Origin of the sequence: Winogradskya consettensis (assembly GCF_018332715.1) — a bacterium.
Classification (GTDB): Bacteria; Actinomycetota; Actinomycetes; order Mycobacteriales; family Micromonosporaceae; genus Actinoplanes; species Actinoplanes consettensis.
Genome location: NZ_BOQP01000050.1, coordinates 1 through 57,671 on the forward strand (window position 1 = coordinate 1; position 57,671 = coordinate 57,671).

Genomic DNA, 57,671 nt, shown 5'->3' on the forward strand with positions numbered 1-57,671 from the left:
GCCCCGCTGGCGGGCGAACTCCACGAACGTGCCGGGACCTGCCATGACCGTGACGCCGCCGGCGAGGGCCAGATCACACTCCCCCGACCGCAACGCGTTCGCAGCCAGGTGCAGGGCGACCAGCGACGACGAGCACGCGGTGTCCACGGTCACCGCAGGGCCCTCGAGGCCGAACGTGTAGGAGATGCGCCCGGAGACGACGCTGGAGGTGTTGCCCGCGAGCAGGAATCCCTCGAATTCCTCCGGTGCCTGCCGGAGCCGGGACGCGTAGTCGTCGTACATCGCGCCGACGAACACCCCGGTGCGGCTGCCGCGGACGGTCGCCGGGTCGATCGCGGCGTTCTCGAACGTCTCCCACGTGGTCTCCAGCAACAGCCGCTGCTGGGGATCGGTGGCGGTCGCCTCGCGCGGGGACATGTCGAAGAACTCCCGGTCGAAGCGGCCGGCGTCGTGCAGGAATCCGCCCTCGCGGGTGTACGAGGTGCCGGTCCGCGCCGGGTCCGGGTCGTAGAGCGCGTCGAGGTCCCAGCCACGGTTGTCCGGGAACCCGCTGACGGCGTCCGTGCCGGTCGCCACGAGGCGCCACAGATCGTCGGGGGACGCGACGCCGCCCGGGTAGCGGCACGCCATTCCCACGATCACAATCGGGTCGTCGTCATGTGCGACGCCGGTGGCCGCGACGGTCTCGGCAGCGTCGCCCGGGCCGGCCAGGTGCTCCACGAGGTGCCGGGCCATGGCGCCAGGAGACGGGTGGTCGAACACGACGGTGGTGGACAGGGTGATCCCCGTGGCGGCGGTGAGCCGGTTGCGCAGCTCCACGGCGGCCAGCGAGTCGAAACCCGCGTCGCGGAAGGAGCGCTGGGCGTCCATCGCGCGGGCGTCGCTGTGGCCCAGCACTGCTGCGGCTACCTCGCGGACGCGCAGCAGCACCGCGTCGTACCAGCCGGTGCGGGGCAGCCTGCCGATCTGCGCGACCCAGGCCGGTACGGCGCCCCCACCGGCCGTGACTGCGGTGCGCCGGGGGCGGGTGGTGGCAAGGCCCCGCAGCATCCCGGCGGTCTGGTCGTCGCCGGTGATGAGCCGGGCCTGATCGAGTGCGACCGGTACGAGCAGAGCCGCGGTGTCGTCGAGCGCGGCGTCGAACATCGCGAGGCCCTGTTCAGGGGTCAGGGGCAGCACGCCGCTGCGGGCCCAGCGGGACAGATCCGCGGCGGAGAGCGTGGCGCCCATGCCGTGGGTGCTGTCCCACAGCCCCCAGGCCAGCGACGTGGCGGGCAGCCCTTCGGCGGACCGGCGGGACGCGAGCGCGTCGAGGTAGCTGTTGGCGGCGGCGTAGTTGGCCTGCCCCGGGGTGCCGAGCAGGCCGGAGATCGAGGAGAACAGGACGAACGCGGTGAGCGGCAGGTCGCGGGTCAGCTCGTGCAGGTGCCACGCGGCCTCGGTCTTGGGGCGCATCACGGTGCCGAGCTGGTCCTCGGTGAGCGACGTGACGACGGCGTCGCTGAGGACGCCGGCGGTGTGCACGACAGCCGTCAGCGGATGCTCGGCGGGGACAGTGGCCAGCAGGGACCCGAGAGCGTCACGGTCCGTGGCATCGCAGGCCGCGATCGTGACATCGGCGCCGAGCCCGGTGAGTTCGGCGGCGAGCGCCTCGGCACCGGGGGCGGCGGGACCACGGCGGCTGCTGAGCAGCAGGTGCCGGATCCCGTGCCGGGTCACCAGATGCCGGGCCAGCAGAGCGCCGAGGCCCGCGGTACCGCCGGTGATCAGAACGGTGCCGTTGCTGTCGAGGGTGACGGGGTTCCCGCCGTGGCGGCTGCGGGTCAGCCGGGGTGCGAAGAGCTTGCCGTCGCGGACCGCCAGTTGCTGTTCGCCGGTCGCGGCGGCGACGGCGAGCAGGCCGGTGCCGGCACCCGGTTCGAGATCCACGACCTGGATCCGGCCGGGGTGCTCGGAGGCGACCGTCCGCAGCAGTCCCCACAGTGGAGCCTGGGCCAGGCCGGGTACGGTATCGCCGGGATCGGCCGCGACCGCCCCGGTCGTGGCGACGAGAAGCCGGGACCCGTCGGGCCCGGCGGAAGCCAGCCATCGCTGCACCAGACGCAGGACCCGGGCGGTGAGCGCGAGAGCCTGCGCGGGATCATCACCGTTATCAGGTCCCTCGACGAGGAACCGGGGAAGGTGGTCGCCCTCCGCGGACGTCAGGTCGTCAGCGTCCGTCAGGTCCACCCACGGCAACGTGGCGGGCTCGGGGTGCGGCACCGGTTGCCAGGCGACCGCGTACACCGGCGGGCGGGTCTGCGCGGCGATCCGGTCGAGCGGGACGGGCCGCAACGACAGGCTGTCGACGGTAGCCACCGGCTCACCGGCCGGGTCGGCGAGTGTCACCGTGACCGTGTCGGCGCCGGCCGGGGTCAGGCGGGCGCGCATTGCGGTGGCGCCGACCGCGGACAACCGGGCCCCGGTGACGGAGAACGGGAGCCGGATCTCCCCGGGCTCGCTGCGCCCTGCGGCGTCGAGGACCAGGGCGTGCAGCACGGCGTCGAACAGCGCCGGGTGGATACCGAATCCTGGGGCCGTGGACAGCAGGGGCTCCGGCAGGCGTACCTCGGCGAGCAGATCGCCGTCGTGACGCCAGGCAGCGGTGAGTCCCTGGAACGCAGGCCCGTAGCGGTAGCCGAGGTCGGCCAGCCGGGGATACAGATCGGCGAGCGGGAGCGGCTCGGCCCCCGCCGGCGGCCATGGTCCGGTGAGGACGTCGTCGGGCACCGTAGCGGTCGCGGCGGTGAGCCTGCCTGATGCGTGCCGGGTCCACTCCTGCGCGACGTCCGGGGCCTTGCTGTCGTGCTCGGCCCGGGAGTGCACGGTGAACGCCCGCGCCCCGTCCGTTGCGGCGGCGCCGACGACGATCTGCAGCCGTCGCGGGCCGGTGGCGGCGAGTATCAGGGGCGCCTCCAGCGTGAGATCGGCGACCTGGGGCAGTCCGGCGCGGTCGCCGACGGTCATGGCCAGTTCGAGCATCGCGGTGGCCGGCAGCAGCACGGTGTCGCCGATGGCATGGTCGGCGAGCCACGGATGCGATCGCAGCGAGAGCCGGTTGCTGAACACCGTCTCGTCGCGATCGGCGATCTCGACGGACCCGGCGAGCAGCGGATGGGCGGCCGGGTCGAACCCGAGGCTACGGGGGTCCGCGGGGGGTTGCGCCGCGAGCCAGAGACGCTCGTGCTGGAACGCGTACGTGGGCAGGTCGACCGTGCGGGCACCGGGGAAGAACGCGGCGAGGTCGACCGGGGCGCCGCCCGCGAACGCCCGCGCCAGTGCGGTGGTGAACGCCCGGCGCTCGTCCTGACCGGCACGCAGCAGTGCGACGGCGGTCAGCTGGCCGGCGGGTGCCGATTCCTGCGCCATCGCAGCGAGGACGGCGTCCGGGCCGGCTTCCACGACGACGGTGACCTGCTCGGCGTGCAGGGTCGTGAGGACGTCGTGGAAGCGGACTGTGCCGCGCAGCTGGCGTACCCAGTAATCGGGGGTGGCGAGTTCCTCGGTTGTGGCGATCGTCCCGGTCACGGTGGAGACCAGCGGGATGACCGGTTCGTGGAATGTGACCCCGGCGGCGACCCTGCGGAATTCGTCCAGTACGGGATCCATGTGCGCGGAGTGGAACGCGTGGCTCACCGGGAGCCGGCGTACCCCCCGTCCCCGCTGTTTCCATGCGTCCGCCACCCGTTCGACGGCCGGGGCATCGCCGGAGATGACCACCGCCGTGGGACCGTTGATCGCGGCGAGTGACACCTGGTCCTCGAGTCCGGCCAGGGCGGCGCGCATCTCGTCCTCGGTGGCCCGGACCGCGATCATCGCGCCGCCCCCGGGTGCTGTCTGCATGAGACGGCCCCGGGCGGCGACCAGTTCGGCGGCGTCCGGCAGCGACAGCACACCCGCCACGTGCGCGGCGGCCAGCTCACCGATCGAGTGCCCGGCGACGAGGTCGGCCCCGAGTCCGTGCCGTTCGGCCAGCCGGAAGAGGGCGACCTCCACGGCGAACAGGGCGGGCTGGGTGTAGCGGGTGTGGTCCAGCAGGGCAGCGTCGGGCGTACCCGGGGCGGCGAACAGTACGTCTCGCAGTGGCCGGTCGAGGTGGACGTCGAGTGCCGACACCGCCTCGTCGAACGCCGCGGCGAACGCCGGCACGGTGGCGGCGAGGTCCCGGCCCATCGCGAGGCGTTGCGACCCCTGGCCGGTGAACAGCACGGCGGTGCGCGTACCGGAGCGGACGCCGGTTGCGGTTGCTCCTTCGGCTACGGCGGTCAGGCCGGCCAGCAGTTCCGCGCGGTTCTCGCCGACGACGGCAGCCCGGTGATCGAACGCGGCCCGGTTGCGGGCGAGGGAGAGACCGACGTCGGCGGGGGCGAGGTCCGGCCGCTCCGCGAGCCAGGCGTGCAACCGCGTGGCCTGTGCCCGCAGGGCGGTCCCGCTGCGAGCGGCGATGATCCAGGGCACCGCTACTGCCTCGCGCTCGACTGCCTCGCGCTCGACGACGGCGGTGGGCTCGACGGATTCGACGATCAGGTGGGCGTTGGTGCCGCTGATGCCGAACGAGGAGATCGCGGCGCGCAACGGCCGGTCCCGGTGCGGCCAGGGCGTCGCCGCGGTGACCAGTGACACCGTCCCGGACGACCAGTCGACGTGCGGGGTGGGGGTGCCGGGATGCGGTGGGTTCGGTACCGCCCGGTGCCGCATGGCCTGCACCATCGTGATGATCCCGGCGACACCCGCGGCGGCCTGGGTGTGGCCGATGTTGGCCTTGACCGAGCCCAGCAGGAGAGGGTCGGCGTCGTCGCGGCCGGCGCCGTAGGTGGCGATGATCGCCTCGGCCTCGATCGGGTCGCCGAGCGGGGTGCCGGTGCCGTGCGCCTCGACGACGTCGATGTCGGTACCGGTCAGACCGGCGTTCGCGAGCGCCTGGCGGATCACCCGCTGCTGGGAAGGGCCGTGGGGTGCGGTGAGGCCGTTGGAGGCACCGTCCTGGTTGATCGCCGAACCGCGGACGACGGCGAGGACCTGGTGACCGAGGCGCTCGGCGTCGCTGAGCCGCTCGAGCACGAGCACGCCCACGCCTTCGGACCAGCCGGTGCCGTCGGCTCCGGCCGAGAACGGTTTGCACCGTCCGTCCGGTGCCAGCCCGCGCTGGCGGGAGAACTCGACGAACATGCCGGGTGCGGCCATGACGGTGACGCCGCCGGCGAGCGCCAGGGTGCTCTCCCCGGAGCGCAGCGACTGTGCCGCCAGGTGCACGGCGACCAGCGATGAGGAGCAGGCGGTGTCCACGGTGAGGGCGGGGCCGACCAGGCCGAGTTCGTACGCGACCCGGCCGGAGATCACGCTGGGCGCGCCCCCGGTCAGCACGTTGCCCTCGACATTGCCGGGGGCTTCGTGCATCCGCGGGCCGTAGTCCAGCGACGTCGCGCCGACGAAGACGCCGGTGCGGGTTCCGGCCAGGTCGTCGGGGCGCAGCCCGGCGCGTTCGACCGCCTCCCACGCGGTCTCCAGCAGCTGCCGTTGCTGCGGGTCCATGGCGAGGGCCTCGCGCGGCGAGATGCCGAAGAACGCGGCGTCGAACGCGGCGGCGTCGTGCAGGAAGCCGCCGTGGCGTACGTAGCTGCGCCCGGACCTGGCCGCGTCGGCGTCGACCAGGTCCTCCGGCCAGCCACGGTCCGCGGGGAATTCGCTGATGGCATCGCCGCCGGCCGCGACGAGGTCCCACAGGTCCTCGGGGGACCGGACGTCGCCGGGATAGCGGCACGCCATGGCGACGATCGCGATGGGTTCCGCGTCGGTGGCCACCTCGGCCACCGTGGTGCCGGTCGCGGCGGCGCCGGTACCGTCGAGCAGCTCCTCGAGGTGCTGTGCCAGCGCCCACGGCGTGGGGTGGTCGAACAGCAGGCTGCCGGGAAGCCGCAGGCCGGTCGCCACGGCCAGGCGGTCGCGCAGTTCGACGGACATCAGCGAGTCGAAGCCGAGGTCCCGGAACGGCAGGCGCAGCTCCACCCGCCGGTCGGCCGGGTACTCCAGAACCGCCGCAACGTGCTCGGTCACCAGGGATGTGCTCGGCGTACGGCGGGCGTCGGCCGGGCGTACGGCGGCCGGGCGGACAGGGCGGGCGGGGGTCGTGTCGTCGAACCAGTACCGCTCGCGTTGGAAGGCGTAGGTGGGCAGGTCCACGCGGCGTGCGGTGGTGCCGGCGTACACCTCGGCCCAGTCGACGGTGGCGCCGTTGACGAACAGGATGGCCAAAGCGGCCATGACGGCGGCGGGTTCGGACCGCTGGTCGCGCAGGGCCGCCACCACGGTCCGTTGCGGCTCGTCGGGGAGACAGCCACGGACCAGTCCGGACAGTACGCTGCCGGGGCCGGCCTCCACGAACATGGTGACACCGGCGGCGTCCAGGGTCGCGACCGCGTCGGCGAACCGTACGGGCAGGACTGCCTGCTCCGTCCAGTACCGCACCGAGGTCCACCGTTCGTCGGGCAGCGTGCCGCCGGTGACGGTCGAGACGATCGTGATGGCCGGAGCATGGAACTCGAGGCTCGCGACGACGCGGGCGAAGTCGTCGAGCATCGGCTCCATCATCGGCGAGTGGAACGCGTGCGAGACCGTCAACGGCCGGGCCTGCCATCCGTTCTCCGTGCAGGCGGCGGCGACCTCGTCGACGGCGTCGTGCTCGCCGGACACCACCACCGAGTGGGGGCCGTTGACGGCGGCGATCCCGGCCGGGCTGTCCAGCCGCTCCAGCAGCACGGTGACGTCCTGCTCGGTGGCTCGTACGGCCAGCATCGCTCCGCTCGGCAAGGCGTCCATGAGGGAGCCACGCGCCACGACCAGCCGTACGGCGTCGGCGAGGGAGAGGACCCCGGCGACGTGCGCGGCGGCGATCTCACCCACGGAATGACCGGCGAGAATGTCGGGACGGACGCCGAGGGAGGACAGCAGCCGGGCGGTGGCGACCTCGACGGCGAACAGCGCGATCTGCGTGTAGCGGGTGCGTTCCAGCAGGGCGGCATCGGGGGTTCCGGCAGCGGCGGTCAGCACCGTGCGCAGCGGGCGGTCCAGCAGGGGGTCGGCCAGCGCGCAGATCTCGTCCAGGGCTGCGGCGAAGACGGGGAACGCAGCGGCCAGCTCGCTTCCCATTCCGGGTCGCTGGGCGCCCTGCCCGGTGAACAGCAGTGCGGTCGTGCCTGCGGGACTGGCTGCGACGCCCGTGGTCACACCGGCGCCGTCACCGAGGTCGCGCACCTTGTCGAGGCCGGCCAGCAGCTGGGCACGGTCCCCGAGGATCACCGCCCGGTGCTCGTGCCAGGACCGGCCGGTGAGCGACCGGCCGACGTCGGCCGCCGACAGGGTGTCGTCGGCCCGGACGCGCTCCGCGAGCCGCGCGACCTGGGCACGCAGGGCGGTCTCGCTGCGCGCGGTCACCACCCACGGGACCGGCAACCCGGGGGCAGCGGGCCGTCCGGCCGATTCGGGGCCGGACGCGGGGGCCGGGCTCTCGGCGACCACCACGTGGCAGTTGGTGCCCCCCATCCCGAACGAGCTGACGCCGGCGAGCAGCGGACGGGAGGGGTCCGGCCAGGCGGTCACGGTCCGCTGCACCGTCAGGTTGAGCTCCTCGAGCGGGATCCGGGGGTTGACCCGCTCGAAGTTGATGCTCGGCGGGATCTCCCGGTGGCCGATGGCGAGCAGGGTCTTGATCAGCCCGACCAGCCCGGCGGCACCTTCGAGATGACCGACGTTGGTCTTGACCGAGCCGACGGGAAGCGGGTCGCCCGGCGCGCGGGCGGCGCCGAGGACGGCGCCGAGCGCGGCCGCCTCGATCGGGTCCCCGACGGGTGTGCCGGTGCCGTGCAGTTCGACGTACTGCACGGCGGCGGGGTCGACGCCGGCCTGGTCGTAGGCCTGCCGCAGCACCCGTTGCTGAGCTTCGGCGCTGGGCACGGTGAGCCCGGCCGTGGAGCCGTCGTTGTTGACGGCACTGCCGGCGATCACGCCGTGCACGCGGTCGCCGTCGGCGAGCGCCTGGCGCAGTGTCTTGAGCACGACGACCGCGCCGCCCTCGCCCCGGACGTAGCCGTCCGCGCGATCGTCGAAGGTGTAGCAACGCCCGGACGCCGACAGGCCGCCGAAACGCTCGGCGCTGATGGCCCCTTCGGGCAGCAGGTTGAGGTTGACGCCGGCCACGATCGCCGCGGTGGACTCGCCGGAGCGCAGCCCGGCGCACGCGAGGTGGACGGCCACCAGTGAGGAGGACTGCGCGGTGTCGACGGTGAGGCTTGCCCCGTGCAGACCGAACGCGTAGGAGACCCGGTTGGCGATGATGCCGCGTTGCAGGCCGACGGCGGTGTGCTGGGTGATGGCGGCCGGGCCGTGCCCGTAGAGCAGGGTCGCGTAGTCGTCGCGCAGGGTGCCTACCAGCACCGCGGTCCGGGTGCCGCGAAGTCGCCCGGCGGGGATGCCCGCGTCCTCGAGCGCTTCCGAGGCGAGCTCGAGAACCAGGCGCTGCTGCGGGTCCATGGTGGCGGCCTCGCGGGGCGAGATGCCGAAGAAGGCGGCATCGAATCCGGCCACGTCGTCGAGGAAGCCACCGGAGCGCGTACCGGGGGTGGTGTCCGGCGCCGAGTGTGCCGCCGGGATCCGGTCCTGCGGTGCCTCGCCGATGACGTCGCTGCCCTCGCGCACCAGCTCCCAGAACGCGGCAAGGTCCGGGGTCCGGGGCAGTCTGCAGGACATGCCGACGACCGCGATCGCCTCGGTCCGGTCCTCGAGTGGTGCGGTCCGGTCCGGAGAATGCTTCTTGGTCATCGACTTCCGTCGCCTTCCCTTGAGCGGTAAATCGTTCCCGTGTTCCATTCCTAGCAGGATCCGAGCCGCACCCAAAACCCCGCAGTAATGGCTCGGTATACGCATGGTCAACGGCGCCGAGGTCACCTGATTACTCGAAGATGATCGATGAATGAAGGCATCGCAATACCCTCGAAAAGACCGTGACGACCGTGAGTCAGGAGCGCCATGACCACCAGCACACCCGATATCGAATTGACCTCCGACGCCGCGAAGCAGACCGAGATCTACGTGCGGGCGTTCAACGCCGGTGACGCCGGGAAGCTCAATCAGCTCTACACCGACGACGCCGTGTCGATCTGGGAGCCGGGCCGCCCGCTGACCGGGCAGGCACACCGGGACGCGCTCGCCGAGTTCCTCGCCCAGCGGCCGGTCATGGCCGCGACCGTGCGGCACTCGTACGTCACCGGGGACACCACGCTGCTGGTGGTGGACTGGACGATCACCACCGAGGAGGCCTCCGGCGAGAAGCAGGAACTGGCCGGGGTCGGCCTCGACGTGCTGCGCCTGGGCCCCGACGGCAAGTGGCGTTACGCGATCGACAACCCGTTCGGCGAAGAGAGCTGAACCATTTCCGGCACCCACCCACTTCGAAGTAAGTAATTGCCCGGAACGGGCACTGCGGCCACAATCGGATGAGCGCAGCGCCCGAATACATCGGCTGGCTCTCCGCCCACCCCGAAAGCCGCGGTACGACGATGCCCTGATCTGCCGCGGCGTCAGGACCTCGGCATGCGAACCCCCGCGCGTGCCGGGGTCCTGACAATTAACGGCCCGGCCGGGACGCGATTACCGCCAGATGAACGACCGATTCGGCGCCGCTGTTAGCGTCGGCGCTGCCCTCCTTGAGATCGGAGCCTGATCCATGACCAGCACCATCGACCTGCAGAACCTCGACCTGACCGGCGACCCCGACGTCCAGAACGACGTCTTCCTGGCCGCGTTCAACTCGGGCGACGGCGCGATCTTCGACTCGCTCTACCGCGACGACGCCATCTCGAACCTCTCGGGTGGCCCGCTGACCGGTGCCGAGCGGACCGCGGCCATCAAGGCCTTCCTGGCCACCGGCCCGACTCTCAAGTCGACGGTCAAGCACGCGTACTCCACGTCCGACACCTCCCTGATCATCGTCGACTACGACCTCGTGCTCTCCGACGAGGACGGCAAGCGGGTACGGATCCAGGGCACATGCACCGACGTGCTGCGCCTCGGCGCGGACGGCAAGTGGATGATGGCCATCGACCGGCCCGTCGCCGACTCGCTGCCGCAGCCGATCTGAGCCGGCGGCAGCCCGAACGAAAGTCCTCCCCCGGCGATGCGCCGGGGGAGGACTTTTTGGTGTCGCGGCTACAAAGGGATGTTGCCGTGCTTGCGCTGCGGCACCGGGCGATGCTTGTCGCGCAGCAGGGCCAGACTCCGGGCAACCACGGCGCGGGTCTGGGCGGGATCGATCACTTCATCCACAAGACCCCGCTCAGCGGCATAGTAGGAGTGCATGAGCTCGTCCTTGTAGCGCCCGACGAGCTGTTCGCGCAGGGCCTCCGGATCGTCCGCCGCCGCCATCTGCTTACGGTGGATGATGTTGACGGCACCGTCGGCGCCCATCACCGCGATCTCGTTGGTCGGCCACGCGAGCGAGATGTCGGTGCCGATGGATCGCGAGTCCATGACGATGTACGCGCCGCCGTACGCCTTGCGCACGATCACCTGCACCCGCGGCACACTCGCCTCGCAGTACGCGTACATGAGCTTGGCGCCGTGCCGGATCGCACCGCCGTGTTCCTGCTCCGTGCCGGGCAGGAACCCCGGCACGTCGACCAGCGTGACCAGGGCGATGTTGAAGGCGTCGCAGAAGCGCACAAAACGCGCGGCCTTCTGCGACGCGACCGTGTCCAGCACCCCGGCGGAGGACGTCGGCTGGTTGCCGACCAGCCCGACGACGTCGCCGTCGATGCGGGCCAGAGCACAGACGACGTTGGGTGCCCATCCCTCGTGCACCTCGAGGTAGGCACCGTCGTCGACCACCTCCGCGATGACCTGCCGCATGTCGTACGGCTTGTTGGACGCGGACGGCACGATGCCGGCGAGCGCCGGGCGGCTGTCGGTGGCCGCGCCGCGCGGGGCGAGCCGCGGCGGCTGTTCGAGGTTGTTGCGCGGCAGCATGGAGACCAGGTACCGGACGTCCTCCAGGCAGCTCTGCTCGTCGTCGCTGACAAACGTCGCGACCCCGGACAGCTCGCCGTGGACACGCGCCCCGCCGAGCTGCTCGTGGCTGACCTGTTCCCCGCTGACTGCCGCCACCACGTCCGGGCCGGTCAGGTACATCTTGGCGATGTCGCGGACCATGAACGTGAAATCGGCCAGCGCCGGCGAGTACGCGGCGCCGCCGGCACAAGGCCCCAGCACGACGCTGATCTGCGGTACGACTCCCGACGCCTGGACCTGACGGCGGAAGATCCCGCCGTACCCGTTCAGCGCCATCACGCCTTCCTGAATGCGGGCGCCACCGCTGTCGTTGAGCCCGATGATCGGCGAACCGGTCGACAGCGCGAGATCCATCACCTTGTGGATCTTCGCCGCGTGCGCCTCGCCGAGGGAACCACCGGCGATGCTGAAGTCCTGGGCGTAGACGCACACCTGCCGGCCCTCGATGGAGCCGAACCCGGCGATGACACCGTCGGTGTGCGGGCCCTGGGCCGCCGGGTCACCCGGGGCGCCGGGCCGCCTGCGGTACATGTCGAACTCGAGGAACGTTCCCTCGTCGAGCAGTGCTTCCAGCCGCTGACGGGCGGAGAGCTTGCCGAGCGACCGCTGCCGTTCGACGGCCCCCGAGTTCATGATCCGGTCTCGCAGTTCGTCACGCCGTTCGCGCAGTGCGGTCATCGTGGGCGCCGCGAGGGGCGGCCGGGGGCGGCGGACTTCCGCAGGGCCGTCGAGGACGTCGACGAGCCGGTCGCTGTGTTCGCTCATGCGATGCCTTCCTTCAGCGTCTTGATGGAGAGGGACGACTGGAACGCGCCGTCGAAGAACAGCAGCGCCGCATCGCCGCTGCCCCGCGTCGACGACAGCACCTCGCCGACGAAGATGGAGTGGTCGCCGCTGACGTGAGCGTCGACCACCTCGCATTCGAGCCAGGCAAGGGCGCCGTTGAGCAGCGGAGCGCGGGTGAGCGGGCCCGTCCGGCAGTCGATGGCGTCGAACTGTGCGGGGCCCAGCACCCGGTTCTTGTCGGCGAAGTAGCGGGCGGTGTCCTCCTGTGCGCCGCCCATGATGGAGACGCCGAAACCGCGTTCCGCCGTGAGGGCCCGATGCATCACCGCTGTGTGTGCGACGCAGCAGAGGATTTGCGGCGGGTCGAGCGACACCGCGCTGAACGCGTTGGCCGTCATGCCGTGCACGTTCGCCCCGCCCACGGTGAGCAGGACGACGCCGGTGGCGAACTGCCCCATCACCTCACGCAGCGACGCCGGTACACCGGTCGCCGGGTCCGGGACTGCTCGGGGGGCCAGGAGGTCGGCCGGTTGCCCGGTGCTGGACACATCGCATCCCTTCGTCGAACTGCCTGTCGTATCGATCTTCGTCACAGCATGGGTGCGCTCATTCATTCCTACGTAATCGCCGGGGAATGCACCGCGGTGGCCGCGCGGTGACCCGGTCATGACCGCGCGCGTTCAGAATTCGGATTCTCCGACGAGCAGGAAAGAGATGACGATGACCACCGTTTCGGCATCACCGGAATTGGCGGAACCCGCCCTGCTGGGGTGGCTCTCGACGATGGGCCTGGACGTCGACTACGTCCGGGCGAAGGGCATCACGTTGTACCGGGTGGACGGTGACGGCACCGAGCGCGCCGTCACCGACCTCGTCGGCGGATACGGATCCCTCATCCTCGGCCACAACCATCCGGAGCTGGTCGCGGAGGCCCACCGCCTGCTGGACGCGGACACACCCGTCCATGCCCAGTTCTCCCGGCATCCCTACGCGAATGCGGTGGCGAACCGGCTCAACGCGATCCTGCGGCGCGAGCTCGGCACCGCGGAGGCGTTCCTGGCGATCTTCGCCAACACCGGCGCGGAAGCGATCGAGGCGGGGGTCAAGCACGCCGAGCTCGACCGGGTTCTGCGGATGAGGGCGGAGCTGGAAGCCGTGGACGCCGGTATCGCCGCCGCGCGTACCGCGATCGACGTGGGTGCCCGGGTGAACCCGGCGGTCCTGCTGCGGCTGGACATCGACGCCGCAGCCGGCCCGGTGGCCGGGTTCGAGGCGGTGGCAGAGCGGGTGCGGGCGTACAACAGTGAGGTCGTGGCCCGTCCCCCGCTGTTGTTCGCGCTGGAGGGTTCCTTCCACGGCAAGCTCATGGGCAGCGTCCAGCTGACCTTCAACGAGGGCTACCGCACGCCGTTCTCCGCGCTCGGGGTGCAGAGCCGTTTCCTGCCGTTGAACGACCGCGAGGCGTTGACGGCCGCGACGCTCGACGCTCAGGTCGCACTTCTGGACGTGGTGGTGCGCGGCGGCCTGGTGGAACTCGCGGAGCGGGCCGCGCCGGTCGTCACCGCCGTGCTGGTCGAGCCCGTGCAGGGCGAGGGCGGGATCAGGCCGGTCAGTTCCGGGTACGCCGCCGGGCTGCGGGAGGCCTGCACGACTCTCGGGGCGCCCTTGATCGTTGACGAGATCCAGAGCGGCATGGGCCGGACGGGCGCGTTCCTGGCCAGTTCATTGTCGGGTCTGCGCGGGGACTATTACACCCTGGCCAAGAGTCTCGGCGGCGGTCTGGCGAAAACCTCGGTCCTGCTGGTACGCGAGAGCCGCTACCGCCCCGATTTCGAGTTCCTGCACAGCTCGACATTCGCCAAGGACGGCTACTCGTGTGGTATCGCGCTGAAAGTGCTGGACCTGCTGGAGGCCGACGACGGCCGGGTGTACCGGGTCGCGGCCGAACGGGGCCGCCGTGTCAAGGAGATGCTGTCCGCGGTCCGGGCGGAGTTCCCCGACGTGATCGAGGAGGTGCGCGGTACGGGTCTGATGCTGGGCATGCAGTTCACCGCCCAGGAACGTTCCTCCTCGGCGGTGCTGCGCGAGAACGCACCGCTCCTGGGCTACCTGCTCGCAGGTTACCTGTTGCGTGAGCACGACCTGCGGGTGTTCCCGACCGCCAGCAACGTCACCACGCTGCGTTTCGAGCCGTCGGTGCAGATCACCGACGCCGAGATCACGCGTTTGCAGGCCGGGTTGCGTGCAGTCTGCGCCCTGTTGCGAGCCGGTGACGGCGACCGGCTCGCGCAGCTGTGAGCCCGTCGCCGGCTTGGCGGTGACCACTCGTGAGGTAGCCGATCCACCGGGTCCGGCTACCTCACGGGACGGTCAGGCGGCGGACGCGCCGCTTCGGCACTGCGGGATCGCGGACGGTGCGGTGAGCGCGCGACGCATCGAGCGGCGGCGGGCGGCGGGCCCGTCACCGAGGCTGTCGAGCAGTGTCCGGAACCCTGACGTCGACGGGCTCTGTGCGTCGATGTCGGCGCTGAGCTCGAGGAAGTCGAGCAGCCGGTCAATGGCCGCGTCGGACAGCGGGTCGAGGGTGATCGAGGCGGAGTGCCGTTGTCCCCCGCCCCAGGACGGCCGTCGTTCCAGCAGGGCCGGGCGGGCAGTGGCGACCACCAGCAGCGGTACCGGTCCGGCGGTCTCCGCGAGATCCTCGACGAACTCGAGCAACCGGTCGTCGGCCCGGTGCAGGTCGTCGATCACCATGATGAGGGCCTGCCGGGCGGCGCCTCGCTCCAGCACCGTACGCAGGGCATCCAAGACCGCACCGACGTCCGTGCCGTCCTGCGGGGCGGGGCCACGGTCGACGAGCGGGGCCAGGTGCCGGGTCAGGGCGGCGGCCTGCTCGTCGTCGATCCGCAGGTCCGTGAGCATCGCGGTGAACTTGCCGCGGGCTGTCGCGGGCGCGTCCTCCGTGGTGATCCCCGCACAGCCCGCGGTGATCTCACCGGCCACGGCCAGGGACCGGTCGGCGCCAAACGCGGGGATGCCGCCGAACGTGAACGACACGTTGTCCGCTCCGGCGCACCGGCGCCCGATCTCCAGGGCGAAGCGCGTCTTGCCGATGCCCGCCTCCCCGAAAACCGTGACCAGGTGTGGGGTGGAGCGGTGCCGTGCCCGGTCCAGCAGCCCCCGGACCAGGTCGAGTTCACGGTCGCGATCGACGACCGGGACCGTGGTGTACTGCTCGGCGGAGTCCTCCCGCAGGCGCTCGGCGAGCCAGCCCCGGGTGTACTCGCCGGAGCGGTGGTAGATCACATTTGCCGAGGTCAGGCGGTAGGTGTCGGTGCAGACGTGGACGCTCCCGGCGGGCAGGCTGTCGAGGACGGAGCAGCACGCCTCCAGCAGGGGCCCGCTGACCCAGGTCGGGCCCGGACCGCCCTCGGCGGGACGGCGCAGCACCGCTTCACCGGTACCGACGACCACGCTGTGCGTGATGCCGGTGGAGTGCCCCGTCAGGCCGGGGCCCCCGAGTCGCTGCCGCACGGCCAACGCCGCCGATACGGCCCGGTAGGCAGTGTCGCCGTGATCGCCGGCTATCTCGAACAGCGCGAGCGACACCGCGCCGAGCGCGGCCGCCATGATCCCGCCGGCCGCTTCCACCTCCTCGGAGATCACGCCGGCCGCCTGGTCCAGCACCAGGTCGCCGGCTGCTGCCTCGATGCGTGACGCCGGGTCGAGCCGGGTCCGGATCATCATCACGACGACGCGTTCGCGGCGGGTCGGTGCGGGCCCCGGGCCTGCCGCGCCGGGCAGGCGTTCCGGCCGGGGCTGTGGGCGTAGGGGGATGGCGACGACCGGTGCGGGCTCGGCGGTCACGGTCAGTGCGGTCTCGTGGGTCAGGATCGCCTGGTGCAACGTACGCAGACCGTGCCCGGGCTCGAGCCCCAGGTCCTCGACGAGCGCCGACCTGACCCGGGAGTAGACCCCGAGCGCGTCCGCCTGGCGCCCGCAGCGGTACAACGCGAGCATGAGCTGCCCGCAGAGCCGTTCCCGGACAGGCTCGGCCTCCACGGCCGCTTCCAGTGCACCGAGGATCGCATGGTGGCGCCCGCAGGCCAGTTCGGCCTCGTAGTACTCCTCGGTGGCCACGAGCCGGGCGTTCTGCGCCGACACGGCCTCGGGCCACACGATGCCCGCCTCGACCAGGTCGGTCAGGACCGGGCCGCGCCACAGGTCGAGCGCGTCGCGCAAGGTGGTCGTGGCCTTCTCCGGGGAACCGGCCGCCAGTTCCGCACGGCCCCGCTGAAGACGGCTGTGAAACTGATGAATATCAATGTCTTCAGGGGCGGCCCGCAGCATGTATCCCGGAGACCGGGTGAGCAGTGCCACCGGACGGCCGGCGTCGGCGAATGGTGCCAGCAGTCCCCGCAGTCCCCACACCGCGTTCTGCAGGATCTTGCGAGCTGACGCAGGCGGGTCCTCGACCGGCCAGAGCGCCCGGACCAGCTGGCTGGTGGCGACCACCCTGTTCGGTTGCAGCAACAGGAACGCCAGAGTCGCTCTTTGCTTGATTCCTGCCAGGCGAACGACCTGACCCTCGTACTCGACTTCCATCGGCCCCAGTACACGAAAACGCATTCTCTTCCCGTCTCGTATCCGATTCACGGGCATGCCCGCCCGCTTGTCGCTCGATGCAAATCCGCCGGATCGTCCGAGAGAGGCCGGAGACGAGCGCGTGGCGCGTGGGCCCTGATTCCCCGCGCGTAGCCATTCCCGGACAATGGGACAAGACTGCTCTCGCCTCTCAGCCTCTGCTACGAACCGCTCATAATCAACCACTTACGGTCAGGTAAGTGGTGGGTCGACATCTGCGGACCTTGTCACGGATTGCACACATCGAGGCAACAAAAAGCTCACGGTCAGCGAATCATGACGATCATCGAATCACTCCCGGTCATTTACGGTCGGACAAATGTGACGCGGAGCACAAGGCGTAAATATCAGATCGAGCCCACCGGAAAGGTGGAGAATGCAGCCATTTACATGATCATGTTATTTCGATATTTCATCGATGTTGCACAATGTTTCGCCGTTGTTGACCGCCACACCCACGCGGACCCGGACGTCGCGCACCACACCGGCGCGGTGGGCAGTGACGGGTTGCTCCATCTTCATCGCCTCCAGCACGATCACCGGATCCCCCGCCCGCACCGTCGTGCCCTCCCCCGCGAGAACGGTGACGACCGTGCCGGTCATCGGTGCCGTCAACGCCGCGTCCGTCACGTCGGGCCCGCCACGCACGGCCCGCGACACCGGCCGGCGGCGGGCGACGACCGTTGGAGCGGCGACCGCGGACGACACCTGGCCTGCGAAGGCCGGACTCAGGGATACCGTGAGACGCCTGCCGTCCACCTCGACCGCGATGTCCTGCCACGGCTCCTCCGAAGCGTCGGCCACGCCGGAACCGGTCGCGGCGAACGGCACGAGGACCTGATCGAACTCCGTCTCGATCCAGCGGGTGTGCACGGTAAACGGTTCCGTGGACCCGTTCAGCTCCGGGGCGAACGCGGGATCGGTGACCACGGCGCGGTGAAACGGCAGCACCGTCGCCAGGCCGCTGACCTCGAACTCGGCGAGCGCGCGTGCCGCACGGCGCAACGCCTCGGTGCGGGTACGCCCGGTCACGATCAACTTGGCGAGCAGCGAGTCCCACGCCGGGCCGACCACGGTGCCGGCCCGAACCCCGGCATCCACCCGCACACCGGGTCCGGCGGGCGGGACGAACCCGGTGACGGTGCCCGGCCCCGGCAGGAACCCGCGCGCCGGATCCTCCCCGTTGATCCGGAACTCGATCGAGTGGCCCGAGGGCACCGGGTCGTCGTAGCCGAGCGGCTCCCCGTCGGCGATCCGGAACATCTCCCGGACGAGGTCGATCCCGGTCACCTCCTCGGTCACCGGATGCTCGACCTGCAAGCGCGTGTTCACCTCGAGAAACGAGATCGTGCCGTCCGTACCGATCAGGAACTCGCAGGTCCCCGCACTGACATAGCCGGCCTCACGCAGGATCGCCTTCGACGCGCGGCGCAGCTCCTCGACCTGCGCCGCGCTCAGGAAGGGCGCGGGCGCCTCCTCCACCAGCTTCTGATGCCGGCGTTGCAACGAACAGTCCCGGGTGGACACCACGACCACGTTGCCGTACCGGTCAGCGAGGCACTGGGTCTCGACGTGCCGGGGGCGGTCGAGATAGCGCTCGACGAAACACTCCCCCCGCCCGAAGGCCGCGACGGACTCCCGGGTCGCCGAGTCGTACAGCTCGGGGATCTCCTGCAGGGTCCGGGCCACCTTCATCCCCCTGCCCCCGCCGCCGAATGCCGCCTTGATCGCGATCGGCAGCCCGTGCTCGACCGCGAACGCCGTGACCTCGGCGGCGGACGCCACGGTGCCCGCGGTACCCGGGACGAGCGGGGCACCGGCACGCCGGGCGATCGCCCGTGCCGCAACCTTGTCGCCCAGCGCCCGGATCGCCGCCGGCGGCGGCCCGATCCAGGTCAGGCCCGCGTCGATCACCCGCTGGGCGAAGCCGGCGTTCTCGGACAGGAAGCCGTAGCCGGGATGGACGGCGTCGGCTCCGGAGCCGGCTGCCGCCCGCAGCACCGCGTCGGCATCCAGATAGCTGGTCGCCGGTGTCGTGCCGCCCAGGGCGTAGGCCTCGTCGGCCAGTGTCACATGTGGTGCGTCGCGGTCCGGTTGGGCATACACGGCCACGGAGGTGAGACCCGCGTCGCGGCAGGCACGGATGACCCGGACCGCGATCTCACCACGATTGGCGACCAGTACTTTTCGCATCTCTGCACCCCTCGCTCAGCTGATCGCCGGCCACCGGAGGGGGCCGGCCTACGACAATGCGGGCGCCCGGCAACGGCCGTCCCGCGTACAGGCTCCGGTCGCGCGCCCCGGGCAAGCCCAACCGCAGCCACGACGGCGTGGCGCGCTGAACCCAGGAGAATTCACCGCGGCGGCACGGCGCGCGGCCACCAGGACCACCGTCAGCGCGGCGATCTCCGCGGCCGTGGCCCGGCGGTCGATCCGCAGGCCGGCAACCGTTTCGACACTCGATACGGACAAGGAGGACTCCTTCGGCGTACGGATCCACGACCGCAGATAGTGCAGCACCCCACCGGTAACACGGCGGTATCCGTCGTGGCGGTCCGCCCGGTGAGCATCCGATGGATCGGCGATGAGCGGCACACCGCCGGCCGGTCAGCGGCGCAGCCGGGCGTTTCCCCAGGCACCGAGCGGCACGAGCGCCCGATTGAGGTCATGACCCAGCGGAGTCAGCGAGTACTCGACGCGCGGCCGCGCCTCGTCGTAGACCTCGCGGCTCACCACGCCGTTCGCTTCGAGATCACGCAGCTGTTCGACGAGCACCTTCTCGCTGACCCCGCCGACCGCCCGCTTCAGCTCACCGAAACGCAGGCTGTGGTCCTGCAGTGCCCAGACGATCAGCACCCGCCACTTACCGCCGATGATGTCCACGGCGGCGTCGAGGCCGCACACGTACTGCCGGACCGGCATAGCCGTACCCTCCTTGATCGGTGGAGTTCGCGCCGTGCGGCGTGGGCCGACCGGCGGCGCATACGGAGAACCCGGCCCACCGGCATGCGGCAGACCGGGTCGATCGCTCTGAGACCCCGGGACCGGGTCTCAGCCGATGACGACGAGACCGCCGTCGACGACGAGTTCCTCGCCGGTGGTGAACGTGGCGTCGAAGCCCAGGAACAGCACTGCGGCGGCGACCTCCTCGGGGGTTCCGTGCCGCTTCATCGGGGTCAGCTCGTCACCGAGCTTGTGGAACTGCTCGCGCTCCTCGGTGGACGCGTCGACGCCCATGCTCGGGGTGTCGATGAACCCGGGGCTGACCGCGTTGACCCGGATGCCGCCGGGCAGCAGCTCCGCGGCGAGCACCTTGACGAACGAGCGGACCGCGGCCTTGGCACCGGCGTAGACGCTCATCCCGGCGGTGCCCGTCGTGTTGGCGATCGACGTGGTGAACACGATGCCGCCGCCCTTGCGGACCAGCGGCGCCAGCAGCTGCGCGGTGAAGAACGCGCCCTTGGTGTTGATGTCGAACGTCTGGTCGTACATCTCCTCGGTGACCAGCGAGGCCGGGAACAGCTTGGCGTAGCCGGCGTTGACGTGAACGAGATCGACCTCGCCGAGCGTCTGCTTCACCGTGTCGGCCAGGGCGCGGATGTCGGCCAGGTTCGACACGTCGCACGCGACGACGTGGGCGTTGTCACCGAGTTCCTTGCGCGCTGCCTCGAGGTTGGCACCGGCCCTGCCGGTGAGCAGCACCTCGGCGCCGCCGTCGAGCAGAGCCTTCACCACGGCGAGTCCCATGCCATGGGTGCCGCCGGAGACGACCGCTTTCTTGCCAGCGAACTTGCTCAACGTATTTCCTCCTGCTTGATGATCGGGAGCCTGACCACGTGGGTGGCAGCCGATAACGACGCTAGGCGGGACAACTCTCCGGAATCTCTCGAAAACCTCACGAAGGCAGGTCAGCGCCGCACACGAAAGCGCCCGGCGGGGGGATGTCCCCCGCCGGGCGCCTCGCCGGGCCTGCGGCCGTCACCGGCCGATGTGCGGACCTCAGGTCACGACGTGGCCAGGGTCTGTCGCGCCGCCGTACGCCCGGACTCGATCGCGCCGTCGATGAACGCCCCGTTCCACCCGGAGGCGATGTCGGCGGTGGCGAACGCGAGCCGGCCGGACGGCTGCTGCACAGCCGGCAGCTGCTGCAGCAACTGGTTCGGGCCCCGCATGCCCCACGCACCGAGTGAGTACGGGTCCCGGCCCCATGGCTGCGAGATGACCGACTTCACCTGGATCCCCGGCGCCACCCGCTGCGCCGCTGCCTGGACCTGGCTGAGGTTGGTGACGTCCAGCGAGGGATTCTCGCTGAAGCCCACCGCGAGGATGTCGCCGTTGGACAACTGGTTCTGCGGCAGGATGAGCGAGATCTGCTCCCCCTCGGCCCCGTTGGTCAGCGCCTGCGCGGACGGCCCGCTGACCCGCAGCCACATCTTGGTGACGTTCGGGACCCCCAGGCCGGCCTGGGTCGCCGCGGCATGCGCGGCGGGCAGCCCGGGTGAGAAGGAGATCGTGCGCCACACGTTCGCCGGCACCGCGACCACGACGCGCGGCGCGGTGTAGGTCGCGGTGGTGGTCGTCACGGTCACGGAGCTGCCGCTGTCGACGATCCTCGTCACCGGGGAGTTGAGCACCAACTGCGCCTGGGCGTCGAGCAGGATGCGGGTGAGCAGGGCCACCATGCCGCCGACCGGGCGGTACGAGGTCAGGCTCTCCCAGCCTGCCGGGGTGTGCCCGGCCAGTGCCCACCACTGGGCCATGGACGTGAACCCACCGCGGTCGCTGGAACCGCCCGAGTAGGACGCGGCCAGGCTCAGCAGCCACATCTTGTCCTGCGCGGTGATCGGCAGGGAGTTGATCTTCGTTCGTAGCGACAACGTGTCGGCCTGGGACACGGCCGAGCGCGCCGACAGCGGTTCGTAGGGCCTCGGGAACAGCTGCCGGGAGTCCGCGAAGAGCGTGGACATCAGCGCGTTGAACTGCGTGGTGGCGGCGCCGATCTCGAACGCTGCCTGGCCGGCGGGTGTGGGGTAGAACGCCTGGTTGGGGGCGATCTCCCCGGGGACCAGGTCGATGCCGTACCGGGTCAGCTCGGCCTGGGCGTTGACCTGGGTCGGGTACAGCCACTGGCCGCCGAGCTCGATCTGCTTGCCGGCGAACGTGGTGGTCCAGGTGCGGCCGCCGATGCGGTTGCGGGCCTCCAGGATCAGCGGGCGCCGGCCGGCGGCACGCAGTTCGCGGGCCGCGGTCACGCCGGCGAACCCGGCGCCGATCACGATCACGTCGTAGGACGTTTCCGCCGAAGCGGGGCGGGCACCCAGCGTCGTCGCTGCGGCTCCGGCCACGGCGGTCGCGCCGAAGGCTTTGAGAAGGGTACGGCGGCCGATGTTGGTACCGACGCGCGGCTCCCCCGAGGCGCTGGTGTCGGGTCGACTCATTTCTTTCCTCAACCTGATAGACGAGACAAGGGATGTACGAAGGTGGTGCTCACAGGAACGGGGTGTCGGGGTCGAGCCCCAGCAGGACCCGGCCCTGCACCTCGAGGTTGGTCTCGGCGAGCAGCAGCGCGTGCTGGCCGAAGCCCTCGATGTCGCGGAACGACCGCTGGATCGCGACGCTGTGCTGGATCACCGACGCGCCGCTGGCGCCGTAGAGGATCTCCACCGCCTCCCGCGCGAGTTTGATGGCGTAGGCGGTCTGCCCCCGCAGGTAGGCGCGTTCCTCGACGCTCAGTTCGCTGGCGGCGTCGGCCCGCTCCTGCGCCCGGGTGGTCCACACCGCGATGAGCGCCTCCGCGGCTGCGATCTTGTTGACCGCGGTGGCGACCTGGATCTGGGTCAGCGGGTGCTGCCGCTGATCGGTCCAGTTGGTGTACGTGATCGGCCGGTTCGGCACCCGCTGCAGGAACACGTCGAGAGCACCACGGGCGATGCCGAGGCACGCAGCCGCGCACTCGACCATGACGATGGGGAACAGCCCGTAGCGACGAGGGCTGTCGTGGACGTGGTCGCGTCCGGGTGCGTTGTCGACGAGCGCCTGCTCGAACGTGACGACCCGGCGCGCGGGGACGAACACGTCCTTGGCGGTCGTGGTGGAACTACCCGTGCCCTTGGCGGCGAAGGTGTCCCAGTCGTCGGCAATGGTGAACTGGTCCATCGGGACCAGCGCGACGACCTCCTCCACCTCGCCGTCCGCACCCTCCAGCAGCGCGGCGGCAAGATTCCAGGCGGAACCGCGGCACGCCGAGTTGAACCGCCATGATCCGTTGAGGACGTATCCGCCCTCGGTGGCGACCAGCCGGCCCGAGGGCGTGAAACCACCGGAGATCCGGACGTCCGGAGTCGTGAAGACCTCCTTCTGGACCTCGTCCGGGTACAGGGTGGCGCACCAGGCATTGGACACCCAGACCATGGCAGCCCAGCCGGTGGACCCGCAGCCGCGGGCGATCTCGGCGATCACTTCGCCCTGGCTCGCCAGCGGCAGGTCGAGACCGCCGAAACGCTCGGGTGTGGCGATCCGGAACACGCCCGCGTCCTGCAGCATCTGAATGTTCTCGTCGAGGATCCAGCGCCTCTCCTCCGAGGCCCTCGCATTGTCGCGTAACGCCGGGACGATGTCCCGGACAGCCCCGAGAACATCGCTCTTCTGAACATCGATAACGGTCACGACTCCCCTTTCACCATGCGGTGAATGCTGAGCTTTCCGATAGGTGCGGCCGGCCGGGCATCGATGACCGGCATCGCACGTCTGCGTTTCAGCAGTGCCGAGAGCGGCCCGGAGGAGCAATTGAAGAACCGCGGCGCCGCATCTCTGGGAACAGATATAGCGCAGCACCGGGAGGGCAACGGTCATCGCGCGCTCACTTGGTGGCGATGACCGTCGCGTGAGAATCCGGTGAGATCTCGGTGAGGTCGTCCGGGCAGATCAGCGCGATGTGACCGTGGGCGCCAGCCGGGTCAGGCGGCGGGCCGCATCGGGGTCGAGGCCACGACCGCGGGTGTACGCCCGGTCGTGGTCACGCGCGCCGAGAGCGGCAGCGGTTCTCGCGGAGATCCGGTCGACGTCGCCGCGTTCGCCCGCGGGCAGGGTCGCACCCACCGAGTCGCGCAGGCTCGCCGCGGCACCGAGCAGCAGCGCGGCATGCTGGGGGTTACCGGCGATGCTCTGGGCGCCGGCGGAGCCCTCCAGGGCCAGGGCGATCGCCCGGGGGTCTCCGGAGCTGGTGGCGGCCGCGAACCCTTCGTCGTGCAGCCGCGTCGCCGTCTCCGCATCGTCGCGGAGCTCCGCGAGAAAACCGAGTTCGGCGAGGATCAGTGCCGACCCGATGTTCCCCTCGAGGCGCCGACACCATTCCAGCCACTTCCACAGGTACGGCTCGGCAGCGTCCAGATCGCCCTGGCGCCGGAACCCGAGGGCGAGCCCGACCTCCGCGAACTGCACCCCGAACGTGTAGCCGAGGTCCGCGGCGAGCCGGGCGGCGTCGGCGTGCAGTTCACCCGCACAAACGTAGTCGCCGGTCAGCAACGCGATCCTCCCGAGCCCGGACAGCTTCACCGAGACCTCGGTCCACAGTCCGCCCTGCTGGGCGCGGAGCAGCCCAGCGCGGTGCAGGTCAGCCGCCCGCTCGTAGTCGCCGCGGGCTTCGGCGAGCTGCGCGAGCGGGCCGGTGGCGTGCAGCAGACCCCAGCCGTCCCCCAGCGCCTCGAACAGGGCGACGCTGCGCTTGCCGTGGCTCTCCACTGCGGCGAGATCACCCTGCAGCACCGCGAGGGTGGCCAGTGTGCCCAGGGCCACCGCCATCCCCCACCGGTCGCCACGGCGGGTGAACTCGGCGAGACTACGATTGGCCAGCTCGGCGCTGGCGGGGTGTTCCCCGAATCCCGTCTGGGCGTAACCCAGGAACCAGGACGCCAGCGCAGCACCCGGTGCGTCGTCCACCGTCTCGAACTCGCGCAGCGCCGCCTCGCACCGGGCCAGCGAATAAGAGCGATCCCCGGCGCGCAGGGCGAAGCCCGCGTACCACGCCGTGGCCCGCACCCGCTCGACGCTGGTGGTGCCGGGCTCGATCGCCAGGGCGGCGGCGATGGCGCGGTTGGCCTCACCGAGGCGTCCCCGCAGGAACCAATACCACGCGGACGCGTTGACCAGTCGCAACGCCGATGTGGCAGCGCCCAGCTGGACGGCGTACTCCAGTCCACAGCGCATGTTGGCCAGCTCCGCGTCGAGGCGCGCGAGCCAGTCCTGCTGCTGCGGACCGTGCAGGAACCCGTGCGCACGTTCGGCGAAGTCCACGAAGTACCGCAGATGCTGGCGCTGGATCGACACGGTCTCCCCGGCTTCGGCGAGCCGTTCGGCGCTGTACGCGTGGACCGATTCCAGCAGGTGATAGCGGGCACCGGCGGGCCCGTCGGTCATCGCTATCAGTGATCGGTCCACCAGCCGGGCCACGATGTCGACGACGTCGTCGTGATCCACCTGCTCATCGGCGCAGATGCTCTCGATCGCCGCCAGGCTGCAGCCACCGCGGGTCACCGACACCCGGCGCAGGATCACCCGCTCCGCATCGCTGAGCAGGTCCCAGCTCCAATCTATGGTGGCGCGCAACGTCTGGTGCCGACGCGGCGCGTCCCGCGCACCGGTCGTGAGCAGCCGGAACCGGTCGTCGAGGCGGTCCGCGACCTCCTGCACCCCGAGCGTTCGCACGCGGGTGGCGGCGAGTTCGAGCGCGAAGGGGATGCCGTCGAGACGGCTGCAGATGGTGTGTACCGCCGCGGCCTTGCTGTCGTCGAGGGTGAACCCGGGCACCACTTCGGACGTCCGGGCCACGAACAGCGCCACCGCACTGGACCGCGCCAGGGTGGCGGCGTCGACCGGCGTGCCGGCGGCCGGCAGGTCGAGCGGGGCAAGCGGGAACATGCGCTCACCGGTCACCCCGAGCGGTTCGCGGCTGGTGGCCAGGATGTGCAGCTCCGGTGCGGCCTTGAGCAGCATCTCGGCCAGCTGCGCAGCGGGCCACACCACGTGCTCGCAGTTGTCCAGCACCAGCAGCATCCGCTTGGCGTGCACCGCGTCCACCAATCGGCCCGCGAGCCCCTCCCTGCCGGCGTGGCGCGGCTCCGGTGGCAGGTCCGGAGTGCTCAGCGCGTCCCGTACGCCCAGAACCTGCGCGACCAGCTCGACCACGCTGCCGTCGGGGGCCTCCGACGGCGAGGCAGGTCCCAGCCGGCCGAGTTCGACGAGCCAGACGCCGTCGGCGTACGCGGGCGCCACTGCCGCCGCGACAGCCAGCGCCAGCCTGGTCTTGCCGACCCCGCCGATCCCGCCCAGCGTCACGAGCCTGCTGCTGGCCAGCAGACCCCGCACCTGCTCCCCGGCCCGGTCACGGCCGATCAGCTCGGTGAGCTGGGCGGGCAGGTTGGTCCGGGGCCTGGCCACGGAGGGGACCGCCAGGGAGGCCGGGGTGGCCGGGGAGAGCTCCGGACGCTGCTCGAGGATCGCCTGGCGTAAGGCGTCGAGCTCCGGGCCGGGGTCCACGCCGAGCTGCTCGGCGAGCAGGACCCGCAGCTCGTCGAAGTTCCGCAGCGCCTCGCTCTGCCGGCCGCTGCGGTACAACGCCCGGATGTACGCCCCGCGCAGGCGTTCCCGCAGCGGATGGCGATGGACGATCTCCGCGAGCTCTCCGGTGAGCTCGGCGTGCTCGCCGAGCTCCAGCAGCGCCTCGGCGCGGCTCTCGACGGCGTCGAGCCGCTGCTCCTCGAGCCGGGTGACCACGGCGGCAGCGAAGTCCCGGTCGGCGAAGTCGCCGAGCACGTCACCACGCCACAGCCCGAGCGCCTCGGTCAGCAGCGTGGCCCGCTCCCGCGGGTCAGCACTGCGCCGCGCCGACTCCCTGAGCACCGCGAAGCGATGTGCGTCCACCATGTCCGGCTCGGCGGCGAGAAGATAGCCGGGCCGGCGAGCCACGACGAGCACCCCGGCGCCCGGCTCCGCTTTCTCCAGTGCCTGGCGGAGCTGCCAGACCTTGGTGTGCAACGCCCGGTCGGGATTCGCCGGGAGGCGTGCACCCCACAGCTCGTCGGCCAGCCGATCGATCGACACGACACGACCGCCGGCCAGCAGCAGCGCGGCCAGCAGACCCCTGACCTTCGGCTGCGCAACCTCGACGAGGTGACCCGCAGACGTCCACGCCGCCAGTGACCCGAGCATGCCGAAGTGCATGACCCCAAACATAGCCCCGTGCGCTCGCCCGATCACCCGACGGCACGACGATCCGGCGATCGTGGCCGCCATCACGTACGGCCCAGTGCTGTCCTGGCCTGCTTCAGCGGCTCAGGAAGCTCCGGAACGAGCGCGCCGGCCGGCCGGTGATCTCCTCGACCACGCTTGTCGTCCGGTCCTCGGCCCCCTGCGCGATCGCGGCGTCCATACCGGCGAGCAGGTCCGCGAACGCCCCCGGAATGCCGTCCCCCCGAAGTCGGGCGGACAGATCCGTGACGGAGATCCGCCGGTGGCGGACGGTCCGGCCGGTGTGCGCACTGAGCTGGGCCGCGACGTCGTCGAAGGTCAGCGGCTCGGGGCCGGTGAGGACAAGATCGCCGCAGGGCGCTTCGGGCCCGGCGAGGACATGCCGGGCAACGGCGGCTATGTCATCCGGGTCGATGAACGGCACCCGGCCGTCCTCGGTAGCGCTGACGATCTCTCCATCGGCGCGCGCGGACCGGGCGTGCAGGTGGTCGCCGGTGAAGTTGCTGGCGAACCACGTCGGGCGCAGAATCGTCCAGCCGGGCACGAAGTCCGCCAGCCGGGCACCGATGCCACCCACCGGAATCGCCGACGAGCTGAGCAGGGCGACCCGCTGCACACCGGCACGCTGGGCCTCCACCAGGAACGGGATCATGATCGGTTCCGGGTCGGCCACACCGGGCGGCGCAACCACGTAGACCGCATGGACGTCGCGGACCGCCGGGGCGAACGTGGCCGGGTCGGTCCAGTCGAAGCGGACGTCGGCCACAGCTCCCGCTCCACGACCGTGAACGGATGGGGCGGACGGCGAGCGGCCGGCACGGCGTACGGAAATATCGTGCTCGAGCAGTTGCCGCACGAGCCGGCTGCCGGTGGTGCCGCTCGCACCGAGGACCAGCACGGTCATGCCGCCACACCTGTTCCCACCGGGATGTCCCCCAGGGCGAGGGGGTTCCAGTAATCCCGGTAACGCCGGATGCGGCCGTCGACAATTGTCAGGACGGCGATGTAACGCGCGGTGTAGGGCTCGCCTGTCGCGACGACCAGCCCACTGGCGGCGAACTCCCCGATGATGACGGCCGGGTCGGTGGTCTCGTGCACCTCGACGTCGTCAATGCGCTGGATGTCGAGCAGATCGGTGTAGCTGGCGAGGTACGCCTCGACCTCGGGCCGTCCGTCCAGGCGCTGCGGCCTGCCTGGCGGGGCGAACGGGAATTCCATGACGGCATCTTCCGCATAGAGCTCGATGAACGCCGCCATATCGTGGGCGAGCAGGTGGTCGAGCGCGCGCCGCAGCACGTGCGTAGGGCTGTCGGACATGGTTCCTCCTGGAAGTTAGACTGCGGACTGCCGGTCCGCTTTCACTGTAGCGGACTACCGGTCCGTTTCGATGAGGGGGCAATGCCGTGCGGTCCGACAAGGCACGCAACCGGGAAATCGTGCTGGCCGCGGCGGGGCGGTTGTTCGACGCCGCGAACGACCCCGACGAGGTGTCCATGGATGCCGTCGCCGCGGCTGCCGGGGTAGGCAAAGGCACGCTGTTCCGGGGCTTCGGCGACCGGCTCGGGCTGATGCGGGCGCTCTACGAGGAGCGGTCAGCGCACGAGTTCGCCACGCGGCCGGCCGGCGACGACGGGGATCCCGCGGAGCTCGCCCTGGAACTGCTGACCGGGACATGGCAGTTCAAGGAGCGCCACCGGGTGCTCGGGCTGGCATTCGAGCGAGCGGGGCACGGCAGCCCGTACGCCAATGCGGGCTACGACCGATGGCACGCAGAACTCGCCAGGCTCATCACCATCGCGCGGCCGGACGCACCCGCCGACTTCCTGGCACACGCCCTACTCGCCGCGGTACGCAGTGACCTGGTGGAACACCTGCGCGGCCATCCGGAGACAGACGTCCACGCCGGACTGCGGGACCTGGTGCGGAGCGTGCTTCATGACGTCAGGTAGTCGCTCAGGCCGATGATCTCCCTGCCACGGCGAACGTCGACCGGGATGTCGGTCAGCCCGGTCCCCGTCCTGGAAGGTCGCCCGCGGGGGCTGGCAGGCCTGACCCGATCGTCCGCACGGACGTCGAGGCGGGGCCCCGCCAGCCATCCCGATCCTCACGATCGACCGCTCTCCACTGCGCGCAGATCCCACAACCACACGTCCTGCACCGCATTGCCCGAGCCGAGAACCGAGTCGAGAAGCTCGCGCAGTGGCTCGTACCCCGCACGCATCACCACGACTGAGCCGTTCCAGCGCTGGATCTCCCGGTCGATCACCGCGACGTCGTCGGCGGTGATCTCCGGTGCCCGGCCGTCGGACAAGGCACGCCAGACCAGGTAGGACAGCCGGCTACCGGACGCGCCCAGCTGCGCCTCCCCGCTGTCGGACGGGCCCAGGAAGTAGCCCTCCGGGACCGCGAACTCCTGCCCCGTCGCCGCACTCCAGCTCAGCGTGTCCCGCCCGCTCCACCCGCTGGGCAACGGAACCGGAACCATCGTGTGGCCCGGCCGAACGTACGGCCGCCACGCCCCCGAAGAGATGAACACCGGCGGCGGCGAGTCCACCTGAGCCAGCAGCGGAGTCGGCAGCAACGGATACAACGCCGCCACGATCGCCAGCCGCCACAACCCAGGACGCGGCACACGAAGCCGATCCCAGCCCAGAGCCAACAGGACAGCGACACACCCGACCACCGCGTACGCGAACCGGCCCGGCGTCATCAGGTTCAGCAACGGGGTCTCAGCGGTGACGAAGAACAATGGCCCCGGCCACGCGGTCTCCTGCCCGGCGAAGCGGATCACCGGCCCCAGCGACGCCAGCGCGAACACCACCCCGGTCATCCCGGCCACCAGCCCGGCGGTGGTCCGCCGCAACATCGCAGCCAGCACCGGCGTCAGGAGCACGAGCGGCCACCCGAACCAGCCGTTCTGCTCCGTGATACCCAGCGTACGGTCCACGGCGTCATCGCCCCCGCCGATCGTGTCCCGGGCGAAGGCCAGCCATGCCGCCGGATCCTCACCCCAGGTCGCGAACAGCGGCACCCCCGTGAAAGTAAGAGGCCCAACGAATTGGAACCACAGCGGGTACGCACACAGCGCACCGGTCACGACCCCGGTAACGGTCAGCGCACCAAGGAACCGCGCGCCACGCTCACGTACCCGCCGAGGCTCCGCCACGACATACGCGATCATCGCCACCCCGCACGCCAAGGCAGCGATCAGCAGAGTCTCCTCGTTGATGAACACCTGCCACGTAACCAGCCCAGCAAGTAGCAGACCGTCCCGCACCCACCGCCCGCACCCGCCAAGCCGCAGAACCCGCGCGACGATCAGCGGAATGAGAAAGTTCGAGACGTGATTGGGCTGCCCATTGGCATGATGAACGACTCCGGGCGCGAAGCCGGCGAACAGTCCCCCGACGAACGCCGCCGGCCGCGACCGCACAAGATGACGCTGCAGCACCCAGTACGCAGTCGCAGCCGTGCCCGCCAGCGCCCCCACCATCCACACCACGTAAACGACCCGGGGACCGAACCACGCCGTCAGCGGTACGAGCGGAACCGTCACACCCAGCACCGACGTATTCGCCATCATGTTCACGCCGTCCGGGGCATTCTGCCGCGTACTGAAAAAGGGATCGCTGAAATGCCGCACGCTGTATTCGGCGTGGACCAGCAACCATTGGAACCACGTCTGATCCCCGGGCACCTGCGTCGTGATCACGCCATCCGGATCCACCACGAAACGCGCCATCACGAACAGACCCAGCGATAGGTACGCGCAAAAGGCGGCACCATGCTGCCGACGCGGCCGTGGATACGAGGTGGTCACGATGCAACCAACGACGATCGAGAGCCGTGGAGCCTGACCCGGTGATTCCAAGATTACAACGGCGACACAGCGGGCTCGTCACCCAGAGCGACATCGCATTCGGATAGCCCCCAGCTGCGGGCCGGCCGCCTCACCCGAGTGGGTCATTCGGGGGCGTCCTCGGAGGAGTACGGCGTGGTGACGCCGGTGTACGCGACGTGGAGGATCATGCCGTTGGCGCCGTGGCGGAAGTTGTGACAGTGGTCCATCCAGATGCCGGGGTTGTCGGCGACGAATGCGAGTTCGTACACCTCACCGGAGCCGACGTTGAGGGTGTCCGTCCACCACGGACTGCCGGTGACGGGGTCGCCGTTTCGGGACAGCACGCGGACGCGGTGGCCGTGCAGGTGGAACGGGTGGTCGGACATGCCGCGGTTGGCGATGCGGACCTTGACCCGATCGCCGCGGGTGACGGTGAGGGACGGTACGGCCGGGTACAGGCGACCGTTGATCAGGCTGGTGACGTAGGAGAACCGGCCCTGGCTGAACCCGAACCCGTCGTCGAGCCGCAGATCGTATTCGCGCTGGTAAACGCCGATGGACGGAGCCGCGCCGGTGCCGTACCCGAGCCGGTCGAACAGTGCCCCGCCGCGCGGCGCGACCGGACCCGCACTGCCGTCGGGGCTCAGGGTGAGCGACACGTCGGGGTTCCCGTCCAGCGCGACGGTCACCGGGCTGGCCGGCATCGTGAACGTCACGTCGTACCGGCCGCCGGCGGCGATCAGCAGTGCGGTCCCTGACGGGACGGCCCCGCCCCCGTCGATGGTGTTGCCGTCGAGGGCAGCGACCCGGAAAGCAACCCCGTCGACGCGTACGCGCTGCGGCCGTTCGGAGCTGTTGATCAGTCGCAGCAGCACTTCGCGGTCCGTGACGGCCGCCCGTCCGGGTGTGTCGGCGCGGTCGAATGCGGGAAGCCCTTCGGACCAGGAGTGGGTGAACACCGTGCGCTCGTACCCGTCGAACGCGGTGGCCCCGTCGACGATCAGGGCCCCGAACAGGCCCTTCTGCACGTTGAGCGCGCCGTCCTGATGCGTGTGGTACCAGAACGTGCCGGCCCGGGTGGGCACGAACCGGTAGACGTGCCGTTGCCCGGGCAGAACCGCGTCCTGCGTCACCCCGGGAACGCCGTCCTCCGCGTTGGGCACGTCGACGCCGTGCCAGTGCAGGGTGACGCCCTCGGCGACGTCGGTGTTGACGAGCGTGACCTCGATCAGCTGCCCCTGCACGGCCCGGATCTCGGGGCCCGGGGACATGCCGTTGAAAGTCAGCGCTTCGACCGTACGCCCGGAAGTCAGCCGTACCGTGCCGCGTGCAGCGGTCAGCGTGACCCGCACGTCGGGGGTCTGGTCCCTCGGGCCGGTGAGCTGGTCGACGCTGAGCGGCGCCGGTGCGGAGTGGTCGTGGCTCTCCGCGGCGGCGTTCGCCCGCGCTGCGACCCCGAGCGTGACGGCCGGGATCAGCAGTGCGACAGCGGCCAGCCACGGCATCCGGGCGACCCGGGTTCCTCCGGTACGCCAGCGGGTGACACCCAGCGACACGCCGGCGACCAGGGCCAGCGAAGCCAGCGACCCGGCAAGCACCAGGGTCGCGTCGCCCGGCGCGAACGGCACGAGCAGCCACCAGACGGACAGCAGCGCACCGGCCACCGCGACGTGGACGGCGGCCCGGCCCGGCCGCCACACGGCCCACGCCACCGGCAGGACCGCCAGCGGAACCTGCGCGATCAGTCGCGAGTCGGCAAGGATCCAGCCGCCGGTCGCGAGCACACAGACCACGACCAGACGCGCGGCGACCAGGGCCGCAAGCAGGTAGAGCCAACGAGCCGACCGGCGTACGCCCGCCACGGGAGCAGCGAGCAGCACCAGCACAGCCAGCACCGCATCGACGAGAATCAAGGTTCCGAACATCGCACCACGATGCGGCCGGACGACGCCCGTCCGCGTCGGCACAAATCACCTACCTATCGGCGACGGGCTTTGACGACCGCTCCGGCCGGGCGCAAGGTGGAGACATGTCGATCTCTCGTCGCGGGTTCCTCGCTCTGCCCGGCATCGCGGGCGCCACTCTGGTCACACCGGATCCGCCCTGGCCGGTGCAGGCCAGGGACGCCGTGGCGGACATCTATCGCGAGCTGCTGCACGTGCACACCCGCTGGGTCGAGCAGCAGTGGGATGCGGCCATCGGCGCGTATCGGGCTGCGGACTTCCGGTTCGCGGCCGTTCTCGGCAACGCCGTGCTGCTCGGCGTCGAGGGCTACGACGCGGAGCTCGCCGGGGTCGATCGGGAGACGCTGCGGTCCCGGACGCTGGCGACGATCCGGCGGTTCGCTGCCACGAACGTGCTGGCCGGCGGCACCGAGTGGGGGCGACGGCTGTTCTGGGACTCCACCTTCGAGCTCTACTTCGTACTGGCGGCGCGCATCCTCTGGGACGACCTCGACGACGCGACCCGGAGCAACGTCACGGCCATCGCCGAGGGGCAGGCCGCATACGCGTACGGGCTGGGCACCGCCGACGACCCGCTCAGCGGCGACTGGACACCGCACGGCACGACCGGCGGCCGGATCGGTGACACCAAGCTGGAGGAGATGGGTGTCTACGCCCAGGCGCTCGCCCCCGGGGTCGCGTGGACCGGCGACCCGGCGTGGCGTGAGCGCTTCGACCTGTGGGCGATGAACGCCAGTGGCCTGCCGGCGGCCGACGCGGCGAACCCGGCGCTGGTCGACGGCCGGCGGGTCAGCGACAACACGGCCGGCAACCTGTACGACACGTTCATCGTGGAGAACCACGGCTCGGCCAACCCCCACTACCAGGCGGAACTGTGGCGCACCGCGGGCCGGGCGGCGATCCATTTCCTCGTCGCCGGGCGCCCGTTGCCGCAAGTGCTGACACATCAGCCGAACGGCGAGCAACTCTGGCGTACGTTGCGGCTGCTCGCCACGGACGCCGGTGAACCGGTGATGCCGATGGTGGCGGACCGCTATCACCTGTATGGGCGGGACATCCTCCCGCTCGCGTTCCTCGCCCAGGTCCAGGGTGACCGGGACGCGGCCCGCGCGGAGGCCGATCTGGCCGCCCGGATGATGCCCTACCTCACCTACGCTCCGCAGTACCAGCTCACCAAGTTCAGCGGCGAGGACAAGTACGAGCCGGAGGCACGCGCCGAGCTGGCGATCGCCTACCTGTTCCACCGGCATCGGGGCCGGCCCGTCGCACCCTTACCGGCACGGGAGTTCTTCCGGCGGGCGGCCGGTACGCGCGACTTCGGGGCGGACGTCGGCCTGACCGCGCAGCAGGCCGAGGACGGATTCGCGGCGGCGGTGACCAAGCCCGGCTTCGTCCGCTTCCTCTGGCAGCCGCGTCACGACCACTGGCTGATCGACACCCGCGGCCCGGGGTTCCTGCCCGCCGGGGCCACGGCAACGGCGCGATCGAGCACCGCGTACGAGACCATCCGGGACAGTTTCGACGCGACCGCGACGGTTCTCGCGGTCAACTCCGGCTACGCCGGTTTCGTGACCCTGCCGACCGGCAGCGTCGTGTACGCGTCCACCGGCGTCGGCCCGGACGAGGGCTCGTTGACCCTCTTCGCGCTGTCCATGCCCGGTGTCCCCGGTCTCACCGGGACCAGGACGTTCACCGGCGCGCAGGGGACGGTCACGCTTGCACCCCAGAGCATCGGCGGTACGCAGGAAGTGTCCTTCCCTGCCCGGAGCGCGCGTTTCGTGCGGATGCTCGGACGGCGGCCCGCCACCCAGTACGGCTACTCGCTGTGGACGTTCGCGGTGCTCGACCAGGCCGGAACGGACCTGGCCCGGCAGGCGACGCCGACCGCCTCGTCGCAGGACCCGGCCCATCCCGCCGCGCACGCCGTCGACGGCAACGAGCTGACCCGCTGGGCGGTCGCGCGGGAGGAACGTGCCCGCGCGGACAGCTGGCTCGCCGTCGATCTGGGTGCTGACCAGGTCGTTTCCGGGGTGCGACTGTCCTGGGAGGCCGCGTACGCCGGCGCATACGTGGTGCAGACCTCCGTGGACGGGGACAGCTGGGCCGATGCGGTTGCGGTGCCTGATACGCGTACGGTCGAAGGTGGCTGGATCGACATCGACGGCCGCGCCGGAATCGTCAACCGCGACCCGGCACGCGCGATCGCTGTCACCGCGACCAGCGTCGTGGCGGCACCCGGCCCCGCCGCACCGACGTTGCTGGAAGGCTACGCCGGCGACCTGTCCGGGCTGGCCCGCATCGCCGCCCGACCGGCGGTGACCGCGCCGTCCGGCCTGCGCGCCGACGACGTCGACGGCTTCCTGAGCGTCTTCAACCTCACGGCCGTTGCCGTGACCGGCGCACCGATCGGCCTGCCGTCGGCGCGGCGGCTCTACCGGGGAGTCCAGATCGCCGTCGGCGACGGCCTCGACTGGTTCGCCTCGCTCGCCGCCGGATCGGCCGTTGTCGAAGCGCCTCGCTTCACCGTCGACGGCCGGTCGCCGGCAGGGACCCGGTTCGAGGTCACCGACTCGCATCACGTCACCGTCACTGCCCCGCCGGGTGAACGGGTGGGGATCACCGTGCGCGCCGGGCACTGGTCGGCGCGCGTCGACCTGCCGCGCGGGCGTAGCCGTTCGCTGACCGTCCCCGGTGGACCGGTCACTCCGGCGGCTGATCTGGCGCGCGGCCGCATGACATTCCCCACCTCGCCGCTGCCCGAGGGCATGGGTGCACCCGCCCGGGCCGTCGACGGCGACCCCGCCACGGCCTGGCGTCCCGGTCCCGCCGGGCGGATGGTCGTCGACCTCGGCACGGTACGCAGCCTCACGCGCCTGCGGCTCGCCTGGTCGAGCGGCCCGCGGGTGCCGGTGGTGGTGCAGTCGTCGACGGACGGGACGCAGTACGCCGATCTGGTCCGGATCCCGCGCCCGACCCGGAACGATGACCTTGCTGTCCGGACGGAGGCGCGGTACGTGGCGGTGGCGGTGCCGCGCTGGCGTACGGGCAATGCGGAACTGGCTGTCCTGGAGGTGTTCTGACGCCGCGGGAGCGTCACCCGAGGGTGAAGCGTTGATCCTTGAGCTGCCGGCGTGAGGTGACGCCCAGTTTGCGGAAGATGTTGCGCAGGTGGGCGTCGACCGTGCGTTTGCTGATGAAGAGCTGGACGGCGACCTCGGGGGACGTGGCGCCCGCGGCGACCAGCCCGGCGACCGCGATCTCCTGCGCGGTGAGCGTGCCGGGGGTCTGCTCGGACGGGCGGTTGACCTTCTCCCCCGCCGCGCGCAGTTCACCCGCGGCACGCCGGGCGAACCCCTCGGCTCCGGACGTTGACAGCAGGTCGTGGGCCGTTCGCAGGTGCTGGACGCTGTCCCGGCGGCGGCCCTGGCGGCGCAGCCATTCGCCGTACAGCAGGTGGGCGCGGCCCCGGTAGGGTTTGAGCGGGCTCTCGCCGAGATGGCCGAGCGCTTCGCGGTAGTGGTCCTCGACGCCGGTCACCAGCGCTCGCGCGGACGCCGCGACGCCGAGGGCGGAGGGTGTGCCACCGGCCCGGGTGTGGTCGGTCAGCGATGCGAGGGCCCGGGCTGCGAGAGCGGGTTCGCCGCACCGGGTCGCCGCCTCGATCAGTTCGAGCAGGGCACCCCCGACGTGGAAGAGCTCGTCGTCCACGACCTTGCGGGCGGCGTCCAGCGCGGCCGGATAGTTGCCCAGCCCGTTGTGCAGCGTCGCTGACGTCCAGGTCAGGTTGGTGACCTGGCCGCCGGCTCGCCCGGCTTCCGCCTCGGTGGCGCTGCGGAAGAGCGCGAGGGCTTCGGTACGCCGTCCGCGCCAGGCGGCAAGAAGCAACCGGGGATACATCAGGGGCGAGTCACCGACCGCGTCGGCGATCGCTTCCTCCTCGGCGATCGCCGTGATCGCCCGGCTGACGTCCCCGACCAGGACGGCCTCGCACGCCTTCTGCCCGAGACCGAGCCGGAGCAGCGCGGGCGAGCCCGACTCGCGGCCCGACTTCTCCAGCCGGTCGGCGATGGCGGCATGGGTGTCGAAGTCCCAGAACTCCGCGGCGATCATCGTCGCCAGTGCGGGCCGCGACGCCCACCACGGGTCGTCGTCGCCCGGCAACCCGGCGAGCAACGGAACCGCGCCGCGTGGCCCCTGCGCACCCAGCATGATCAGAACATCCAGGATGTCCGGGGACGCCACCGGCGGCGCGTCGATCCGGGCCGCGGCCAGCACCTCGTCGATGACCCCACGGGCGCGGCCCACCGACAACGCCATCTCGATGCCGTCGAGGAAACAGTCCCGCGAGCGCTGCACGTCCAGCGTCGCGAGCCGCCGTGCGGCGCTCACCATCAGCATCGGGCCGGTGCCGTCGCCGTGCCTGGTGAAAGCGATCCTGCCACCGAGCACGTCGACCCGGGCCCGCTGATACCCGTCGAGTGCCGCGACGTCGACGGTCGCGAGCAGATCCGCGGCCGGATCGGCGCCGCCCGCGTCAAGGGTGGCCTGCACCGACGCCAGGGTTCGTTCGACACGCAGGGCGGGGTCCATGGTCAGCGCCACCGAGCGCTCGAGGAACGCGGCGGCGGCGGCAACGCCACCGCGAGCCTGCGCACGGGACGCACACCGCTCCAGGTCCGCGGCGACGTCGTCGTCCGGTCCGCTGCTGGCCTGCGCGCGATGCCAGACCCGCCGGTCGGGGGCCACGACCGGGTCGACGATCTCGGCCAGTGCGGCGTGCGCAGCGCGACGCTCCTCCACGGCTGCCGCTCGGTAGACGGCCGACCGGGCGAGCGGGTGGCAGAACCGGATCCGGGCGTCGAACTCCGCCAGACCGGAGCCGGCCGCCTCCGCCGCGGCCCGCGTCACGTCCAGCCCCAGCTGCTGAGCGGCCGGCCACAGCAGCCCCGGATCACCCGTCGGGTCGGCGCTCGCCACGATCAGCAGCAACCGGGCCCCGGGCGGCAACGCCCGCAGCCGGGACTGAAAGATCTCCTCGATCCGGGTCGGCGTCGACGGCGTCGCGGGCAGCAGAAACCCGCCCGCGCGCGGCAGCTCCACCAACGCCAGCGGATTACCCCGCGCCTCGGCGACCAGGCTGTCCCGCACCCGCTCGTCCAGCACCAACGGGCTCCGCCGCGCCAGCAACTCCCGCGCGTCCTCATCGCTCAACCGGGCGACGGCGAGCGATTCCACCGTGCCCAGCTCGCTCGGCACGGCGGGCGTCCGGACCGCGAAGATCATGGAGATCCGGTCCGCGCCCATCCGGCGGGCGAGGAAGGCCAGCACGGTCAACGACGCCGCATCCACCCACTGGACGTCATCCACGAGGCAGAGCAGCGGGCGGTCCTGAGCCGCCACCGCCATCAGCTCCAGCACCGCCAACCCGATGTGGAACAGGTCCGGCGTCCCGTCGCCCAGGCCGAACGCGACCTGCAGGGCCGCCCGGTGCCGGCCCGACAGCTCAGGCAGATGCCGCAGGATCGGTACGCACAACTGGTGCAGCGCCGCGAACGGCAACTCCTGCTCGAACTCCGACCCGGCCGAGCGGACGACCTCGAGGCCGGACGCCTCCCGCAGCGCGTACTCCAGCAACGCGCTCTTACCGATGCCGGCCTCACCGGTCAGGACCAGTGCCACGCCCCGGCCCGCACCGGCGGCCCCGATCAGCTCGCCCACTCGCCGCTGCTCAGCACGCCTGCCGACCAGCGGGTCGGACTTGAGGCCCGGTGTCCACACAGCGGCAACGGTAGCCGAAGGTAGGCAATGCATACCGACGCGGCACAAACGGGCATCGCGGCAGAGTCGTGGGGGTCAAGACCCCACGACCAAGGAGACGCACCATGCCCGCAGGACTTGTTACCGCTCTGCTCGCCACCACGGTGGCTGTCAGTGCCGCCTCACCCGCTGCCGCAGCCCCCACCGGCCGGCCCGCACCCGCGTCGTCGTTGACCTGCGCCGGACAAGGCGTCGACCCGTCCGCGAAAATCCGTTACCGCACCGAAACGGTGATCAACGCACCCCTGGACACCATCTGGAACCTGCAGACCGACGTCGAACGGTGGCCGGCCTGGCAGCAGGCGGTGACCAGCAGCAAACTCCTGACCAAGGGCAAACTGCGCCCGGGCTCGCAGTTCCGCTGGACAACCCCGGTCCCCGAGACAGCCACCACCCCCGCCACCACCCTGGTGATCACCTCCACCGTCCAGCAGCTCAAGCAGCACCAATGCCTCCGCTGGACCGGCCCCGCGACCGGCGACGGCCTGACCATCGACAAGGGCACCCACGTCTGGAACTTCACCGAGGTCAGGGGCGGCGTCCTGGTCCGCACCGAGGAAACCTGGAACGGCGCCCAGGTCGAGGCGGACATCCCCACCTCCACCGCCTACCTCGGCGCCGGCCTCGAAGCCTGGCTCACCGAGCTCACCACCACAGCCGAAAAGGCCACCTGCCAGCGTTAGGCCTCGGCGGTTTCCTCGAGCCGCTGTACCCAGTCGCGCAGGCCCGCGTCCAGGCTCGCCTGGTTGCCGGGAACATCGACCTCGACGGGCGGCCCGGACCAGGACTCCTCGGTAGTGACGATCGTGCCGCCCCGGACCTTCTTGAAGGTCCACAGGTGCACGCCGTCGATGCCGCCGACCGGGGCCGCCCATGCAGTGCACCGCAGCGACTCGACGGCGGTGACCGTCGACGTGACCTTCATGCCCTGCGGAGACCAGTCGAACACCGAGCCCGGCCTCAGCGGACCCGGGGTGCGCTTGCGAGCCGGGGTGATCTCCGGGATCCAGGTGTCCCATTCGTCGATGCCGGTGTGCAACTGCCAGGCCCGCCACACGGGTGCCTCGACGAAGGCACTCGCTCTGGCGATCACCGGCGCGCCCACGTCGACCGTCACGCCTCCGCACACCTCGTGGTGCCTGGCGTGCGCGGAGGCCGCAGATGGCATTGCCAGTGCCGTGGTCATAACCACGGCCAGATGAACAGCTGTTGTTGTTTTTCGCACGAGGCCATCTTGTTTCGCGAAAGGGCGGCTCGCGTCGGCAGGAACTACCTATCCGACGCGAGCCGGGGCGCCAGGAACCGGGCTGTCGCGCTGTCAGCGACCTGGGCGACGTCGGCGGGGGTGCCGGCCGCGACGACCCGGCCGCCCGCGTCACCGCCGCCCGGGCCGAGGTCGATCACCCAGTCGGCGGTGGCGATCGTGTCCAGGTCGTGCTCGACCAGTACGACCGTGTTGCCGGCGTCGACGAGGCGGTGCAGCTGACGCAACAGCAGCCTGATGTCCGCGGGGTGCAGCCCGGCGGTCGGCTCGTCGAGCAGGTAGAGCGCGTGCCCGCGGCGGACCCGTTGCAGCTCGGTCGCGAGCTTGATGCGCTGGGCCTCGCCGCCGCTGAGCTCGGTCGCCGGCTGCCCGAGCCGCAGGTAGCCGAGCCCCACCTCGCGCAGCGTCGCCAGCCCGCGGGCGGCGGCCGGCACGTCGGTCAGGAACGCGGCGGCCTCGTCGACGGACATCGCCAGCACGTCCGCGATGCTCCGGCCGCGGTAGGTGACCTCGAGGGTCTCGGCGTTGTACCGCTTGCCGTGACAGCTGGGGCAGGGCGCGTACGTGCCGGGCAGGAACAACAGCTCGACCGCGACGAAGCCCTCCCCCTGGCAGGTCTCGCACCGGCCCTCGGCGACGTTGAAGGAGAACCGGCCGGCGCTGTACCCCGACTGCGCCGCGTAGAGCTTGCGGACCGCGTCGAACATCCCGGTGTACGTGGCCAGGTTCGAGCGCGGCGTACGCCCGATCGGCTGCTGATCGACCAGAACCAGCCGGTCGAACTCCCCGGACAGCAGCGCCGTCTCCGCGAGCAGCGTCGACTTGCCCGACCCGGACACCCCGGTGACCGCGGTCAGCACACCCCGGGGAAGGTCCACGGACACGTCGCGCAGATTGTGCCGGGAGATGCCGCCGAGGTGCAGCCACCCCTGCGGCGTACGGGTGACGTGCTCGAAGGGTTCCGCCCGCCCGAACAGGTACGTACCTGTCGCCGACTCCGGGACCTGCTCGAGGCCCGCGACCGGGCCGCTGTACAGCACCCGCCCGCCGGCCTCGCCCGCACCGGGACCGATGTCGACGATCCAGTCCGCACGGCGTACGACATCCAGGTCGTGCTCGACCACGAACAGCGAGTTACCCGCCGCCTTGAGCCGGTCGAGGACGTCGAGCAACGGCTCGGCATCGGCCGGGTGCAGCCCCGCCGACGGCTCGTCGAGCACGTAGACGACCCCGAACAGCCCCGAGCGCAGCTGCGTCGCGATCCGCAGGCGCTGGGCCTCCCCCGGTGACAGCGTCGTCGAGCTGCGCCCGGTGCTCAGGTAACCCAGACCCAGGTCGAGCAGCACCTCGATCCGGGCGACGAGGTCCGCGCACAGTCGTACGGCTGCTTCGCCTGCTCCGGCCACCGGTTGCAGCACGGTGACCAGCTCAGAGAACGGCATGGTGTTGACGTCAGCCAGTGACCTGCCGCGGAAGGTCACCGCGAGAGCCTCCGGGCGCAGGCCGCTGCCGTGGCAGTCGGGGCAGGGCACACTGCGTACGAACCGTAAGGCCCGGTCGCGCATCCGCTCGCTCTTGGAGTCGGCAAGGGTGTGCATGACGTGTTTGCGGGCGCTCCAGAACATGCCCATGTACCCGTAGTCGATCCGGTCCCGCTCGGGCTTGATCAGCACGGACGGCTGCTCGTCGGTGTAGAGCAGCCACTCACGTTTCTTCCGCGGCAGTTTGTGCCACGGCTTGTCGATGTCGATGCCGAGCCCGGTGACGATGCTGCGCAGGTTGGCGCCCTGCCACGCCCCCGGCCAGGCGGCGATCGCCCCGTCGCGGATGCTCAGCGAAGGATCAGGCACGAGCAGGTCCTCGGCGACGTCGTGCACGACCCCCAGGCCGTGGCAGTGCGGGCAGGCCCCGGCCGGGGTATTGGGCGAGAACGCCTCGGCCTCCAGCCGTCCCGCCCCCGGCGGATAGGTCCCGGCCCGCGAGTACAACATCCGCAACAGGTTCGACAACGTGGTCAGGGTGCCGACGGTCGAGCGCGAGCTGGGTGCGCCCCGGCGTTGCTGCAGCGCCACCGCAGGCGGCAGACCGGAGATTTCCCGTACGCGCGGCGCGCCGACCTGCTGCAACAGCCGCCGGGCGTACGGGGCCACGGACTCGAAGTACCGTCGCTGCGCCTCGGCGTACAGCGTGCCGAACGCCAGCGACGACTTACCCGACCCGGACACCCCGGTGAAGGCCACCATCGCGTCCCGCGGGATGTCGACGTCGATGTCCCGCAGGTTGTGCTCCCCGGCACCCCGGACGCGCACGAAGTTGTCCATGATCCATGACTACCCGCAAGCTGCCCGGGCGCAACCAGGAACACCCCGATGGACACTCGCACACACCACGTGGCTGCCGCGAAACGCGCCTCACCCCGCTGCGGCCGAGGACGGCAGGTGGAGCAGGCGCGCGCCGCAGCCCAGCGACGTCACCGCCCGCCTCGTACACGGAGGGTGCGGGACGACGGATACTACGATCGTCGGCGTGCCGAGAACGGGGTGGTCGCCGACCGAGGACCAGAACAGGCGACTGCTTCGCGCACGGGATGCGATGGACCGTGACTTCGCCGACCGGCTCGACCTGCCCGCGCTCGCCAAGCTGGCACACATGTCGCAGGGACACTTCAGCCGCAGCTTCCGCGGCACCTTCGGGGAAACCCCGCACCGCTATCTGCAGCGCCGCCGCATCGAGCGGGCCATGTCGTTGTTGCGCGACCCGGCAAGCTCGGTGACCGAGGTCGGGCTGCGGGTCGGCTTCGAAAGCCTCGGAGCGTTCAGCCGGGCGTTCCGGGCCGTCGTCGGCGTGTCGCCGTCGCAGTACCGCGGGCGAGGACTGGTTGCCAACGCGCCGGTGTGCTTCGTGAAAACTTGGCTGCGACCGATCAGTTTTGGCGAAGCGCCCACGTCCGGAGCGCCCGTACCGTGAAAGCATGTTCAAGGCGATCACGATTACCACGGTCCGGGTGCTCGACCAGGACGAGGCTCTGGACTTCTACGTCGGCAAACTGGGTTTCACGATCGACGCTGATGTCGACATGGGGTTCATGCGCTGGCTGACGGTTTCTCTTCCGTCCGACCCTGGCCGGCAGCTGCTGCTGGAGGTTCCCGGGCCGCCCGCGATGAGCGAGGAGTCCGCCGCGCAGGTGCGTGACCTGCTCACCAAGGGCGCCCTCGGCACGTCGGCGATCCTCACCACCGACGACTGCCAGAACGTCTACGACACGCTCAAGGGCCAAGGCGTGGAGTTCACCCAAGGTGTTGAGGTGCAGCCTTACGGCATCGACTGCGCCTTCCGCGACCCGTTCGGCAACCATATCCGCGTCACCCAGCCGGCCGAACAGCCTTCCGCCGTCACCGACGAGGACATCGCCCGCTGGGGTGGCCCCGTCGAGGCCTGACCCGACGCGGGCAGCCGGCCTCGCTGAGGATCTGGTGGGTGCCGGGCCGAATCCTGCGAACGGCGGGTACGAACTGTCACGCGCCTCTAGCGTTGCAATGGTGACGGCTCTGCGCACGGCCATCCTCGGCTTTGCCGCAGCGCTGCTGTTCATGACCACGCAGCTGTCGCAGGTGGCCACGGTGCCGGTGATCATGGCAGGTACCGTCGCCAACCTGGTCGCCATCGCGGCGGTCATCGTCGGGGTACGGCGGCACCGACCATCCGCGCGCCTGCCGTGGTTTCTGCTCGCCGCCGGACTGGCCGCCAACATGACCGGCGCGTCGATCTTCTACGCAAGCAGCTACCCGCTCATCGGCTCTGCTCTGCTCACCTGCACGCCGTGAACGACATCTCCGGCAGCCGTCTGCTGCTGCTCGGTTCGGCCCTGCTGATCGCACCGGTCTCGCAGGCCCGTCCCTGTCCGGTGTGCCTACTTCCCTTCTCGTGGGTGCGTCGGTCGCGTCGGCCATGGGCTGGCTGACTCGATGACGCCGGCGTGCGCACATGGCAGCATCGTGGCGGATGGCCGGCAGAGTGATGGATCATCGGCAAATGCGGCTTCGGATGGAATTGTTTGTCGACGATGTGGACGTCAGCGTCGATTTCTACTGTGATGTGCTCGGGTTCGAGGTGGACCGACGCGCGGAGGACTACGTGAGTCTGCGTCGAGGCCAGGTCGTGCTCGGACTCGGGCCTGTGGCGAAGTTGCCCGAGCAGGCGGAAGGCCGGGGATTCACCAGACAACGGCTCACCGGCGGCAAGGGCGCCGGTGTCGAGATCGTGCTGGAGGTCGATGGCCTGGACGAGCTGCGGGCGCTTTATGAGCGCTGCCAGCAGCGGGCGGCGATCAGTGAGGAGTGGGGGTTGCGGCCGTGGGGGCTGCATGACTTCCGGCTCGCTGACCCCGACGGTTACTACCTGCGGATCACTCACAGCGATTCCGCGGCTCAAGGACGCTGATCTGTCGGAGGCGCCGGGATCGCGGCTGTGGCCGGATGCCGGGCCACGCTCATGAGCTGTTTCAGCCTCGCCGCCGCCGGTCTGCGACCAGCTCGGTCACCCGCGCTTCGGGGAAGCGGCCCAGGTCCACAGGGCGAACCCGGCACCGATAGCCAGCATGGTCTGCACACCGCGCGGCGAGAAGATGTGGCTGTCGATGAAGGAGTAGCCGGCCAGGAGCAGGACGACGGTACCGGGCATCACCCGCGGGCCGTGCCGGCTGACCAGGGCTATGGTGCCGGCGAGCACAGCGACGAGGAACGCGTACACGGCGACGTGGCCCAGGCGGTCGGCGGTGTCGTACAGCGCCAGCACCAGCCGGCGCAGCTCGACCGGGTCCCCAGGCTGGCCCGCGACCGTGCCCGCCGCGATTCCGGCCACGGCGTCCAGGCCGGTGTAGCCGGCCGCGTAGACACAGGCGCACACCCAGGCCACGATCGTCGCCACTCCGGGCAGATCGGCGCGTGGCCGTTCGCGCAGCAACACGAAGAACCCGACGGCGAGCAGAGGGAAGACGGGGAGCAGGACGATGTGCAACTGCACCCAGCGGTGCGAGGTGGCGGCGGACAGCCCGTGCGGGTGGATCAGTCCGGCGAGGGCAAGCAGCAGCGGCCCGAGGGTGACGAGCAGGAGGGTGCGCGCTGGGCGCAGGCGGCGGGGGCCGGTCACGACACTCACCGCGCGGTCGACGACAGATCGACGAAACCGGCGCTGCCAACGGGTACGAGGTTCACAGCACCCGACCATAGGGTTCGACCGTCGCCGAGGATATGACTCTCGGCGATTCGTCACCGGTTCATAAGGATTGGTGGATGACGCCGAGCTTGTCGCCGGCCCGGCCGGTCCGGTGAACGCGGGTGGTCAACTGCCAGCCGCCCGGTACGCCTTGCCCGCCTCGGTCGGCGTGGTGGCGTCGCGGTACAGCCCGTAGTCGACCGAGTCGCCGACCGCCGGGAGTGAGAACCAGGCGTACCGCTCGACATACGACGCGGCCTCGAGCTGGCGGGTGGAGTTCGTGATGAACGCGGTGATCTGCTGCGTGTTCGGGAACCGCGGCGTGCCGGTGAAGTTCATCAGGCCGTACTCGGTCACCCAGACCGGCAGGTTGTAGCGGTCGTGCACGGCCTTGACGTACCCCATGAACTGGCCGACCGCCGCGTCGCTGAAGTCCGAGCCGTACCAGTGCACCGTGATGAAGTCGACCCGCAGGCCGCGCTGCTTCGCCCCGGTCATGAAGCGGTCCAGCCAGCCACCGGCGGTGTCACCGCCGTACGCGACCGCGGGGCTGCCCAGGCGCATGCCGGTGCCCTGCAGATCGGGCCACAGGTTGAGCGCCTGTTCCACGGTCATGTCGGCCTGACCGGCCATGTCCGGCTCATTGAACCCGAGCAGTGTGCTGCCCTCGGTCTTGACCTTCGCCAGGTTCGCCGGCGTGTCTACGTTCTCATCCCAGATCATCGGGACGAACTCGGCGTTCGCGGGCATGTCGTCGTTGTTCGTGCCCCAGTTGTAGTACCACTTCGCGCCGACGTCCTTGACCGCGCCGGACAGGCCGGGGAACTGCCACGTGCTGACGCCCTTCTTGCCCACGGCGGGCGGAACGCTCGTGGGCGCCGTCGTAGGAGCAGCTGTGGGCGCCGTGGTCGGCGCGGTGGTGGAGCCGGGCAGATTCCAGGCCTGGTTGGTGGCGCCGGTGCATGACCAGATCTGCAGACGGGTGCCGGCGGCGTCGAGGCACTTGCCGGAGCCGGTGTTGACCAGAGCGCCGCTACGGGCTGTCCACTTCTGGGCGCCGGTGCCGTTGCATTCGTACACCTGCACCTTCGCACCATCGGCCACCGAGGCCGCCGCCACATCGAGGCATTTCCCCAGTGCCTTCACGGCACCGCCGTCGAGGGCCCACCGCTGCGCGTTCGTGCCGTTGCAGTCCCACAGTTGCACGGCAGTGCCGTTGGCCGGATCGGCGCCGGACACATCGACGCACTTACCGCCGATCCCGGTGATCGGCCCGGCATCGGCGGCCATCGCGTTCGTTACGCCCAGCACGCCGAGAGCGGCGACCACGATCCCGGAAACGGTGACGGCGAGGACGCGCCGCCGGTTACGTACAGGTGACATGGATCCGAAACTAACCGCGCACGAAACGCACCCGGCGGCCCCTCGGAAAGACTTAAATCGCCGCTAAGAACCTCGGCCTGATCGGACAGTTCTGCGCCAAAGTTGTTATCCGCGATGGAGGCGTCCGTCAAGGCTGGTCGCCGTCGCGCGGGCGCAGCAACGGCGGGTGCAGCAGCCGCGCCGGCCCCCTGCGGAACAGCTGGGCCGGGCGGCCCCGGTCCCGTGCCACACTGCGGCCGACCGGTTCGACGAAGCCGTCCGCTCCGGTGACCTTGCGGTGGAAATTGCGGGGGTCGATGGTGGTGCGCCACACCCTCTCGTAGACCTCGCGCAGGTCGGCGATGGTGAACTCCGGCGGGCAGAACGCGGTCGCGAGCGGCGTGTATTCGAGTTTGGCCCGGGCCCGTTCAAGCCCATCGGCGAGGATTTGGTCGTGGTCGAAGGCCAGTTCGCCGCGGGTCAGCTCGTCGCAGGGCCGCCAGGCCGCCCCGGCTGCGTCGCTGCCGGCGACCGGAATCGGCAGGTCGGGCAGCAGAGCCAGGTAGGCGACGGCGACCACCCGACCACGCGGGTCACGGCCCGGGGCGCCGTACGTGGCGAGTTGTTCGAGGTGCCCGGCCGCCGGATCGAGGCCGGTCTCCTCGCGCAGTTCCCGCCGGGCCGCCTCCTCGAGATCCTCGTCGGGCAGGACGAAGCCACCCGGTAGCGCCCACTGCCCCTCGTACGGCGGGATGCCGCGGCGGATCAGCAGCACCTGCAGGCGGGACTGCCGGATGGTCAGCAGCACCAGGTCCACCGCAATCGTCATGTTGACGATAATACCCATGCCGGTTTATCGTCAGCATGACGAAATAAGGAGTGAGGGACCATGGCCCACGTAACCCGGCGATTCAACCTGCGACACCTGCGCGGCACCCCGACCAGCTGGATCAGCTACACCGCCGGCGGCAAGGCGAAGCGCGCAGGAACCGGCCTGTCCTTCTGGTACCGGCCGCTGACCGCAGTGCTGTCCGAGGTTCCGGTCGACGACCGCGAGCTACCGCTGCTGTTCCACGCCCGTACCGAGGACTTCGCCGACGTCACGGTGCAGGCCACGGTGACGTACCGGGTCAGCGATCCGGCCGCGGCCTCGACTCGCCTGGACTTCTCGATCGACCCCTACCGGGGCAGCTGGCGCGGGCAGCCGCTCGACCAGGTCGCCGGCCTGCTCGCCGAGCTGGCCCAGCAGCCCGCCCTGGACCTGCTGGCCCGGCTGCCGCTCGCGGAGGCGCTGACCACGGGGATCGCCCCGGTCCGGCAGTCCGTCGCGGACGCGCTCGCCCACGACACCCGGCTCACCGAGACCGGCGTCAGCGTGGTCAGCGCCCGCGTGGTGGCGATTCGTCCGGAGCCCGACATGGAACGCGCCCTGCAGACACCGACCCGCGAGCAGGTGCAGCAGGAGGCCGACCGTGCCACGTACGCGCGGCGGGCCCAGGCCGTCGAGCAGGAGCGCACGATCGCGGAGAACGAGCTGCAGAGCCAGATCGAGCTCGCTCGCCGGGAGCAGCTGCTGGTCGAGCAGCGTGGCGCCAACACCCGCCGCGGGGCCGAGCTGGACGCCGAGTCCCAGCTGGTTGCCAACGCGGCCTCCGCGGATCGGTTGCGCACCACGGCAACAGCAGAAGCAGATGCTGATCGGGTACGCGACGAAGCGCGCGCCACCGGTACCCGGCTGGTCGGGCTGGCCGAAGCGGAGGCGGAAGCCGCGCGCCTCGCGGCCTACCGTGACCTGCCGCCGGCGGTGGTCCAAGCCCTCGCCCTGAAGGAACTCGCCGGACACCTCCCCGCCATCGGTGAGCTGACCATCACCCCGGACCTGCTCAGCAAGCTCGCCGGGCGGCTCGGATGAGCACGCTCGCCCCGCGCGTGGTGATCGTGTCGCGGCGCAGCGAGCTCGACGAACTGCTCGCCCGGCACAGCACCCGCGGTGCCGCCGCCTTCTTCCTGCGCGAACGCGGCCGCGACCTGGCCGAGGTGAGCGCCCGGCACGACGCGCTGACCGCCGCCCTCACCGAGGTGGGCAGTGCGATCCCGGCGGACTGGCGGCGCGGCCACGTCGACCGCGCCGACCTGCCCCGGTTCCTGTTCGCCCCCGAGGACGTGGTGATCGCCGTCGGCCAGGACGGCCTGGTCGCCAACGTGGCCAAATATCTCGACGGCCAGCCCGTCATCGGCGTCGACCCGGAGCCCGGCCGCAACCCGGGCGTCCTGGTCCGGCACCCCGTCGCCGCGGTCCCCGGCCTGCTGCACGCCCGCGGCGACGGCGAGGAGCGAGCCATGGTCGTCGCCCGGTTGGACGACGGCCAGACCCTGCACGGCCTCAACGAGATCTACCTCGGACACCCGGGGCATCAGTCCGCCCGCTACGTGCTCACCGGCCCCGGCGGCGACCGCGAACGGCAGTCGTCGTCCGGCGTCATCGTGGGCACCGGCACCGGCGCGACCGGCTGGTGCGCGTCGATCGCCCGGGAACGGGCCACCGCCCCGGCGATGCCGGGCCCGGCCGAGGCGGCCCTCTGCTGGTATGTCCGGGAAGCCTGGCCCTCCCCCGCCACCGGCGTCACGCAGGTCGCCGGCCGGCTGCACACCGGCCAGACCCTGGAGCTGAGCAGCGAGTCCGAACGCCTGGTCGCCTTCGCCGACGGCCTCGAGTCCGACGCCCTGCAGCTCGCCTGGGGCCAGCGCATCTCCGTCGGCGTCGCGGACCGCCGCCTGCGCCTGCTCTGACGCCGGCCCGGACGCTCTCCCGGGCCGGCAGAGTCGAGTCACTGAGCCCGGCCATGTCCCGGACGAAGCCGAACTCGGCCCGCTCAGCCGCGGCCAGGGTAGCCATGATGGGCGGGGCCTCGATCATCGACCGCCGCTCCCTGTTCCCTGGCAGCTAATGTGGAGCCTCGAAGGGCGAGAGGCGGATGTCGATGGAGCTCGGCCGGGTTGTCGTCGTTCACGCACCGGCCGGTCACGGCTCGGGTTACGCCATCGCCCGCCGACTGGTCCTGACCTCAGCCCACGTCGTCCCGCAGGTCGGCGCCCAGGTCGAGGTACGGGCCGCCACCGCAGCGGCCCGGCTCCCCGCGACCGTCGTGTGGCGGGGCACGCCGGGCGGCCGCGACGACGCCGCGCTGCTCGAGCTGGGGGCGGAAGACCCGGGGTGGGACGGCGACGCCGTGCGCTGGGGCCGCATCGTCACCAACCGGTCCGGCATCCCCGCCGAGACCTGGGGATTCCCGATCTGGGCACAGCGCCCCGGGTCACCGCCGGAGACCTGGCATCCGGCGGGCACGATCAACGCCGGCAACCGCGTCGTCGCCGACCGGTACGTGCTCAGCCTGTCCGACCATCCACCGCGGGGCGCGTCGCCGTGGGCGGGGCTCTCCGGGGCCGCCCTCTTCTGCGGCCGGCTGCTCACCGGGGTCATCGCTGCCGACCTCGCCGGTGGCGGACATGCGCACCTCGACGCCGTACCCGGATATGTGCTGGCCCACGACCCGGAGTTCGTCGCGATCCTGCGGCGGCACGGCGCCGCCGGACCCGCCCTCGACGGCGTCGAGCTCGACGACCTGGCCGAGCTGGTGAGATACGGCCGGAGCCCCGCGGCGCTGCTGATCGCCAAGCGGAACCTGGTCAGATTCCGCGGCCGGCGCACGCTCATGGACGACCTGATCGCCTGGGCCGGGCCGGCGGGGTTCCGGGCCTGGTTGCTGCACGGACCCGGCGGTCAGGGCAAGACCCGCGTCGCCCACGAGCTGGGGCGGCGGCTGCGCGACCAGCGGTGGGCGGTGCTGTGGTTGCGGCCCGGCGCCCCCGTGCCCGCCCTGGAGGTGATCGGGCACGTCGCCGTACCACTGCTGGTCATCGTGGACTACGCGGAGTCCCAGCTCGGCCAGGTCGCCGAGGTGCTCCGGGCCTGCGCCCGCCACGCCGGTACCTCACCGGTGCGGATGCTGCTGCTGGCCCGTTCGGTCGGTGACTGGTGGGAGACACTGCAGGCCGAGAGCCCGTACGCCACCGAGTTACTCGAGGACGCACCCGTCGTCCGGCTGCTGGAACTGGAAACCGAGGCAGCCGGGCGCGCCGACGCGTACCAGGATGCGCTCACCGACCTGGCTGCCGCCCTGACGTCCCAGCTCGACATCGACCCTGCGCTGCTGGTGGACACCCCGCCCTACGTGGACGCCGGACGCCCCGCATCGGCATTGACCCTGCACATGACCGCGCTCGCCGATCTCCTCGACGCCGCGTACGGCGTCGACTGGCAGCGGGAGGACACGGCGATGCCGGTCGAGGACCGTGTCCTGCACCATGAGCGACGGCACTGGTACCGGACGGCGGACGGCTTCGGCCTGCGCACGGCGCTGCCCGAGGGGTCGCTCCAGGACACGCTCGCCGCGACGTTCCTGCTCGGCGCCGACAATCCGGCCGAAGCCGAAGCCCTGCTGGATTCGTTGGAGGTGCTGCGCGACCGGCCTGAGAGCCTGCTCGAGACGGTCCACCGCTGGCTCGCGCATCTGTACCCACCGCCCGACGCGCGGCCATGGGGCGCTCTGCAGCCGGACCGGCTGGCGGAACGCTTTGCCGGCACCCGGCTCCTCAAGGACCAACGGCTCGTCGACCCGCTGCTGTCCGCCAGCTCCGTACCTCAACGCGACCGGCTCCTCACCGTGTTCGCCCGCGCGGCACACCAGGCCGCGTTCGACGGGCAACTCGACGAACCCCTGACCGAGCTGTGCGTACGCCAAGCCGCCTGGCTCGCCCTGCCCGCCATCGGGGCCGCCACCCGCGTCGAGAGCCCCGGCCCGCTGATCACCGCGCTGCGGAAGGTGGCCGATGACCCGCAGGTGACCCGCGACCAGCTCGCCGCACTGGTCTTCCACGTTCCGTTGTCCACCCACACGCTCGCCGGATGGGCGGTCGACGCCTCCCAGCGCCTCGTGGCCGCGGACCGCGCCGCGGCCGACTCCGAGCAGGACACCGAGACGTACCTCTACGAGATCTCGGGAAGCCTGAACCGGCTGACCCTGCGGCTCATGGAAGTGGGCCGGTATGACGAGGCCCTGGCATCCGCCGAGGAAACGATCACGGTGATCCAGGGCCTCGCGGACGTATGGCCGGACAAGTACCGCGGTGACCTGGCCGCCGCACTCAGCGTGCGCTCCCTCCAACTAGGCCATCTCGGCCGCCGGATGGATTCGGTCGAAGCGGTGAAGGCAGCGGTCCAGATCCGGCGCGGACTGCAGGACGACGAGGCGCTGGCCACGACCCTCAACAACCTCGCCATCAGGCTGACCGAGGTCGGCCGGCACGACGAGGCGCTGGCGACCATCACCGAAGTCGTGGCCCTGCGGCGCACTCTCGCCGGACGAAATCCCGGCGGGCATCTCCCCGAGCTGGCGATGGCGTTGAGCAACCTCGGCTTCCAGCTCGGCAGACGAGACCGGCGGGCCGAGGCCCTGGTCGTGGTGCGGGAGGCGGTCGCCATCCGCCGCCGGCTCTGCGAGGACGAGCCGGACGCGTACCTGCCGAATCTCGCTATGTCATTGAACACGCTGTCCCTGCAACTGCACGATCTTGGGCACCTCCGCGAGGCACTGGCGGCCGGCGAGGAGTCGGTGACGATCTACCGCCGGCTCCGTACGGGCCGGCCCGACGCGATCGCGCCGCTGCTCGCCATGGCGCTCAACAACCTCGCCCGCTACCAGTCCGAAGCCGGCCACGGCGAGCAGGCGCTGGCAATGATCCGGGAGGCGGTCGCCATCCGCCGCGTTCTGGCGGACCAACGCCCGGCAGCATTCCGCAAAGACCTCGCCCAGTCGCTGCTGGTGCTCGCTGTCCTCCTGGAAACCGCCGGACACAGGGACCAGGCCGCGGACAACGCGGCGGAAGCGGTCCCCCTCTACCGGGAACTGGCAGCGGCCGAACCCGTCATCAACCTGCCCCTGCACGTAGAGATCCTGATCTCGGCGGCCAAACTGCACGCCGCAGCCGCTCGTCTGCCAGAGGCGCGCACGCTCATCGGCGAAGCCACGGCAATCTGCCGCCAGACCCGTGACGGACCAGCCCTGCTGCGAACCCTGGTGCTCCAGACAATGATCTTCGGCGGCCTGGGGATGCGCCAGGACGGACTACGCTCGGCCGACGAGGCCCTCCAGCTGACCCGATCCTTGAACGACGTGCCCGAGGTGGCGATAGTGACCCTGCTCCGCATGCGAACCGAGCTGCGCGGCTGATACCGAAGGAGAACGATGGACATCGAACTGGCTGATGCGGTCGCGGCCATCCGCGAGGAGTTGCTCGAAGCGGCCCAGCGCGGTGCGGGCGAGGACATCGCGTTCACGGTCGGCCCGATCGACATGGAGTTCGAGGTCGAGCTGCGCGCCGACGCCAAGGCCAAGGTCGGCTTCAAGGCCTGGGTGGTCACCGCGGAAACCGAAGCCGGCGGCGGCCGCCGCCGCACCCACCGGGTCAAGGTCCAGCTCACCCCGAAGGCCCCGGACGGCAACGACCTGCTGATCTCTGCCCACCCGGGAGCCCTCGGCAACGAGACACCATCCGGCCACCTCGGCCGATAGACTGCGGTGAGGAGCGGGCCATGGTCATGGCCGGCTGGAGCGGCAGGATCGCTGCCGTGCAGGCTCGTCAGTGCACGGCCTGCTCCGAAGCGGCCCAGAGCCGCGCGGCGTTGTCCGCGGTGAACAGGGCCGGCAGCCGCTGGTGGCGGGTGCCGGCGTCGCTGTAGAAACCGCCGTTGTGCAGCGTGCCGGGCGCGGCGGTGGCCAGCCGCAGCAGCCGGGCGGCCGAGGTGTGCGGGCCGGTCAGGAACGGCGCGTAGCGGAAGAAGTAGCGCAGCGGGGTGTCGGCGCCGATGTTCGTGCGTACCAGGCCCGGGTGGAAGCTCACGCTGAGGATGTCCGGCCAGCGCCGGGCTGCCTCCATCGCGAACAGCACGTTCGCCGCCTTGGTCGACTGATAGGCCGGCACGCTGCGATAACGCTGCGGCGAGCCGGTCAGGTCGTCCGGGTCGAGGCGCACGTTGGGCGCCGGCCGTACGGCGGTGGTGGTGATCCGGCCGCCGCGCAACTGCTCGCGCAGCAGCCCGCTGAGCAGGAAATGCCCCAGGTGGTTGGCCTGCATCGTGGCCTCATTGCCGTCCACGGTGCGCCGGTACGCCGGTACGCGCTGACCGGCATTGTTGACCAGCACATCAATCTTCGGGTACGTGTCCCGCAGGTGCTGTGCCAGCGCCCGGACGTCGGCCAGCCGTTCGAAGTCGGCGCGGAACAGGCCCGGCTCCCGGCCCTGCCCGGCCGCGCGGACCCGGTCCTGCGCCACCGCCAGCCGCTGCTCGCTGCGCCCGACCACCACGACCTGAGAGCCGCGGGCCGCGAACTGCTCGGCGGCGGCGAGCCCGATCCCCGAGCTCGCCCCCGTAACCACCACAATGTCTTGATCTTGCATCCGGTCATTGCACCAGCGAACCGGCCCCGCCCGGTAATGCCGATCGCGCAGCAGCGGTCATGCCTGTCCGGCATGCCAGCGCCGGACGTGCTCCACGAACCGCCCGGCCAGCGGATGCGCGGCGCGTGCCGGCGTGCCGATCTCCAGCCGGCTCGCTGACAGCCCCTCGACCGGCCGTACGGACATGCCCGGCAGATGCTCCGGCAACGTCGACCCGTGGGCGTACACCACAGCCTGGCCCAGCGCCACAACGGCCAGCACCTCCGGCACCGAGCCGATCCGCAGGGTCTGCCGGCGCGGCCGGCGATCGACGTCGGCGCCGGTCCAGTGGGCGGCCTCCGCCGCGGACATCCCCGACCAGTAGGTGAACGTCTCGTCCCGCAGATCCGAGACCGTCAGCCGCGCCCGTCCCGCCAGCGGATGACCGGCGCCGAGCAACACCTGCCGCGGCTCCTCCATCAGGGGCTCCACGGCCAGCCCGTACCGATCGAACGAGTCGCGCAGGATCGCCACATCCGCGCCGCCTGCCCGCAGCACCTCCGGCGCCAGCCAGTCCCGCGGCACGATGCTCACCCGGACCTCGCCATGCTCGGCCTCGAACGCCCGGCTCGCCGCCGCCACCGCCAGCACGTCACACGCCGGCGCGCTGACCGTCAGCGTCCGCACGCCCCGCACCCGCTCGAGCGCCACTCGGGAACGTTCCACCAGGTCGTACGCGTCAGCGAGCAATGCCGTCCCGGCCGCGGTGAGCGTGGTGGCCTGCCTGCCACGCACCAGCAACGGGGCCCCGGCCGTACGCTCCAAGGTCTGCAGCGCCCGCGACAGCGCCGGCTGAGTCATCATCAGCCGGTGCGCCGCCCGGGTGATACTCCCGGTCTCCGCCACGGCGATCAGATATTCGAGGTGTCGCAGATCCAGCTCGGCCACCCCGCAACCCTCTCACGAGGCTGGTGAGCCACACATCGTCCCGTTGAGCCTCCCGGCGGGACGGTGCGGCCGGGGCGCCAGGCCACACGCGACTCATCGCGGGTGACCCGGCCGGTGCTGGACCATGTAGATGCCGGTGAGCGCGGCCGCGGCGCCCAGGATGACGCCGGTCAGGCCCGTGTAGTGGGTGGATGCGCCGTCGTCGCTGATCGACAGCAGCGCGGCCTGGGTGAGGACCAGCAGGATGAAGGCCCCGGCCAGGTTGGTCAGCCGGATCGCCTCGACCACGACGGCCCGCGTACGCCGGGCGGAGATCACTCCCTGGATGGCAAGTGCGAGTTCCGTGAAGGCGACGGTGGCGATGCCGATGGCGACGTTGCTGTCGTAGTGGCTGAGCTGGCTCCGGTCGAGCATCAGTGGCACGCACGTGACGACGTAGCCCAATGACAAACCCAGCACCACCCACCCGATCGTGCGGTACGCGCGTCGTTCCACCGGCGCCGCCGTCCGCGGATCACTCTCGGACGGCGGCGGGACGGCGGTTCGGCGTGACCGGCCGTGCCCTGATCGCCAGGACCTTCGCGCCGGCGAGCCCAACGGTGAAGAACCCGTTGACGAACAGGAACAGCGACGGGGACACCACCGTGAGGCCCAGTTTCCAGGCGGACATCGCGAGGTTGCCGTACACCGAGAACCGGGCGATGGCGATGCTGCGCTGGATGCTCTGCGGGGTGCCGGCACGGTGGGCCTCGACGTGATTCCGGATTCGTGTCCGGCAGCGTACGAGCAATGAGCTCGACCGCTGCACCAGCCGGGTCCGGCGCGATGGTGTTGTCGTCATGCGATTCTCGGGCTCTCGGGGTGGGGGCGGACGGATACCGGTGCCGTTCAGGACAGGAGCCGGGCGCCCTGTTCGCCGGTCTCGTGCACGACGGAGTATTCGTGGTCGATGCGCGGTGCCAGGGCGGCGGTCCGGCTGCCCTTCACGCCGCCGTACGCGAGGTAACCGGCCACCCAGGCCAGCAGCCCGATGGCGCCCAGCACGATCGACACCAGCTGGTTGCCGGCGTTCAGCGTGAAGATGGAGCCGGCCAGCGAGGCCGAGCCCAGCACCGCGATCGTCGCCGCTACCGCCGTCGCCGTGGTGTTCTTGGACTTCTCCATGCGGGCGATGGCGGACAGTGCGCTCTCGCACTTGCGTTCCAGTTCGAGCACCATCGGCCGGTTCTTGATCCGGCGGTCACGCTTCACCTTGAGCATCACCACGGTGGTCCGCGAGATCGGTGTCGCGGCGCTCTCGACGATCCAGCCGAAGTTGTGGAGGCTGTCGCGCCACAGCGATTCCAGCTCGCGGTCGGCGCGGATCGTCCGGTACTCGTAGGCCACGAAACCGGTCGTGCCGGCGATTGCCTGCTCGGTCATGGTGTGTTCCTCTCGTTTCGCCGCATCGGATGACACCGATATTGACCCGGCGCGGGCGGCGGCGAATCGTCTCGGTGAACCTGTCGGACGTACTGCGATCGCACTACGTGCGGTCCGGCGGGCGGTGCGATGATCAGGCCGTGACCACACCATCCGCCGTCGCGGGACGTCCACGCGCATGACCCAGGTGATGATCGTCGACGATCAGGAGATCATCCGGGCGGGTCTGCGTACGATCATCGACGCTCATCCCGGCCTCTCGGTGATCGCCGAGGCCGCGGACGGGTTCGAAGCCCTGCGGCTGCTCGCGTCGGCCGTGCCGGACGTGGTCCTGATGGACATCCGGATGCCCGGCATCGACGGGGTGGAGACGACCCGCCGTATCCGTGCCGCGTACCCGGCTGAGCAGGTCCGGATTCTGGTGCTCACCACGTTCGACCAGGATCAGAACGTCGTCGCCGCGCTGCGGGCCGGCGCCGACGGGTTCTTCAACAAGGGCACCGGGCCGGTGGAGCTGACCGCCGGCATCCTGCGCGTGGCGTCGGGCCGCAATGCCTTGTCACCGGCCGCGGTCGACGCCCTTGTCGGTCATGTCGCCGAGGACCGGGGCGTGCCGGTCGATGCCGGGGCGGCCGAGCGGTTCGCCGGGCTCACCGCGAGGGAGGCCGAGGTGGTCACGATGATCGTGCAAGGTCTCGACAACGCCGCGATCGCGGGGCGGCTGCACGTGTCGCCGTTCACCGTCAAGACCCACGCCAACCGCGCGATGGCCAAGGTGGGTGCGCGAGACCGGGCCCAGCTCGTGACGCGGGCGTTCCAGGCGGGCATCCGGCCCGGGCCCTGAGGTGATGGCGGCGCTGTTACCGGGTGGCCGGCAGGCGGGCGTACACCCGGAACAGGTTGTCGTCACCACGTGCGTCGAGGGACCCGCCGGCCGCCTGCGCGCGCTCGCGCATGCCGACGATGCCGTTACCGCCGTGGTGACCGGCGCCCGGTGACCCGGCGCTGACGTTGACGACCTCGAGGGTCAGGGTGTCCTCCGGCAGGAAGGCGACCCGCAGTGACACCGCTCCGGTGCCGTGGCGCTGCGCGTTGGTCAGCGCTTCCTGCGCGATGCGGTAGGCCGCCTGGCTGACGTGCGCCGCGAGCGGACGGGTCAGGTCGGGCAGGACGGCTTCCACGGTCATCCCGGCCGCGCGGAACCCTGCCACCAGGTCGCCGATACGCTCGTGGCTGGGCGTCGGAGCCGGCGGCGCATTGTCACCGCCGATGCGGAGCACGCGCAGGATCTGCTGGGTCTCCAGAAGGACGGCCTGCACTGCCACCCGCGCGGCACCGAGGTCGGCGGCGGCGCTCTGCGGGTCGCCGGCCAGCCGGACCTCCGCCGCGCCGAGGTGCATGCTGACCACGGCGATCTGGTGGCCCACGCTGTCGTGCAGATCCCGGGCGATGCGTACCCGCTCCTCCGCGAGGCCTTGCCGGACGGCAGCTTCCCGGCTCTCCAGCGCGGCACGGGCGCGGCCCTCGAGCTCGTCACGATACTGCTGATGGGTACGCACGGCGCTGCCGG

At 71.0% G+C, this 57,671-nt stretch carries 41 protein-coding genes (1 of these 41 running past the window's edge); 15 read left to right on the forward strand and 26 right to left on the reverse strand.

The features are described 5' to 3' along the window. A partial coding sequence (locus Aco04nite_RS39325; protein WP_213002323.1) for a type I polyketide synthase occupies nt 1–8,853 on the reverse strand: 8,853 nt, incomplete at its 3' end. 207 nt (nt 8,854–9,060) lie between these two features. Here Aco04nite_RS39325 and Aco04nite_RS39330 point away from each other — a divergent pair. Then, a complete protein-coding gene (locus Aco04nite_RS39330; protein WP_213002324.1) occupies nt 9,061–9,459 on the forward strand; it encodes a YybH family protein in 399 nt (132 codons plus the stop codon). Nucleotides 9,460–9,757: 298 nt separating this feature from the next. Further along, nucleotides 9,758–10,171 carry a YybH family protein gene (locus tag Aco04nite_RS39335; RefSeq protein ID WP_213002325.1) on the forward strand — a complete coding sequence of 138 codons (414 nt, stop codon included), beginning with the start codon at nt 9,758–9,760 and terminating at the stop codon, nt 10,169–10,171. Nucleotides 10,172–10,239: 68 nt separating this feature from the next. Here Aco04nite_RS39335 and Aco04nite_RS39340 read toward each other — a convergent pair whose 3' ends face one another. Both Aco04nite_RS39340 and Aco04nite_RS39345 read right to left on the reverse strand, forming a co-directional pair. Continuing rightward, nucleotides 10,240–11,775 (reverse strand): acyl-CoA carboxylase subunit beta, encoded by a 1,536-nt coding sequence (locus Aco04nite_RS39340; RefSeq protein WP_213002470.1) that lies wholly within the window; start codon nt 11,773–11,775, stop codon nt 10,240–10,242. Between the two features lie 83 nt (nt 11,776–11,858). Continuing rightward, entirely contained in the window at nt 11,859–12,431 is a 573-nt protein-coding gene (locus Aco04nite_RS39345; protein WP_244876639.1) for a flavin reductase family protein, read from the reverse strand. 172 nt (nt 12,432–12,603) lie between these two features. Between Aco04nite_RS39345 and Aco04nite_RS39350 the strand changes: the two genes are divergently transcribed. Then, on the forward strand, nt 12,604–14,181 hold the full coding sequence (locus tag Aco04nite_RS39350) for an aspartate aminotransferase family protein (RefSeq protein WP_213002327.1): 1,578 nt from the start codon (nt 12,604–12,606) through the stop codon (nt 14,179–14,181). 72 nt (nt 14,182–14,253) lie between these two features. Here Aco04nite_RS39350 and Aco04nite_RS39355 read toward each other — a convergent pair whose 3' ends face one another. From Aco04nite_RS39355 to Aco04nite_RS39395, 9 genes are all read right to left on the reverse strand, one after another. Next, nucleotides 14,254–16,488, reverse strand: coding sequence for an ATP-binding protein (locus Aco04nite_RS39355; RefSeq protein WP_213002328.1), 2,235 nt, complete (start codon nt 16,486–16,488; stop codon nt 14,254–14,256). A 438-nt stretch (nt 16,489–16,926) separates the two neighbouring features. Further along, nucleotides 16,927–18,720, reverse strand: coding sequence for an acetyl/propionyl/methylcrotonyl-CoA carboxylase subunit alpha (locus Aco04nite_RS49970; RefSeq protein ID WP_213002329.1), 1,794 nt, complete (start codon nt 18,718–18,720; stop codon nt 16,927–16,929). A 414-nt stretch (nt 18,721–19,134) separates the two neighbouring features. After that, the gene (locus tag Aco04nite_RS39365; protein WP_213002330.1) at nt 19,135–19,449 is read right to left on the reverse strand and encodes a winged helix-turn-helix transcriptional regulator; all 315 of its coding nucleotides are present in this window, start codon (nt 19,447–19,449) and stop codon (nt 19,135–19,137) included. Between the two features lie 129 nt (nt 19,450–19,578). Further along, nucleotides 19,579–20,325, reverse strand: coding sequence for an SDR family oxidoreductase (locus Aco04nite_RS39370; RefSeq protein ID WP_213002331.1), 747 nt, complete (start codon nt 20,323–20,325; stop codon nt 19,579–19,581). 206 nt (nt 20,326–20,531) lie between these two features. Further along, nucleotides 20,532–21,965 carry a flavin monoamine oxidase family protein gene (locus Aco04nite_RS39375; protein ID WP_213002332.1) on the reverse strand — a complete coding sequence of 478 codons (1,434 nt, stop codon included), beginning with the start codon at nt 21,963–21,965 and terminating at the stop codon, nt 20,532–20,534. Between the two features lie 49 nt (nt 21,966–22,014). Next, entirely contained in the window at nt 22,015–23,193 is a 1,179-nt protein-coding gene (locus Aco04nite_RS39380) for an acyl-CoA dehydrogenase family protein (protein WP_244876640.1), read from the reverse strand. 258 nt (nt 23,194–23,451) lie between these two features. Continuing rightward, complete coding sequence (locus tag Aco04nite_RS39385) at nt 23,452–26,745, reverse strand: AfsR/SARP family transcriptional regulator (protein WP_213002334.1); 3,294 nt, start codon at nt 26,743–26,745, stop codon at nt 23,452–23,454. Nucleotides 26,746–26,848: 103 nt separating this feature from the next. After that, complete coding sequence (locus tag Aco04nite_RS39390) at nt 26,849–27,676, reverse strand: NAD(P)H-binding protein (protein ID WP_213002335.1); 828 nt, start codon at nt 27,674–27,676, stop codon at nt 26,849–26,851. Then, entirely contained in the window at nt 27,673–28,089 is a 417-nt protein-coding gene (locus Aco04nite_RS39395) for a nuclear transport factor 2 family protein (RefSeq protein WP_213002336.1), read from the reverse strand. The genes Aco04nite_RS39390 and Aco04nite_RS39395 overlap by 4 nt, the downstream gene beginning before the upstream one ends. An 86-nt stretch (nt 28,090–28,175) precedes the next feature. Between Aco04nite_RS39395 and Aco04nite_RS39400 the strand changes: the two genes are divergently transcribed. Further along, entirely contained in the window at nt 28,176–28,721 is a 546-nt protein-coding gene (locus Aco04nite_RS39400) for a TetR/AcrR family transcriptional regulator (RefSeq protein ID WP_213002337.1), read from the forward strand. 155 nt (nt 28,722–28,876) lie between these two features. On the opposite strand, the gene Aco04nite_RS39405 is transcribed toward Aco04nite_RS39400, so the two are convergent. Together Aco04nite_RS39405 and Aco04nite_RS39410 are read right to left on the reverse strand one after the other, a co-directional pair. Further along, nucleotides 28,877–30,514 carry a hypothetical protein gene (locus Aco04nite_RS39405; protein WP_213002338.1) on the reverse strand — a complete coding sequence of 546 codons (1,638 nt, stop codon included), beginning with the start codon at nt 30,512–30,514 and terminating at the stop codon, nt 28,877–28,879. Between the two features lie 221 nt (nt 30,515–30,735). Then, nucleotides 30,736–32,538, reverse strand: a complete 1,803-nt coding sequence (locus Aco04nite_RS39410; protein WP_213002339.1) for a multicopper oxidase family protein — start codon at nt 32,536–32,538, stop codon at nt 30,736–30,738. A 104-nt stretch (nt 32,539–32,642) separates the two neighbouring features. On the opposite strand from Aco04nite_RS39410, the gene Aco04nite_RS39415 reads away from it, so the two are divergent. Then, a complete protein-coding gene (locus Aco04nite_RS39415) occupies nt 32,643–35,657 on the forward strand; it encodes a discoidin domain-containing protein (RefSeq protein WP_213002340.1) in 3,015 nt (1,004 codons plus the stop codon). A gap of 13 nt (nt 35,658–35,670) precedes the next feature. Here Aco04nite_RS39415 and Aco04nite_RS39420 read toward each other — a convergent pair whose 3' ends face one another. Continuing rightward, on the reverse strand, nt 35,671–38,355 hold the full coding sequence (locus Aco04nite_RS39420; protein ID WP_213002341.1) for a helix-turn-helix transcriptional regulator: 2,685 nt from the start codon (nt 38,353–38,355) through the stop codon (nt 35,671–35,673). Nucleotides 38,356–38,459: 104 nt separating this feature from the next. Here Aco04nite_RS39420 and Aco04nite_RS39425 point away from each other — a divergent pair, with 104 nt between their 5' ends. Then, nucleotides 38,460–39,077, forward strand: a complete 618-nt coding sequence (locus Aco04nite_RS39425) for an SRPBCC family protein (protein WP_213002342.1) — start codon at nt 38,460–38,462, stop codon at nt 39,075–39,077. Here Aco04nite_RS39425 and Aco04nite_RS39430 read toward each other — a convergent pair. Both Aco04nite_RS39430 and Aco04nite_RS39435 read right to left on the reverse strand, forming a co-directional pair. Continuing rightward, nucleotides 39,074–39,511, reverse strand: a complete 438-nt coding sequence (locus Aco04nite_RS39430; protein ID WP_213002343.1) for an SRPBCC family protein — start codon at nt 39,509–39,511, stop codon at nt 39,074–39,076. The genes Aco04nite_RS39425 and Aco04nite_RS39430 overlap by 4 nt on opposite strands. 152 nt (nt 39,512–39,663) lie before the next feature. Next, a complete protein-coding gene (locus Aco04nite_RS39435; RefSeq protein ID WP_244876641.1) occupies nt 39,664–41,979 on the reverse strand; it encodes an ATP-binding cassette domain-containing protein in 2,316 nt (771 codons plus the stop codon). Nucleotides 41,980–42,184: 205 nt separating this feature from the next. Between Aco04nite_RS39435 and Aco04nite_RS39440 the strand changes: the two genes are divergently transcribed. The 4 genes from Aco04nite_RS39440 to Aco04nite_RS39455 all read left to right on the forward strand — a co-directional run bounded on the left by Aco04nite_RS39440 (nt 42,185) and on the right by Aco04nite_RS39455 (nt 44,098). Further along, entirely contained in the window at nt 42,185–42,625 is a 441-nt protein-coding gene (locus Aco04nite_RS39440; RefSeq protein WP_244876642.1) for a helix-turn-helix domain-containing protein, read from the forward strand. A gap of 4 nt (nt 42,626–42,629) precedes the next feature. Next, nucleotides 42,630–43,097, forward strand: coding sequence for a VOC family protein (locus Aco04nite_RS39445; RefSeq protein WP_213002344.1), 468 nt, complete (start codon nt 42,630–42,632; stop codon nt 43,095–43,097). Between the two features lie 100 nt (nt 43,098–43,197). Next, nucleotides 43,198–43,482: a hypothetical protein gene (locus tag Aco04nite_RS39450; protein WP_213002345.1), complete on the forward strand. Its 285-nt coding sequence runs from the start codon at nt 43,198–43,200 to the stop codon at nt 43,480–43,482. Nucleotides 43,483–43,660: 178 nt separating this feature from the next. Next, nucleotides 43,661–44,098 carry a VOC family protein gene (locus tag Aco04nite_RS39455; protein ID WP_213002346.1) on the forward strand — a complete coding sequence of 146 codons (438 nt, stop codon included), beginning with the start codon at nt 43,661–43,663 and terminating at the stop codon, nt 44,096–44,098. A gap of 96 nt (nt 44,099–44,194) precedes the next feature. Here Aco04nite_RS39455 and Aco04nite_RS39460 read toward each other — a convergent pair whose 3' ends face one another. From Aco04nite_RS39460 to Aco04nite_RS39470, 3 genes are all read right to left on the reverse strand, one after another. Next, nucleotides 44,195–44,806 carry a hypothetical protein gene (locus Aco04nite_RS39460; protein ID WP_213002347.1) on the reverse strand — a complete coding sequence of 204 codons (612 nt, stop codon included), beginning with the start codon at nt 44,804–44,806 and terminating at the stop codon, nt 44,195–44,197. A gap of 192 nt (nt 44,807–44,998) precedes the next feature. After that, nucleotides 44,999–46,255 carry a glycoside hydrolase family protein gene (locus Aco04nite_RS39465; RefSeq protein ID WP_213002348.1) on the reverse strand — a complete coding sequence of 419 codons (1,257 nt, stop codon included), beginning with the start codon at nt 46,253–46,255 and terminating at the stop codon, nt 44,999–45,001. 127 nt (nt 46,256–46,382) lie between these two features. Continuing rightward, entirely contained in the window at nt 46,383–47,063 is a 681-nt protein-coding gene (locus Aco04nite_RS39470; RefSeq protein WP_244876643.1) for an NUDIX hydrolase, read from the reverse strand. A gap of 60 nt (nt 47,064–47,123) precedes the next feature. Between Aco04nite_RS39470 and Aco04nite_RS39475 the strand changes: the two genes are divergently transcribed. The 4 genes from Aco04nite_RS39475 to Aco04nite_RS39490 all read left to right on the forward strand — a co-directional run bounded on the left by Aco04nite_RS39475 (nt 47,124) and on the right by Aco04nite_RS39490 (nt 52,866). Continuing rightward, complete coding sequence (locus tag Aco04nite_RS39475; RefSeq protein WP_213002350.1) at nt 47,124–48,146, forward strand: SPFH domain-containing protein; 1,023 nt, start codon at nt 47,124–47,126, stop codon at nt 48,144–48,146. After that, on the forward strand, nt 48,143–49,024 hold the full coding sequence (locus Aco04nite_RS39480) for an NAD(+)/NADH kinase (protein ID WP_213002351.1): 882 nt from the start codon (nt 48,143–48,145) through the stop codon (nt 49,022–49,024). The genes Aco04nite_RS39475 and Aco04nite_RS39480 overlap by 4 nt, the downstream gene beginning before the upstream one ends. Before the next feature lie 185 nt (nt 49,025–49,209). Then, nucleotides 49,210–52,524, forward strand: a complete 3,315-nt coding sequence (locus tag Aco04nite_RS39485) for a tetratricopeptide repeat protein (protein ID WP_213002352.1) — start codon at nt 49,210–49,212, stop codon at nt 52,522–52,524. A gap of 15 nt (nt 52,525–52,539) precedes the next feature. Next, entirely contained in the window at nt 52,540–52,866 is a 327-nt protein-coding gene (locus Aco04nite_RS39490; protein WP_213002353.1) for a trypco2 family protein, read from the forward strand. A gap of 67 nt (nt 52,867–52,933) precedes the next feature. Here the strand turns inward: Aco04nite_RS39490 and Aco04nite_RS39495 are convergent, their stop codons facing one another. From Aco04nite_RS39495 to Aco04nite_RS39515, 5 genes are all read right to left on the reverse strand, one after another. Then, complete coding sequence (locus Aco04nite_RS39495) at nt 52,934–53,752, reverse strand: SDR family NAD(P)-dependent oxidoreductase (RefSeq protein ID WP_213002354.1); 819 nt, start codon at nt 53,750–53,752, stop codon at nt 52,934–52,936. 57 nt (nt 53,753–53,809) lie between these two features. Then, on the reverse strand, nt 53,810–54,679 hold the full coding sequence (locus tag Aco04nite_RS39500) for a LysR family transcriptional regulator (protein WP_213002355.1): 870 nt from the start codon (nt 54,677–54,679) through the stop codon (nt 53,810–53,812). Between the two features lie 93 nt (nt 54,680–54,772). Then, nucleotides 54,773–55,174: a hypothetical protein gene (locus Aco04nite_RS39505; RefSeq protein WP_213002356.1), complete on the reverse strand. Its 402-nt coding sequence runs from the start codon at nt 55,172–55,174 to the stop codon at nt 54,773–54,775. A 19-nt stretch (nt 55,175–55,193) separates the two neighbouring features. After that, nucleotides 55,194–55,520 (reverse strand): hypothetical protein, encoded by a 327-nt coding sequence (locus tag Aco04nite_RS39510; protein ID WP_213002357.1) that lies wholly within the window; start codon nt 55,518–55,520, stop codon nt 55,194–55,196. 47 nt (nt 55,521–55,567) lie between these two features. Beyond that, nucleotides 55,568–56,101, reverse strand: a complete 534-nt coding sequence (locus Aco04nite_RS39515) for a hypothetical protein (RefSeq protein ID WP_213002358.1) — start codon at nt 56,099–56,101, stop codon at nt 55,568–55,570. Nucleotides 56,102–56,279: 178 nt separating this feature from the next. Between Aco04nite_RS39515 and Aco04nite_RS39520 the strand changes: the two genes are divergently transcribed. After that, complete coding sequence (locus Aco04nite_RS39520; RefSeq protein WP_213002359.1) at nt 56,280–56,945, forward strand: response regulator; 666 nt, start codon at nt 56,280–56,282, stop codon at nt 56,943–56,945. A 16-nt stretch (nt 56,946–56,961) separates the two neighbouring features. Here the strand turns inward: Aco04nite_RS39520 and Aco04nite_RS39525 are convergent, their stop codons facing one another. Further along, a protein-coding gene (locus tag Aco04nite_RS39525; protein WP_213002360.1) for a sensor histidine kinase crosses the window boundary here: on the reverse strand, nt 56,962–57,671 show its 3' portion. 460 nt of this gene lie beyond the right edge of the window; only the last 710 of its 1,170 coding nucleotides appear in the window; its start codon lies off the right edge, out of view — the gene reads right to left on this strand; its stop codon occupies nt 56,962–56,964.

Coding starts and splice junctions, on each gene's coding strand:
- Aco04nite_RS49970 (WP_213002329.1), bottom strand. CDS start 18,720: ATGCGAAAAGTACTGGTCGCCAATCGTGGTGAGATCGCGGTCCGGGTC.
- Aco04nite_RS39365 (WP_213002330.1), bottom strand. CDS start 19,449: ATGCCGGTCCGGCAGTACGTGTGCGGCCTCGACGCCGCCGTGGACATC.
- Aco04nite_RS39395 (WP_213002336.1), bottom strand. CDS start 28,089: ATGTCCGACAGCCCTACGCACGTGCTGCGGCGCGCGCTCGACCACCTG.
- Aco04nite_RS39390 (WP_213002335.1), bottom strand. CDS start 27,676: ATGACCGTGCTGGTCCTCGGTGCGAGCGGCACCACCGGCAGCCGGCTC.
- Aco04nite_RS39515 (WP_213002358.1), bottom strand. CDS start 56,101: ATGACCGAGCAGGCAATCGCCGGCACGACCGGTTTCGTGGCCTACGAG.
- Aco04nite_RS39335 (WP_213002325.1), top strand. CDS start 9,758: ATGACCAGCACCATCGACCTGCAGAACCTCGACCTGACCGGCGACCCC.
- Aco04nite_RS39410 (WP_213002339.1), bottom strand. CDS start 32,538: ATGTTCGGAACCTTGATTCTCGTCGATGCGGTGCTGGCTGTGCTGGTG.
- Aco04nite_RS39425 (WP_213002342.1), top strand. CDS start 38,460: ATGCCCGCAGGACTTGTTACCGCTCTGCTCGCCACCACGGTGGCTGTC.
- Aco04nite_RS39510 (WP_213002357.1), bottom strand. CDS start 55,520: ATGACGACAACACCATCGCGCCGGACCCGGCTGGTGCAGCGGTCGAGC.
- Aco04nite_RS39330 (WP_213002324.1), top strand. CDS start 9,061: ATGACCACCAGCACACCCGATATCGAATTGACCTCCGACGCCGCGAAG.
- Aco04nite_RS39475 (WP_213002350.1), top strand. CDS start 47,124: ATGGCCCACGTAACCCGGCGATTCAACCTGCGACACCTGCGCGGCACC.
- Aco04nite_RS39340 (WP_213002470.1), bottom strand. CDS start 11,775: ATGACCGCACTGCGCGAACGGCGTGACGAACTGCGAGACCGGATCATG.
- Aco04nite_RS39480 (WP_213002351.1), top strand. CDS start 48,143: ATGAGCACGCTCGCCCCGCGCGTGGTGATCGTGTCGCGGCGCAGCGAG.
- Aco04nite_RS39445 (WP_213002344.1), top strand. CDS start 42,630: ATGTTCAAGGCGATCACGATTACCACGGTCCGGGTGCTCGACCAGGAC.
- Aco04nite_RS39355 (WP_213002328.1), bottom strand. CDS start 16,488: ATGGAAGTCGAGTACGAGGGTCAGGTCGTTCGCCTGGCAGGAATCAAG.
- Aco04nite_RS39455 (WP_213002346.1), top strand. CDS start 43,661: ATGGCCGGCAGAGTGATGGATCATCGGCAAATGCGGCTTCGGATGGAA.
- Aco04nite_RS39415 (WP_213002340.1), top strand. CDS start 32,643: ATGTCGATCTCTCGTCGCGGGTTCCTCGCTCTGCCCGGCATCGCGGGC.
- Aco04nite_RS39405 (WP_213002338.1), bottom strand. CDS start 30,514: ATGGCGCGTTTCGTGGTGGATCCGGATGGCGTGATCACGACGCAGGTG.
- Aco04nite_RS39495 (WP_213002354.1), bottom strand. CDS start 53,752: ATGCAAGATCAAGACATTGTGGTGGTTACGGGGGCGAGCTCGGGGATC.
- Aco04nite_RS39385 (WP_213002334.1), bottom strand. CDS start 26,745: ATGCACTTCGGCATGCTCGGGTCACTGGCGGCGTGGACGTCTGCGGGT.
- Aco04nite_RS39520 (WP_213002359.1), top strand. CDS start 56,280: ATGACCCAGGTGATGATCGTCGACGATCAGGAGATCATCCGGGCGGGT.
- Aco04nite_RS39350 (WP_213002327.1), top strand. CDS start 12,604: ATGACCACCGTTTCGGCATCACCGGAATTGGCGGAACCCGCCCTGCTG.
- Aco04nite_RS39375 (WP_213002332.1), bottom strand. CDS start 21,965: ATGAGTCGACCCGACACCAGCGCCTCGGGGGAGCCGCGCGTCGGTACC.
- Aco04nite_RS39465 (WP_213002348.1), bottom strand. CDS start 46,255: ATGTCACCTGTACGTAACCGGCGGCGCGTCCTCGCCGTCACCGTTTCC.
- Aco04nite_RS39485 (WP_213002352.1), top strand. CDS start 49,210: ATGTCGATGGAGCTCGGCCGGGTTGTCGTCGTTCACGCACCGGCCGGT.
- Aco04nite_RS39470 (WP_244876643.1), bottom strand. CDS start 47,063: ATGACGATTGCGGTGGACCTGGTGCTGCTGACCATCCGGCAGTCCCGC.
- Aco04nite_RS39490 (WP_213002353.1), top strand. CDS start 52,540: ATGGACATCGAACTGGCTGATGCGGTCGCGGCCATCCGCGAGGAGTTG.
- Aco04nite_RS39435 (WP_244876641.1), bottom strand. CDS start 41,979: ATGGACAACTTCGTGCGCGTCCGGGGTGCCGGGGAGCACAACCTGCGG.